General features: G+C 72.3%; 50 protein-coding genes and 4 pseudogenes (2 of these 54 running past the window's edge). 28 read left to right on the forward strand and 26 right to left on the reverse strand.

The genetic code is table 11. The annotated features are described in order from the left end of the window. The 3 genes in view from AB0472_RS31770 to AB0472_RS31780 are tightly spaced (at most 52 nt apart) and all read right to left on the reverse strand, a layout consistent with a single transcriptional unit that may run on beyond the window. Window positions 1-379, reverse strand: the 5' end (the start) of a protein-coding gene (locus tag AB0472_RS31770; protein WP_366361502.1) for an ABC transporter permease. It extends 485 nt beyond the left edge of the window; only the first 379 of its 864 coding nucleotides appear in the window; it begins with the start codon at window positions 377-379; its stop codon lies beyond the left edge, outside the window. Between the two features lie 3 nt (window positions 380-382). Beyond that, on the reverse strand, window positions 383-1,576 hold the full coding sequence (locus tag AB0472_RS31775) for an ABC transporter substrate-binding protein (protein WP_366361504.1): 1,194 nt from the start codon (window positions 1,574-1,576) through the stop codon (window positions 383-385). Between the two features lie 52 nt (window positions 1,577-1,628). Then, on the reverse strand, window positions 1,629-2,663 hold the full coding sequence (locus AB0472_RS31780; RefSeq protein ID WP_366361506.1) for an ABC transporter ATP-binding protein: 1,035 nt from the start codon (window positions 2,661-2,663) through the stop codon (window positions 1,629-1,631). A gap of 123 nt (window positions 2,664-2,786) precedes the next feature. Between AB0472_RS31780 and AB0472_RS31785 the strand changes: the two genes are divergently transcribed. Next, entirely contained in the window at window positions 2,787-3,527 is a 741-nt protein-coding gene (locus AB0472_RS31785; RefSeq protein WP_366361508.1) for a GntR family transcriptional regulator, read from the forward strand. Window positions 3,528-3,565: 38 nt separating this feature from the next. Continuing rightward, window positions 3,566-4,345, forward strand: coding sequence for a cache domain-containing protein (locus AB0472_RS31790; RefSeq protein WP_366361510.1), 780 nt, complete (start codon window positions 3,566-3,568; stop codon window positions 4,343-4,345). Between the two features lie 73 nt (window positions 4,346-4,418). Here the strand turns inward: AB0472_RS31790 and AB0472_RS31795 are convergent, their stop codons facing one another. After that, a complete protein-coding gene (locus tag AB0472_RS31795) occupies window positions 4,419-5,087 on the reverse strand; it encodes a hypothetical protein (protein ID WP_366361512.1) in 669 nt (222 codons plus the stop codon). A 250-nt stretch (window positions 5,088-5,337) separates the two neighbouring features. Here AB0472_RS31795 and AB0472_RS31800 point away from each other — a divergent pair, with 250 nt between their 5' ends. Both AB0472_RS31800 and AB0472_RS31805 read left to right on the forward strand, forming a co-directional pair. Continuing rightward, window positions 5,338-5,994 carry a helix-turn-helix transcriptional regulator gene (locus AB0472_RS31800; RefSeq protein WP_366361514.1) on the forward strand — a complete coding sequence of 219 codons (657 nt, stop codon included), beginning with the start codon at window positions 5,338-5,340 and terminating at the stop codon, window positions 5,992-5,994. Window positions 5,995-6,054: 60 nt separating this feature from the next. Continuing rightward, window positions 6,055-6,612, forward strand: a complete 558-nt coding sequence (locus AB0472_RS31805) for a toxin-antitoxin system, toxin component (RefSeq protein ID WP_366361621.1) — start codon at window positions 6,055-6,057, stop codon at window positions 6,610-6,612. 251 nt (window positions 6,613-6,863) lie between these two features. On the opposite strand, the gene AB0472_RS31810 is transcribed toward AB0472_RS31805, so the two are convergent. Next, entirely contained in the window at window positions 6,864-7,835 is a 972-nt protein-coding gene (locus AB0472_RS31810) for an alpha/beta hydrolase (RefSeq protein ID WP_366361623.1), read from the reverse strand. Window positions 7,836-8,129: 294 nt separating this feature from the next. Between AB0472_RS31810 and AB0472_RS31815 the strand changes: the two genes are divergently transcribed. Next, window positions 8,130-8,357 (forward strand): hypothetical protein, encoded by a 228-nt coding sequence (locus AB0472_RS31815; RefSeq protein ID WP_093497897.1) that lies wholly within the window; start codon window positions 8,130-8,132, stop codon window positions 8,355-8,357. Window positions 8,358-8,536: 179 nt separating this feature from the next. Here AB0472_RS31815 and AB0472_RS31820 read toward each other — a convergent pair whose 3' ends face one another. Together AB0472_RS31820 and AB0472_RS31825 are read right to left on the reverse strand one after the other, a co-directional pair. Continuing rightward, window positions 8,537-9,220, reverse strand: coding sequence for a 4'-phosphopantetheinyl transferase superfamily protein (locus AB0472_RS31820; RefSeq protein WP_366361515.1), 684 nt, complete (start codon window positions 9,218-9,220; stop codon window positions 8,537-8,539). Next, window positions 9,168-10,073: a metallophosphoesterase gene (locus AB0472_RS31825; RefSeq protein ID WP_366361517.1), complete on the reverse strand. Its 906-nt coding sequence runs from the start codon at window positions 10,071-10,073 to the stop codon at window positions 9,168-9,170. The genes AB0472_RS31820 and AB0472_RS31825 overlap by 53 nt, the downstream gene beginning before the upstream one ends. Window positions 10,074-10,394: 321 nt before the next feature. On the opposite strand from AB0472_RS31825, the gene AB0472_RS31830 reads away from it, so the two are divergent. Both AB0472_RS31830 and AB0472_RS31835 read left to right on the forward strand, forming a co-directional pair. After that, window positions 10,395-11,516, forward strand: a complete 1,122-nt coding sequence (locus AB0472_RS31830) for an ATP-grasp domain-containing protein (protein ID WP_366361519.1) — start codon at window positions 10,395-10,397, stop codon at window positions 11,514-11,516. Window positions 11,517-11,733: 217 nt separating this feature from the next. After that, complete coding sequence (locus AB0472_RS31835; protein ID WP_366361520.1) at window positions 11,734-13,413, forward strand: carbohydrate binding domain-containing protein; 1,680 nt, start codon at window positions 11,734-11,736, stop codon at window positions 13,411-13,413. A 10-nt stretch (window positions 13,414-13,423) separates the two neighbouring features. Here the strand turns inward: AB0472_RS31835 and AB0472_RS31840 are convergent, their stop codons facing one another. The 5 genes from AB0472_RS31840 to AB0472_RS31860 all read right to left on the reverse strand — a co-directional run bounded on the left by AB0472_RS31840 (window position 13,424) and on the right by AB0472_RS31860 (window position 20,943). Continuing rightward, window positions 13,424-14,323 (reverse strand): sulfotransferase, encoded by a 900-nt coding sequence (locus AB0472_RS31840; protein ID WP_366361522.1) that lies wholly within the window; start codon window positions 14,321-14,323, stop codon window positions 13,424-13,426. A gap of 176 nt (window positions 14,324-14,499) precedes the next feature. Then, a complete protein-coding gene (locus tag AB0472_RS31845; protein WP_366361524.1) occupies window positions 14,500-15,750 on the reverse strand; it encodes an alpha-L-fucosidase in 1,251 nt (416 codons plus the stop codon). A gap of 4 nt (window positions 15,751-15,754) precedes the next feature. Further along, window positions 15,755-18,799, reverse strand: a complete 3,045-nt coding sequence (locus tag AB0472_RS31850; RefSeq protein WP_366361526.1) for a glycoside hydrolase family 38 C-terminal domain-containing protein — start codon at window positions 18,797-18,799, stop codon at window positions 15,755-15,757. A 45-nt stretch (window positions 18,800-18,844) separates the two neighbouring features. Then, the gene (locus AB0472_RS31855) at window positions 18,845-20,182 is read right to left on the reverse strand and encodes a 6-phospho-beta-glucosidase (protein ID WP_366361528.1); all 1,338 of its coding nucleotides are present in this window, start codon (window positions 20,180-20,182) and stop codon (window positions 18,845-18,847) included. Next, window positions 20,179-20,943 carry a DeoR/GlpR family DNA-binding transcription regulator gene (locus AB0472_RS31860; protein ID WP_366361530.1) on the reverse strand — a complete coding sequence of 255 codons (765 nt, stop codon included), beginning with the start codon at window positions 20,941-20,943 and terminating at the stop codon, window positions 20,179-20,181. The genes AB0472_RS31855 and AB0472_RS31860 overlap by 4 nt, the downstream gene beginning before the upstream one ends. Window positions 20,944-21,071: 128 nt before the next feature. Here AB0472_RS31860 and AB0472_RS31865 point away from each other — a divergent pair, with 128 nt between their 5' ends. Together AB0472_RS31865 and AB0472_RS31870 are read left to right on the forward strand one after the other, a co-directional pair. After that, a complete protein-coding gene (locus AB0472_RS31865; RefSeq protein WP_366361532.1) occupies window positions 21,072-22,091 on the forward strand; it encodes a carbohydrate kinase family protein in 1,020 nt (339 codons plus the stop codon). A 118-nt stretch (window positions 22,092-22,209) separates the two neighbouring features. Continuing rightward, a complete protein-coding gene (locus AB0472_RS31870; RefSeq protein ID WP_366361533.1) occupies window positions 22,210-23,487 on the forward strand; it encodes an extracellular solute-binding protein in 1,278 nt (425 codons plus the stop codon). Window positions 23,488-23,856: 369 nt separating this feature from the next. On the opposite strand, the gene AB0472_RS31875 is transcribed toward AB0472_RS31870, so the two are convergent. From AB0472_RS31875 to AB0472_RS31900, 6 genes are all read right to left on the reverse strand, one after another. Beyond that, window positions 23,857-24,279 carry an Hsp20/alpha crystallin family protein gene (locus AB0472_RS31875; protein WP_366361535.1) on the reverse strand — a complete coding sequence of 141 codons (423 nt, stop codon included), beginning with the start codon at window positions 24,277-24,279 and terminating at the stop codon, window positions 23,857-23,859. Window positions 24,280-24,383: 104 nt separating this feature from the next. Then, window positions 24,384-25,001 carry a hypothetical protein gene (locus tag AB0472_RS31880; protein ID WP_366361536.1) on the reverse strand — a complete coding sequence of 206 codons (618 nt, stop codon included), beginning with the start codon at window positions 24,999-25,001 and terminating at the stop codon, window positions 24,384-24,386. Continuing rightward, a complete protein-coding gene (locus tag AB0472_RS31885; protein ID WP_366361538.1) occupies window positions 24,998-25,738 on the reverse strand; it encodes a CBS domain-containing protein in 741 nt (246 codons plus the stop codon). Before AB0472_RS31885 ends, AB0472_RS31880 begins: the two co-directional genes overlap by 4 nt. Window positions 25,739-25,999: 261 nt before the next feature. Then, window positions 26,000-26,338, reverse strand: coding sequence for a universal stress protein (locus AB0472_RS31890; protein ID WP_366361540.1), 339 nt, complete (start codon window positions 26,336-26,338; stop codon window positions 26,000-26,002). Between the two features lie 178 nt (window positions 26,339-26,516). Next, a complete protein-coding gene (locus tag AB0472_RS31895) occupies window positions 26,517-27,218 on the reverse strand; it encodes a pyridoxamine 5'-phosphate oxidase family protein (protein ID WP_366361542.1) in 702 nt (233 codons plus the stop codon). A gap of 23 nt (window positions 27,219-27,241) precedes the next feature. Next, complete coding sequence (locus tag AB0472_RS31900; RefSeq protein WP_366361625.1) at window positions 27,242-28,309, reverse strand: zinc-dependent alcohol dehydrogenase family protein; 1,068 nt, start codon at window positions 28,307-28,309, stop codon at window positions 27,242-27,244. A 459-nt stretch (window positions 28,310-28,768) separates the two neighbouring features. On the opposite strand from AB0472_RS31900, the gene AB0472_RS31905 reads away from it, so the two are divergent. Continuing rightward, window positions 28,769-29,350, forward strand: coding sequence for a hypothetical protein (locus AB0472_RS31905; RefSeq protein WP_366361544.1), 582 nt, complete (start codon window positions 28,769-28,771; stop codon window positions 29,348-29,350). Between the two features lie 170 nt (window positions 29,351-29,520). Here the strand turns inward: AB0472_RS31905 and AB0472_RS31910 are convergent, their stop codons facing one another. Further along, window positions 29,521-30,426 carry a universal stress protein gene (locus tag AB0472_RS31910; RefSeq protein ID WP_366361546.1) on the reverse strand — a complete coding sequence of 302 codons (906 nt, stop codon included), beginning with the start codon at window positions 30,424-30,426 and terminating at the stop codon, window positions 29,521-29,523. Window positions 30,427-30,985: 559 nt separating this feature from the next. On the opposite strand from AB0472_RS31910, the gene AB0472_RS31915 reads away from it, so the two are divergent. The 6 genes from AB0472_RS31915 to AB0472_RS31940 all read left to right on the forward strand — a co-directional run bounded on the left by AB0472_RS31915 (window position 30,986) and on the right by AB0472_RS31940 (window position 34,956). Continuing rightward, a complete protein-coding gene (locus AB0472_RS31915) occupies window positions 30,986-31,183 on the forward strand; it encodes a hypothetical protein (RefSeq protein WP_366361548.1) in 198 nt (65 codons plus the stop codon). Continuing rightward, window positions 31,180-32,061: a universal stress protein gene (locus AB0472_RS31920; protein ID WP_366361550.1), complete on the forward strand. Its 882-nt coding sequence runs from the start codon at window positions 31,180-31,182 to the stop codon at window positions 32,059-32,061. Before AB0472_RS31915 ends, AB0472_RS31920 begins: the two co-directional genes overlap by 4 nt. A gap of 31 nt (window positions 32,062-32,092) precedes the next feature. Then, a complete protein-coding gene (locus AB0472_RS31925; protein WP_366361552.1) occupies window positions 32,093-33,082 on the forward strand; it encodes a nitroreductase family protein in 990 nt (329 codons plus the stop codon). A gap of 69 nt (window positions 33,083-33,151) precedes the next feature. Next, window positions 33,152-33,610 carry a CBS domain-containing protein gene (locus AB0472_RS31930; RefSeq protein ID WP_366361553.1) on the forward strand — a complete coding sequence of 153 codons (459 nt, stop codon included), beginning with the start codon at window positions 33,152-33,154 and terminating at the stop codon, window positions 33,608-33,610. A 188-nt stretch (window positions 33,611-33,798) separates the two neighbouring features. Beyond that, window positions 33,799-34,044 carry a DUF1876 domain-containing protein gene (locus AB0472_RS31935; protein WP_366361555.1) on the forward strand — a complete coding sequence of 82 codons (246 nt, stop codon included), beginning with the start codon at window positions 33,799-33,801 and terminating at the stop codon, window positions 34,042-34,044. Window positions 34,045-34,059: 15 nt separating this feature from the next. Next, complete coding sequence (locus AB0472_RS31940) at window positions 34,060-34,956, forward strand: DUF1918 domain-containing protein (protein ID WP_366361557.1); 897 nt, start codon at window positions 34,060-34,062, stop codon at window positions 34,954-34,956. A 141-nt stretch (window positions 34,957-35,097) separates the two neighbouring features. Here AB0472_RS31940 and AB0472_RS31945 read toward each other — a convergent pair. Next, window positions 35,098-35,181 (reverse strand): annotated as a pseudogene (locus tag AB0472_RS31945) (DNA-binding response regulator); the annotation flags it as partial. A 4-nt stretch (window positions 35,182-35,185) separates the two neighbouring features. Between AB0472_RS31945 and AB0472_RS31950 the strand changes: the two are divergent. Beyond that, window positions 35,186-35,284 (forward strand): annotated as a pseudogene (locus AB0472_RS31950) (universal stress protein); the annotation flags it as partial. Then, a pseudogene (locus AB0472_RS31955) lies at window positions 35,283-35,429 on the forward strand (DNA-binding response regulator); the annotation flags it as partial. The pseudogenes AB0472_RS31950 and AB0472_RS31955, both read left to right, overlap by 2 nt. Before the next feature lie 407 nt (window positions 35,430-35,836). On the opposite strand, the gene AB0472_RS31960 reads toward AB0472_RS31955, so the two are convergent. Then, complete coding sequence (locus AB0472_RS31960) at window positions 35,837-36,859, reverse strand: aldehyde reductase (RefSeq protein ID WP_366361558.1); 1,023 nt, start codon at window positions 36,857-36,859, stop codon at window positions 35,837-35,839. 237 nt (window positions 36,860-37,096) lie between these two features. After that, window positions 37,097-38,146 carry an aldo/keto reductase gene (locus tag AB0472_RS31965; protein ID WP_366361560.1) on the reverse strand — a complete coding sequence of 350 codons (1,050 nt, stop codon included), beginning with the start codon at window positions 38,144-38,146 and terminating at the stop codon, window positions 37,097-37,099. A gap of 75 nt (window positions 38,147-38,221) precedes the next feature. Here AB0472_RS31965 and AB0472_RS31970 point away from each other — a divergent pair, with 75 nt between their 5' ends. Both AB0472_RS31970 and AB0472_RS31975 read left to right on the forward strand, forming a co-directional pair. Then, window positions 38,222-38,758 (forward strand): TetR/AcrR family transcriptional regulator, encoded by a 537-nt coding sequence (locus AB0472_RS31970; RefSeq protein ID WP_366361562.1) that lies wholly within the window; start codon window positions 38,222-38,224, stop codon window positions 38,756-38,758. Window positions 38,759-39,197: 439 nt separating this feature from the next. Beyond that, a complete protein-coding gene (locus AB0472_RS31975) occupies window positions 39,198-39,647 on the forward strand; it encodes a pyridoxamine 5'-phosphate oxidase family protein (protein WP_366361563.1) in 450 nt (149 codons plus the stop codon). Between the two features lie 186 nt (window positions 39,648-39,833). Here the strand turns inward: AB0472_RS31975 and AB0472_RS31980 are convergent, their stop codons facing one another. Then, the gene (locus AB0472_RS31980) at window positions 39,834-41,789 is read right to left on the reverse strand and encodes a PAS domain S-box protein (protein WP_366361564.1); all 1,956 of its coding nucleotides are present in this window, start codon (window positions 41,787-41,789) and stop codon (window positions 39,834-39,836) included. A 293-nt stretch (window positions 41,790-42,082) separates the two neighbouring features. Here AB0472_RS31980 and AB0472_RS31985 point away from each other — a divergent pair, with 293 nt between their 5' ends. Then, on the forward strand, window positions 42,083-42,991 hold the full coding sequence (locus tag AB0472_RS31985; RefSeq protein WP_366361565.1) for an aminoglycoside phosphotransferase family protein: 909 nt from the start codon (window positions 42,083-42,085) through the stop codon (window positions 42,989-42,991). Window positions 42,992-43,124: 133 nt separating this feature from the next. Here AB0472_RS31985 and AB0472_RS31990 read toward each other — a convergent pair whose 3' ends face one another. Further along, entirely contained in the window at window positions 43,125-44,171 is a 1,047-nt protein-coding gene (locus tag AB0472_RS31990; protein WP_366361567.1) for a LacI family DNA-binding transcriptional regulator, read from the reverse strand. Between the two features lie 109 nt (window positions 44,172-44,280). Between AB0472_RS31990 and AB0472_RS31995 the strand changes: the two genes are divergently transcribed. The 4 genes from AB0472_RS31995 (at window position 44,281) to AB0472_RS32010 (ending at window position 48,920) form a co-directional block, all read left to right on the forward strand. Further along, window positions 44,281-45,459 carry a phytanoyl-CoA dioxygenase family protein gene (locus tag AB0472_RS31995; RefSeq protein ID WP_366361568.1) on the forward strand — a complete coding sequence of 393 codons (1,179 nt, stop codon included), beginning with the start codon at window positions 44,281-44,283 and terminating at the stop codon, window positions 45,457-45,459. A gap of 17 nt (window positions 45,460-45,476) precedes the next feature. Next, window positions 45,477-46,238, forward strand: coding sequence for an SDR family oxidoreductase (locus AB0472_RS32000; protein ID WP_366361570.1), 762 nt, complete (start codon window positions 45,477-45,479; stop codon window positions 46,236-46,238). A gap of 246 nt (window positions 46,239-46,484) precedes the next feature. Beyond that, on the forward strand, window positions 46,485-47,249 hold the full coding sequence (locus tag AB0472_RS32005; protein WP_366361572.1) for an SDR family oxidoreductase: 765 nt from the start codon (window positions 46,485-46,487) through the stop codon (window positions 47,247-47,249). A 114-nt stretch (window positions 47,250-47,363) separates the two neighbouring features. Next, the gene (locus AB0472_RS32010) at window positions 47,364-48,920 is read left to right on the forward strand and encodes an oxidoreductase (protein ID WP_366361574.1); all 1,557 of its coding nucleotides are present in this window, start codon (window positions 47,364-47,366) and stop codon (window positions 48,918-48,920) included. Window positions 48,921-48,997: 77 nt separating this feature from the next. Here AB0472_RS32010 and AB0472_RS32015 read toward each other — a convergent pair whose 3' ends face one another. Then, on the reverse strand, window positions 48,998-50,653 hold the full coding sequence (locus AB0472_RS32015; protein ID WP_366361576.1) for an esterase-like activity of phytase family protein: 1,656 nt from the start codon (window positions 50,651-50,653) through the stop codon (window positions 48,998-49,000). An 81-nt stretch (window positions 50,654-50,734) separates the two neighbouring features. Here AB0472_RS32015 and AB0472_RS32020 point away from each other — a divergent pair. Beyond that, window positions 50,735-51,044 (forward strand): annotated as a pseudogene (locus AB0472_RS32020) (RICIN domain-containing protein); the annotation flags it as partial. Window positions 51,045-51,099: 55 nt separating this feature from the next. Here the strand turns inward: AB0472_RS32020 and AB0472_RS32025 are convergent. Next, on the reverse strand, window positions 51,100-53,883 hold the full coding sequence (locus AB0472_RS32025) for a lectin (RefSeq protein ID WP_366361578.1): 2,784 nt from the start codon (window positions 53,881-53,883) through the stop codon (window positions 51,100-51,102). A 360-nt stretch (window positions 53,884-54,243) separates the two neighbouring features. On the opposite strand from AB0472_RS32025, the gene AB0472_RS32030 reads away from it, so the two are divergent. Both AB0472_RS32030 and AB0472_RS32035 read left to right on the forward strand, forming a co-directional pair. Then, the gene (locus AB0472_RS32030) at window positions 54,244-55,722 is read left to right on the forward strand and encodes an FGGY family carbohydrate kinase (RefSeq protein WP_366361627.1); all 1,479 of its coding nucleotides are present in this window, start codon (window positions 54,244-54,246) and stop codon (window positions 55,720-55,722) included. A gap of 34 nt (window positions 55,723-55,756) precedes the next feature. Continuing rightward, window positions 55,757-55,995, forward strand: partial view of a VOC family protein gene (locus AB0472_RS32035; RefSeq protein ID WP_366361580.1) — the 5' portion only. The gene runs 190 nt beyond the window's last position; the window shows 239 of its 429 coding nt (coding positions 1-239); it begins with the start codon at window positions 55,757-55,759; its stop codon lies off the right edge, out of view.

Genomic DNA, 55,995 nt, shown 5'->3' on the forward strand with positions numbered 1-55,995 from the left:
AACTCGCCCACAGCGGCGTGAGGATGGCGACCACGAGCAGCGGGCGTCGGCTCGGCCTGGCGACGCGGGCGGTGTAGAAGGCGACCGGGAAGGCGAGCACCGCACACAGGGCGGTCACCGCGAGGGCGACGCCGACGCTGCGCAGGATCACCTGCCGGTAGACGGGCGTGGTGAACAGCTCGTGGAAGTTGTCGGCCGACCAGACCTTGACGACCTCGGAGGTGAAGGAGTCCGTGGTCCAGAACGCGGAGACGAACAGCACGGCCAGCGAGCCGAGGTAGAGCACGGCCAGCCACAGCAGCGGGGCGGTCAGCAGCAGGGCGAGGCGGAGCCGGGGGCGCCGGTGCAGCGCCCCCGCGGTCCGGGTGAGCAGGGCCATGGGTCAGCCCTTGATCTCGGTCCAGGCCTGCACCCACTTGGCGTAGGGCACGCACTTGACGTCGGTACGGCCGTCCAGGCACTGCTCGATGGGCGTGTTCCAGAAGGCGATGTTCTTCCAGTAGCTCTCGTCGGCGGCGTGGTAGGTGGTGCAGAAGTTCTTGTCGCTGGTCAGGGCGCAGGCCTTGGCGTTGGAGGGGGCCTCGCCGAAGTACTCGGCGACCTCGGCGTTGACCTTCGGGGAGACGATCCAGTTCAGCCACTGGTAGGCGCAGTTGGGGTGCTTGGCCTTGGCGGAGACCATCCAGGTGTCGGACCAGCCGGTGGAGCCCTCCTTGGGCACGAAGGCCTTCACCTTGGCGCCCTCGCCGGCGGCCAGGTTGGCGATCACCTGCCAGCTGGTGCCGATGACGGAGTCGCCGCTCTTGAAGGCGGAGATCTCCTTGAGGTAGTCGCTCCAGTACTCGCCGATGTCCGCGTTCTGCTGCTTGAGCAGGGCGACGGCCGCGTCGAACTGCTTCTGGTCGAGCGCGTAGGGGTCCTTGATCTTCAACTCGGGCTTGGTGGCCTTGAGGTACAGGGCCGCGTCGGCGATGTAGATCGGCGAGTCGTAGGCGGTGACGTGGCCCTTGTACTTCCCGGCGTCGTCGAAGACGGCGGACCAGGAGGTGGGCGCGGGGCTGACCTTCTGGGTGTTGTACATCAGCAGGTTGGCGCCGCGGCCGTGCGGGATGCCGTACATCTGGCCCTTGACCGAGTTCCAGGCGCCGTTCTTCAGGCCGCTGAAGATGTCCTTGTAGTTCGGTACGAGCTTGGTGTTGACGGGGGCGGCGTCGCCGGAGGCGATCAGGCGCAGGGAGGCGTCGCCGGAGGCGGAGACCGCGTCGTACTGGCCGGTCTTCATCAGCTTGACCATCTCGTCGGAGCTGGCGGCGACCTTGGAGTTGACCTGGCAGCCGGTCTGCTTCTCGAAGTCGGTGACCCAGTCCACCTTGGGGTCGTCCGAGCCGTCCTCGACATAGCCGGCCCAGGCGATCAGGTTCACCTGGCCCTCGGACTTGCCCAGCGCGGCCAGGGGTTTGAGGTCGGGCGGGTTGAGGCCGGTCGAGGAGCCGGAGCCGGAGGAGCCGCAGGCGGTGGCGGCCAGCAGCAGCGCGGCGACGGCGGCGGCCGCGGTGAGGGGACGGGGGAGGCGCACGGCGTACTCCAGACGTGAGGGACGGCGGATCCGGACGTGAGGGGACGGCGGGTCAGTCGGGGACGTGGACGGTGTGCCGGCGCTGCCAGCGCAGCCGGACGCGGGTGCCGCGGTAGGCGGTGACGTCCTCGGCGGAGGTGTCGAGGTTCTGCTGGAGCGCGGTGAGCCGGCCGCCGCCGTCCAGGTCGACCAGGAAGCGGGTGGCGTCGCCGAGGTAGACCACCTCGGCGACGGTGCCGAGGGCGGTGACGTGCCCTTCCGGGTCCGGGTCGGCGGTGGTTCCGTCGAGGATCCGGATCTTCTCCGGGCGGACGCTGTGGGTGCCGTGCTCGCCGAGCACGCGCAGGGCGGTCTCGCCGGTGAGCAGGTTGGAGGTGCCGACGAAGGAGGCGACGAACGCGGTCTCGGGGCGTTCGTAGATCTCGGCGGGGGTGCCGACCTGTTCGATGCGGCCCTGGTGGAAGACGGCGACGCGGTCGCTCATCGTCAGGGCCTCCTCCTGGTCGTGGGTGACGAAGACGAAGGTGATGCCGACCTCGCGTTGCAGGGCCTTGAGTTCGATCTGCATCTGCTCACGCAGCTTGAGGTCGAGGGCGCCGAGGGGTTCGTCGAGGAGCAGGACGCGGGGGCGGCCGACGAGGGCGCGGGCGAGGGCGACGCGCTGGCGCTGGCCGCCGGAGAGCTGGGAGGGGCGGCGGGTGCCGTAGCCGTCGAGGCGGACCTCGGTGAGGGCCTTGCGGGCGCGGACCAGGCGTTCGGCCTTGGGGATGCCACGGACCCTGAGGGAGTAGGCGACGTTCTGCTCGACGTTCATGTGCGGGAACAGGGCGTAGTCCTGGAAGACGGTGTGCACGTCGCGTTCGAAGGGGGCGCGGCGGGTGACGTCCTGCCCGGCGAGTTCGATCGTGCCCGAGGTGGGGGTCTCGAAGCCGGCGATCAGGCGCAGCACGGTGGTCTTGCCGGAGCCGGAGGGGCCGAGCATCGAGAAGAACTCGCCGTCCCGGATCTCCAGGTCGACCCCGGCGACGGCGCTGGTCTCGCCGAACGACTTCCGCAGATCCCGCAACCGGATCGCGCTGGCCTCCATGGGCGGGAACCTCTCTGCCGTGCTCGTGCGTTGCACCTGGTGACCGGAAAGATATGAAGTCATAGTTCACAGCTCAAGACCCTTCCGAGGTAAAGGTTGGGTCAACGCATAGGGTGGTGGGCCGTGAGACAGCACCAGATGGCGGGCGGCGCCCGAAAAGCCGTCTTCGCTCCCGTGGACAGCGGGGCCCGGGTCGACGCCGTGGTCCGCCGGATCGGCGACGCCATCGAGCTAGGCCTCCTCTCCGACGGGGAACAGCTGCCCGGCGAGACCGAGCTGGCCGGACAGCTCGGGGTGTCCACGGTGACCTTGCGGGAGGCGCTGATGGCACTGCGCCAGCAGGGCCTGGTGGTCACCCGCCGCGGCCGGGGCGGCGGCAGCTTCGTGGCCTCCCCCGAGGTGCCCGACCGGGAGCGGCTCATGGCGCGGCTGCGCGGCTGGAGCCCCGAGGAGCTGCGCGACCTCGGCGACCACTGGGCGGCCCTGTCGGGCACCGCGGCCGACCTCGCCGCGCAGCGCACCGAGGACCACGACCTCGACCAGCTGCGCCGGTCCACCGAGGAGTTGCGCGGGGCGCCGGACGCGGCGGCGCGCAGCCGGGTGTACGGCCGCTTCCACGTGGAGCTGGCCGCCGCCGCCCAGTCGGCCCGGCTCACCCGCGAACAGGTCGCGCTGCAGACGGAGATCGGGGCGCTGCTCTGCCTTGTGCTCGGGGACGACGAATATCGTGAAGAGGTGGCGGACCGTCACCGGTCCGTGATCTCGGCCGTGCAGGATGGGGCGCACACATCGGCCAGGGAGCTGGCCGAGCGGTGCGTACGGGACTCGACGGCACGGCTGATCGCCCTGCGGCTGGCCCTGTAGCCGCGTCGCGCCCGCTCCCCCGTCCGCCGGAGGGCACCATGAGCCGCTCCACCGTCCCCTTCGGTCCGGCGGCGGCCACGCTCGATGCCGCCGAGGAGTACGTGGCCGCTCGGGTCGGCCATGCCCTGGAGGCGGTGTTCGACGCGGTCGCGGCCACTCGCGCCGACACGGCCGCGCTGCTGGCCCGGGTGGCCGCCGAGGGCCGCCGGCCGGTCACCGCCGACCTTGCCGCGCTCCGCCCCGGACTCCATCTGCGGCTGGCCCGGCAGGAGTTGGTCTCCGGTGTCGGGTTCGTGGCCGCGCCCGGGGTGCTGGCCGACGTCCCGGCGTGGCTGGAGTGGTGGCAGAGCGACGCCTCCGGGGACGTGCGGCCGCTCCTGCTCGACCTGGACCCGCGCACCTCGGCCTACTCCGACTACACGCACTGGGACTGGTTCGCGCTGCCCCGGGAGACCGGGCGGCGGGCGGTGGCCGGGCCGTACGTCGACTACCTCTGTTCGGACGAGTACAGCCTCACGCTGTCCGCGCCGGTGCAGGTGGGCGACCGGTTCCTCGGCGTGGCCGCGGCCGACGTGTACCTGCGGCACTTCGAGACCGCCGCGCTGCCCCTGCTGCGCGAGCTGCCCGGACCCGCGCGGCTGGTCAACGCCCGCGGCCGGGTGGCGGCTTCGGCGGACCCGGCCCGGCTGGCCGGTTCGCTGGACAGGGGGCCGGACTTCGCGGCGGTCCTGGAGAGCGGGCGGCCGGGCACCTCCGGCGGGCTGCGGCTGGTGCCGTGCCGGGGCGTGCCGCTGGTCCTGGTGGTGGCGGGCGGATGAGCCGGAGTCGGGGCGGGAGCCGGCCGGCGTCCGGCCCGGCGCCGTCGGCGACCTGAACGCCGACGGTGCCGGGTCAGCCTTCGGGGGCCGGGACGACGGTGAGATGGGCGCCCAGCCCGCCGGGCCGCCGGGAGCGGCGCGGGGCGGCGGGGCGGGGGCCGGCGCGCAGCACCAGGGTGTAACGCGCGTAGCCCATGTCGTTGAGGGTCTTGGGGGTCTCGCCGACGACCCGGCACTCGGTGGCGCCCAGCAGCGGGTCCGGGTGCAGCAGCTGCCGGACGGCTCCGTCGAGCTGTGCGCCGTCCTCGCCGACCGCGCGCAGCCAGTGCGGCAGTCCCTGCCGGAAGGCGGCCTCCATGATGGGGTCCTGGGCGATCTCCCGGCGGATCGCCTGGAGTTCGTGGTCGTGGCCGTAGCGCTCCAGGACGGTCTTGAACTGCGCCAGCAGCGGCAGGCACCAGCCCGCCTCGTGGGCGCCGAGAATCGTTCCGGCATCCGGGTGGAACAGGACGAAACGCAGGAAGTTGTCGCCGGGCATCGCGGTGGGATGCGGGGCGACCGCCCCGAAAAGTGTCTCGAACGCGCCGTTGGCCAGCACCACGTCCCAGCGGTGGTCCACCACCAGCGACGGGAAGGGGACGGCGTCCAGCAGCAGTGCGTAGTCCTGGAGGTACGCCTGGGCCTCAAGGCTTTCGGGGACGGGCCGCGGCGCCGGCCGCCGCCCACCTGCCTGATATGCCATCGGGAGGTCACCCCTCTTGCCTATGCGGCCTTCTCGCGGCGATGTGATCCTGCTGCCCCACCCTGAGTCATGTCAACTATCGTGGCATTTCATGCTCGTTGACGTCCGAAATTGGCCACAGTTGTGGCGAGACCTGGATGTGAGTTCGAACGACCCGCTAATCTCCGGGGGGTCGTGCGGGTGCCGGGACGTTCACGGCGCAGCTTGTGAGAAGCCCCTGATTCCCCTGAGAGACGTAGGAGTTCTGTCGGTGACGGATGGCTACGAGGATCCGGGCGCCACGGCGACCGCCCAGCTGCCGGCCGCCGTCTCCCGCGTCACCGCGCTCGCCGACCGGCTCGGTGTCCCGCACGCCGAGGTCCTCCACGTCGGACGGCTCTCCCACGCCTGCGGTGTCCCCGAGCCCGTGGTGCGGGCCCTGCTGACCGGCCGCCCGGCGGGCGAGCCCGACGTCCAGGCCCGCTTCCTGCAACGACTGGACCTGCTGCGCCGCAGCCGGCTCAAGCCGAACGGCCGCAAGCACACCCAGCAGGAGATCGCCGACGGCGCGGGCATGTCCCGGCAGCAGGCGGGCGCCCTCATCAACGGTGACCGGCGGCCGACCATGGAGCACTGCGACGCCCTGCAGCGCTTCTTCCGCGTGCACGCGGGATTCCTCACGGCCGAGGACCCCGAGGCCCTCGCCGGCGCCCTGCAGCGGGTCGAGCAGGAGCTGCTGCAGAAGCTGGCCGACCGGGAGCGGGCCGCGGCCGAGGCCGCCGAGGACCCGCTGGAGCGGCTGCTGCAGGACCATGGGGTGCGCGGCATCGCCTGGCGGGCCGCCCAGCTCCCCACCGACCAGCACCGGGACAAGGTCGCGGAGTGGCTGGACATGCTCCTGGAGAGCGTCAAACGGCCCGAGTCGTGAGCCGTCAGTCGTGAGCGGTCAGTCGTGACCCGAGGGAGGAAAGTGGGCATCGGCAGGGACATGCGCCGGCTGAGCGGCGAGCTGGTCGGGGGACTCACCCTGGCCACGCCCGCGCCGCCGCAGGAGCTGTACCGGGCGCTGTGCGACGCGCTGGGCCGCCGCCGCGGCCGCCCCGTCCAGTTCCGTACGGCCGTCTTCCCGCCCGGCACGGCCAGCGGGCTGTGGCTGGACCTGGCCGACCGCGACCTGGTCGTCGTCGAGGAACGCACCGTTCCCGACCACCAGTTGGTGATCCTCGGTCACGAGCTGTGGCACATGCACGCCGAGCACTGCGGCCATGACGTGGCGGGGGTCGGGGTGGCCGCGCGGCTACTCGGCGCCGCCACCGGCACCGGCACGGGCGCCGACGCGGACCAGGCCGCGCTCCAGGCGGCCGTCCAGCGGGTGGCCGCCCGCACCCGCTTCGACCGCGCCGAGGAACGGGACGCGGAGACCTTCGGGCTGCTGCTGGCCAGCAAGTGCCGCACCTGGCTCGCCGGGTCGGCGCTGCGCGGGCCGGTGCGGCGGCACGACGTGGCGGGCCGCATCGAGGCGTCGCTGGGCTACCTGGGGAAGTGAGCCACCCCCGGGGGCAAAACCATGTCCGGACGCCCGGGTCGGGTGCCGGGCACGGCCGGTCGCCGTCCCGCCGTTCCGTCACGGCGGCGGGGATGCCAGGGCCACGACCGGCGCTGCGCGGACTCAGGTGGCGCTGAACCGGCGCTGCGCGGACTCAGGTGACGCTGCGACCGGCGCGGTGCGGACTCAGGTGACGCTGCGACCGGCGCGGTGCGGACTCAGGTGACGCTGCGACCGGCGCGGTGCGGGACTCAGGTGGCGCTGCGCTCGCTGGCCTCGCGCAGGTCTCGCTGCGCGGCCGGGCCGGGTCCGGGGTCGGGGCGGCCGTCGAGGAGCAGGCTGCGCCAGTGCTCGCGGCTCCAGTCCGCCGGGGCGGTGGTGGCGGTGAAATCCTGGACCAGGGCGACGAACCGGGCCGGGTCGGTGTGGAACGGGAAGTGCCCGGCGCCCTCGAAGATCTCCAGCCGGGCGCCGGGCATCGCCTCGCGGGCGCGGTGGGCGTGCCGGACCGGGACCACGCTGTCGCGGTCGCCCCACACGAGCATGGTCGGCATGCCTTCGGTGAGATAGCAGCGGTCCAGCATGGTGACGACCTGGCCGCGCCAGTCGACGACCGCGCGCAGGGTGCGGACGAAGGCGTTGCGGGAGGTCTCGTCGGGGAGCGCGTCGACCAGGGTGAGCAGTTCCGGGGCGTCCTGGCCGAGGCCGGTGTCCAGGAGCCTCAACAGGCGTACCGCCAGGCCTACGTGGAAGCGCATGCCGGGCAGCCGGAGCGCCGACAGCAGCAGGTGGGCGCCGGGGAGCGAGACCAGCCGGAGCGCCGGGTTGACCTCGCGTCCCACCCCGCCCGCGCTGACCAGGATGAGCCGCTCGGTGCGCTCGGGGAACTGGTAGGCGAACTGCATCGCGACTCCCCCGCCGAGCGAGTGCCCGACGAGGGTCGCGGACTCGATGCCCAGCGTGGTCAGCAGGTCCCGCACCCCGTTGGCGTAGGCGGCGACCGAGTAGTCGGCCCGCGGTTTGTCCGACCCGCCGTGGCCGAGCAGGTCCGGGGCGATCACGGTGTGGGTGCGGGCGAGGACGGGGATGAGCCGTGCCCAGGTCGCCGAGGAGTCCCCGATGCCGTGGACGAGGACCAGGGCGGGCCCGTCGCCGGCGATGCGGTAGGCGCGCCGGTAGCCGTGCACGACCCGGTGACGCGTCTCCAGTTCGCCGTCGAACACCGGGCGTAGGTGCGCGGTGCGCTGCGGACGGCTGGGCACCGCTTCTGACACGGTCGGCCTCCCCCGCTGTCCCGGGCCCGCTGCGACCCGGCCGGATGCGTCTCCTTCCAGGGTAGGAAGACTTTTCCCCGGGAAGTTTCGGCGAGGTTTCACCTCGGCTAAGCGAGCGAACCGAGGCCCGGCGCGGGGGCGTTGTCAGTGGTGACCGGCAAGCTGGGGGGTGCGCACCGCACATCGGGTGTGCCCGCGCCGTCCGGGCGCGTGACCGCAACGACCGACGGGGAGAGCCGACCGATGCACACCGCCGTACTGACCGACCGTGAACGCGCCGCCGTCAAGGCCTATCTGCGGCTGCTGCACACCGTGCGCGCGGCCTTCGACGGACCGCCCGACGCCCCGCGCCCCTTCGTGGTGCCACCCGCCGTGCTCGCCGAGGCCGAGGACGCCCTGGCCGGTGCCGGGCTGGCGGGCAACGAGGAGGCGTTCTTCCGGCTGCTGCACGACTGGTGCCCACCCACCTGAGCCGACGGCACGTCAGGGGCTGGGAGCAGGTGCCGGCGGTGACGCTCGAGTGTGTTCCGACACGCGCGAGTGAGCCTCCCGGCAGGGTCGGACACTGCGGGAGGTGGCGGCGCCGTTCGTGGTGCCCGGCCCCTCGGGAGTCTCCGTCCGTGGCGACAGGACTCGCTCCCGCACAGTGTTCAGGAACGGTGCGGCACGACCACGGCCGAGGTCAGCATGCCGTGCCCCACGCTCCAGCGGCCCTCGAAGACCTCCAGACGGCGCCCGCCGACCTCCGGCCCGGGGACCAGCAGGCGGGCGCGCAGGACGCCGTGCGGCCGTTCCCCCGGCTCCGGGACGAGCTCTATGTCGGCCTCCATGAAGTCCAGCCACTTCCCGGTGAGGGGGAACCACGCCTTGTAGACGGATTCCTTGGCGCTGAACAGCAGGCGGTCCCAGTGCACGCCGGGCCGTTCGGACGCGAGCACGGCGAGCCGCTGCCGCTCGGCGGGCAGCAGCACGGCCTCGGCGACGCCCTCGGGGAGCGCGGCGTGCGGCTCGGCGTCGATGCCGAGGGAGGCCAGGTCGGTGGCGCGGACCAGCGCGGCGGCGCAGTACCCCTCGCAGTGGGTCATGCTGCCGACCAGCCCGTCCGGCCAGCGCGGGGCGCCCCGCTCGCCGCTCACGACGGGCTGCGGCGGGACTCCCAGCTTCTCCATGGCGTCGCGGGCGCAGGCGCGCACGGCGGCGAACTCGCGGCGGCGCTTGGGCACGGCCCGGGCGACCAGCGCCGCCTCCTCGGGGTAGAGCGGGGCCTCGCGGACCGCCTCGTCACCGAGCATCTCCACGGCCACCACCGACTCCGGGAGCAGCTCCTCGATCACCGGTTCCGACCTCCATCGGCAGAATACGGCGCAGCCTGCCCGGGTCTCCGGAACGCTTGCGCCACTCGCGGGGATATCCCACGGAGACCTCTTCGAAGCGGACCCCGTCGAGCCAGGTGGTCCGGGGGATGTGCAGATGACCGTAGACCATGGTGGCGACACGGAACCGGCGGTGCCAGTCGGCGGTGCGGGTGGTGCCGCACCACATGGCGAACTCCGGGTACCAGAGCACGTCGGTGGGGTGCCGGTCCAGCGGATAGTGCCCGGCCAGCACGGTGGGCAGGTCCTCGGGCAGTTCGGCGAGCCGCCGTTCGGTCTCCTCGACCCGGGCCCGGCACCAGTCCTCGCGGGTCGGGTAGGGGTCGGGGTGCAGCAGGTACTCGTCGTTGCAGACGATGCCGGTGCCGTGCGCGTAGGCGAGGCCCTCCTCCTTGGTGGCGCACCCGGCCGGCAGGAAGGAGTAGTCGTACAGCAGGAAGAGCGGTGCCACGACGGCGGGGCCGCCGGGGCCCTCCCAGACCGGGTACGGGTCCTCGGGGGTGACCACGCCCAGCTCCCGGCAAAGACCGACGAGGTGCTCGTAGCGGGCGACCCCGCGCAGCGTGACCGGGTCCTTGGGGTGGGTCCACAGGTCGTGGTTGCCGGGCGCCCACAGCACCTTGCGGAAGCGGCCGGCGAAGGTCTCCAGCACCCAGCGGATGTCCGCGACGGTCTCCGCGACGTCACCGGCCACGATCAGCCAGTCCTCGTCCGAGTCCGGCCGCATCTTCTCGACGAGCTCGCGGTTCTCCGGGTACGAGATGTGCAGGTCGCTGATGGCCAGCAGCTGTCCGGCACCGGCCGTGGACTCCACCGCGTACCCCTTCCGATCATGTCGTCGGCACCCACCACAGCACATTCCGGGGGCCGGGAACAAGAGCGCCCGGCCGGGCGCGGGGCCGGGTTCCGGGCCGTCAAGGAAACCGGCGCGGACGGGGCAGGAAAACGCGCGTGGACAGTACGGGGAAATCCGTAACACTCGCGTTGCACGCGGGGCCCCTTGAAAGCCGTATGATCCCCCCAACACCACCGCCATGAACTTCCCTTCGCCCAGGGCGGTTTGGTGTCCCTCCAACCACCCTGCCCGGGCACGGGCGCGCTCAGCCCTGCCCGAAAACCCCGAAAGGCGGCTTTAATGCGCTCTCGCGTACGCGTCTGGCTCAACCGCACGTACGCGGAGAACGTGTTCTTCATGGATCAGCTGCGGAGAAATCCCAGCGACCGGGCGGTCGACATCCATGCGACGCACGGTGACGCCGACTCCCCCGTGCTGGCCGCCGCCGACACCGCCGACCTGGAGCCGGAGGGCCTGTCCCCGGCCGGCTACGTCGAGTACGCGCTCGACCAGTGCCAGCGCCGTGGCATCGATGTCTTCGTGCCCCGGCTGCACCAGTCGGCGATCGTCGCCCACCGGGCCGACTTCGAGGCGATCGGCACGGCCCTGCTGGCGCCGACGCCGGAGGCGACCGCGGTCTTCGAGGACAAGGCGACCGCGTACGAGGCGGTGAACTCGGTGGGCGTCCCGGTGCCGCCGTGGTCGCGGGTCCGCACGGCGGACGAACTCCTGGCCGCTGTCGAGGAGTTGGAGGCGGGCGGCCACAGGGCGTGCTTCAAGCCGGCCGCCGGTGCGGGTGGCGTGGGTTTCCGGGTGATCACGCGCGCTCCCTTCTCGCTCTTTCACCTCAGCGGGTTCCCCGGGCCGTACGTCCAGCTCGACCTGGTCGTGGACGCGCTGCGCCGCGCGGAGCAGCCGGTGGACTGGCTGGTGATGCCGCGCCTGGAGGAGCCGGAGGTGTCCGTGGACTGCCTCACCGGGCCCGACAACCGGATCCGGATGGCCGTGGGCCGCACCAAGAAGGGGCGCCGGCGCGGGTTCACCCTGGACGAGCAGTGGCTGAAGCCGGCGCGCATCATCGCCGAGGGCTTCGGGCTGCACTACCTGTCCAACATCCAGTTCCGGATGTACGGCGACCAGCCGGTGCTGCTCGACGTCAACACGCGGCCCGCTGGCGGGCTGCACCAGCTGTCGCTCTGCGGGGTCAACGCGCCCTGGGCGGCCGTGCAGTTGGCGCTGGGCGAGGACCCCGGGGTGATCGAGCCGCCGTTCCTGGGGCAGGACTACGCGGTGGTGTCGGGGCCGAAGCCTGTCCTGCCGTCCGTGCCGGTGGCACGGGAGGAGGCCGACATGATGCCGGCGCCGACGCTGCCCGTGGCAGTGGAGCCGGTCGACGCTGCGGCTGCGGTGTTGCCGCTCTAGGCCGTCGGCCGGGTGCGACGCCGTCGTGGTTGATCGCGCCCACGCAGCGGAGCCGCATATCGAGCACAGCCCCGCCACCTTCGTTTCCCACCTCACCGGTATGGACCAATTCACGTCTGTCTTCTTGACAGGTGGATTGGTCCATACCAGCTTGGTTGCGCACCCCCTCGCACCTTCGTGCCACTCCCGAACACCCCCACTCCTTCAGGGAGATCGCGTGCGCAACTCGCTCAGACGTTCCAGACGTCGGATACTCGCCCTGCTCGGGTCGGCCGCTCTCGCGCTCGCCGGGGCCATCGCGCTGCCCGGTACCGCGCAGGCGGCCAACATCCTGTCCAACCCCGGCTTCGAGTCGGGGAGCCTGTCGCCGTGGTCCTGCTCGGGGAACCTCGGCTCCGTCGTGTCCTCGCCCGTGCACGGCGGCTCGAAGGCGCTCGCGGGCGCCGCGAGCGCCAGTGACAACGCCCAGTGCACGCAGACCGTCGCCGTGCAGCCCAACACGACGTACTCGCTCAGCGGCTGGGTCCGCGGGTCGTACGTCTACCTCGGGGTGACCGGCGGGGCGTCCACCTGGACCACCTCGGCGTCCCAGTACAGCCCGCTGACGGTGTCCTTCACCACCGGGGCCTCGCAGACCAGCGCCCAGATCTACGTCCACGGGTGGTACGCCCAGGGGACGTACTACGCCGACGACATCGGCCTCGACGGGCCCGGCGGCAGCACGGACACCCAGGCACCCACCGCGCCCACGAACCTGACCTCCACCGGGAAGACCTCGTCGAGCGTGTCCCTGTCGTGGTCGGCGGCGACGGACAACGTCGGGGTGGCGGCCTACGACGTCTACCGCGGGTCGACCCTGGCGACGAGCGTCTCCGGGACCTCCGCCACGGTGAGCGGACTGTCGGCCAGTACGGCGTACACGTTCACGGTGAAGGCGCGGGACGCGGCCGGGAACGTGTCGGCGGCCTCCAACTCCGTGTCGGTGACGACGAGCGCGGGCAGCGGCGGCGGCAGCGGGTTCAAGCAGGCCGCGCCCTACCTCTACGAGGGCTGGGGCGACCCGCCGAACCCGACCACCGTGATGAACGCGACCGGCATCAAGAACTTCACCATGGCCTTCGTGCTCGACTCGGGCGGCTGCACCCCGGCCTGGGACGGCAGCCGGGCGCTGACCGGCGGCGCCGACCAGACCGCGATCAACCAGATCCGGGCGGCCGGCGGTGACGTCACCCCGTCGTTCGGCGGCTGGCAGGGCAGCAAGCTCGGCGCCAACTGCTCCTCCGCGAGTGCGCTGGCCGGGGCGATCCAGAAGGTGGTCGACGCCTACGGTCTCAAGTCCGTGGACATGGACATCGAGAACACGGACGAGTTCGAGAACGAGGCCGTGCAGGCGAAGATCCTGACCGCCCTGAAGACGGTCAAGGCCGACAACCCCGGCCTGCGGACGATCGTCACCTTCGGGACGTCCACCACCGGTCCGACGTACTACGGCAACCGGCTCATCGAGCAGGCCCAGTCGATCGGCGCCGACATCGACGTCTTCACGATCATGCCGTTCGACTTCGGCGGCGGCTCCGACATGTACGGCAACACCGTGGCCGCGGCCGAGGGCCTGAAGACCAAGCTGAAGTCCACGTTCGGCTGGGACGACGCGACGGCCTACGCGCACATCGGGATCTCCGGCATGAACGGGCTGTCCGACCAGCAGGAGAACACCACCCCGGCGATCTGGACGCAGATCCGCGACTGGGGGAACTCGCACCACATCGCCCGGCTCGCCTTCTGGGCGGCGAACCGGGACCGCGGCTGCGCGGGCGGTGGCGTGGTGAGCAACTGCTCCGGGATCAGCCAGAGCGACTGGCAGTTCACCTCGATCACGGCCGGCTTCACCGGCTGAGCGTCCGGGATCAGGGGCGTGGGGGCTGTCCGACCGGGTACCCCCACGCCTTCGCTATCTCCGCGAGCCGGGGCGGGAGCTCGGCGGTGGGGTCGGCCCGGCGGGCGGCCTGGATGCGGCCGGACTTGATCTCGCTGCTCCAGTCGCCGAGCTTGGGCCGGAAGGTGCCGTGGTCCTGGGTGCCGTAGTCGAGCATGCCGCTCTCCCAGGGGACGCCGAGGTACTCGCACAGGCCGCGGGTGACCCGCTCCGGCTCGGCGGTCAGGTCCTCGTACGTGATCACATGGGCGTCGGGGAGCCGCTGCCGGGCCTCCTCCAGCTTCTCGACGTAGCCGAGGACCTCGCCGTGGATCTGGCCGAGGTCGGGCTCGGCGCGGCGGCTGGTCAGGGACTGGATGACCGCGCCGGGGTGGCGCAGCAGCAGCACGAACCGGGCGTCGGGCCAACATCGGTGCAGCCGGGGCCAGATGAGGGTGTTGGGCGGGGTCTTGTCGACGATGACGTCCTTGCCGCTCCGGCTGAGTTCGAGGTGCAGCACCCGGTCCCACAGGACGTGCTCCAGCTCGTCCTTGTCCAGGGCGAGCTCCGCCATCGCGTCGGCCGTGAAGTCCCGGGACATACGGACGTGGACCGTGCGCAGGTGCATCTCGTGCGGGGCACGGATGCGGCTGTGGCTGTTGAGCAGGACCCGCAGCAGGGTGGAGCCGGAGCGCACCGAGGAGAGCACGAAGACCGGCTTCTCCACCAGGCGCGGGGCACGCGGGGCCACGTAGGCCTCCGTGACCGGCTTGCCGGTGGGCTGGGACGGGATGGCGTCCAGGGTCTTGCGCGGCGGGCTCACCGCCTGCGCCATGAGCCGGCCCCGGCGCTTCAGCCCCCTGGCGATCGCTGACATTCGCGGGTCTCGCACGGTGATGCCCTTCTGTCGTCCCTGCCGTCCCGCATCCCAGGGGTGCCAGACGAACTCAAGGTGTCCGAGAGGGAAACCGCCAGGGTCACGGCGGCCCGGAAAGCCGCCGTGACCAGCCCACTTACCGTTCTCTTAATTCTTCATATAAGTAATCCAGACTTATGGTCCGAACCCGGTCAGAACCGTCCGGATCCTCGGTACAGCTCCAGTTCCCCGTCCAGTTCGACGGCGAGCACGGTGGCGTGCGGGTCGAGGTCGGCCGCGGCCGGCGGGTCGATCCACAGCACGCCGACCGCCTCGTGCAGCCCGCCGGTCACCCGGTGGCCGAGCTCGGTGCCGGTGCCGAGGACGGTGACCCTGCGGACCTCGGTCGCCAGGCCCCGGACGCCGATCTCGGCGCGCGGGACGTCGAACAGGGTGAGGTAGAGGGTGCGCCGGTCGGCGGAGAGGGTGCTCGGGCCGTAGTGGTGCCCGGCCGGCAGGCCGCGCCCGGTCCCGTACACCGCCTCCGCGTGCCTGCGGATCCACTCCCCCAGCCCCTCCAGGCGCTCGGCCTGCGGCTGCGGGATCGTGCCGTCCTCCATGGGACCGACGTCCAGCAGCAGGTTGCCGCCGCCCCCGATGGTCTCGGTGAAGTAGCGGATCAGCTGGGCGAGGGACTTGTGGTTGTGGTCGTGGTGCTGGAACCCCCACGAGTCGTTGATCGTCAGGCACAGCTCCCACGGCCCGTCCGGCGGCACGACCGGGGCGCCCTGCTCGGGCGTCGCGTAGTCCCCCTCGCCGAGCATCCGCGCGTTGAAGACGACGTGCGGGACGTAGGACCGGATCAGCGCGGCGAGTTCCGGGATCCGCCACTGCTCCTCGCTGCGGTCCCACTCCCCGTCGAACCACAGCAGGTCCGGCCGGAACCGGGACGCCAGCTCCCGTATCTGGCCGTCGCGGTAGGCGATGAAGCGTTCCCAGGCGTCCAGGTCCTCGTCCTCGGCCGCCACCTCCGAGTACCGGTTGTCCTCCAGCTCCGGCGGGCGGCCCGGCTTGCGGGTGGAGGCGTAGTCGGGGTGGTTCCAGTCGGAGTGCGAGTAGTAGAGGCCGACCTTGAGACCGTGCTCGCGCAGGGCCTCGGCGTAGGGGCCGAGGTAGTCCCGGCCGAGGCTGAGGTCGCCGTACGCCGTGTCCCAGAGGGCCACGCCGTCGTGGTGACGGCTGGTGAGCACGGCGTACCTCGCGCCGGCGCGGGCGAACAGGTCCGCCCACGCCTTCGGGTCGTACTTGGCACCGGTGAAACGGCCCAGCTGGGACATGTACCGGTCGTGCGGCACGACGTCGTCGTAGAAGGACCAGGACTCCTGGACCCCGTCGACGGCGTAGATGCCCCAGTGCACGAAGATCCCCAGCTTGGCGTCGGTGAACCAGGGTTGCATGCCCATCCGGTCAGCTCCTCTGCAGCCGGAGGGTGAGGATCTGGAAGGGGCGCAGCGCGACGGAGACGGTGTCACCGGCCACGTCGGCGTCCTCCAAGGGGCGCTCCAGGAGGTCGGTCACCTGGGCGCCGGCCAGTGCGAAGCCGGTACGCAGGACGCCCTGGGCGCGGCCGCCGCGGGACTCGTAGAGGCGGACCACGACGTCGCCGGAAGCGTCGTCGGCGAGCTTGACGGCCTCGACGGTGACGCCGTCGCCGTCCACGGAGACGACCGGCCGCGGCTCGCCCGCCGCGTCGGCCACCCGGAGCGGGAGGTTGAGGGCGTACCCCTCGGCGACGGCGTCCCCGATCGTGGCGCCGGGCAGCAGCGAGTACGTGATGCGGTGGCGGCCCTGGTCGGCGCCCGGGTCCGGGACGCGCGGGGCGCGTACCAGGGAGAGCCGGACCGTGGTGGTCGTACCGCCGTCTTCGCGGACCGTGCGGGAGACGTCGTGGCCGTACGTCGAGTCGTTGAGGACGGCCACGCCGTAGCCGGGCTCCCCGATGTGCACCCAGCGGTGGCCGGAGACCTCGAAGCGGGCCGCCTCCCAGCTGGTGTTGGTGTGCGTGGGCCGCTGGACGTGGCCGAACTGGATCTCGGCGGAGGAGTGCGCGGCGCGCACGTCCACCGGGAAGCCGGCCTTGAGGAACTTCTCGGCCTCGTGCCAGTCGATGTCCGTCTCGAAGTCGATCCGGGGGCTGCCGGCACGGACGGTGACCGTCTGGGTGATCGTCGAGCCGTTGCCGAAGGGGCGCGTGATCCGGATCGAGCCGAGCAGCGGGTCCGCGTCGGCGACGGTGATCTCGGAGGGGGCGAGCAGGTCGGTGTAGCGGTTCTTGTAGTGCTTGTCGACGTCCCAGGCGTCCCAGTAGTTCGGGAGGTCGGTGTGCAGCCGGAGCAGATTGCCCTGGCCGGCGAGGACCTCGCGGTCCGCGCGGTGGTCGCGGACGGACGACAGGGTGCCGTCCTCGGCGATCTCCACCCGGACGAGTCCGTTGTCGAGGACCCGGCCTTCGACGGTCACCGGCCGCGGGGCCTCGGCGGCGGCCGTCAGCGGCGCGCTGCCGCCCGCGGGGACCTCGACGTACACCGGAGTGCCCGCGGTGTCCCGGACGACCTCTGCGCGGGCGTAGGGGCTGGTGTTGAAGACGCGAGCGGTGCCGCCGCCCAGGGCGGTGACCGCCTCGGTGGTGAGCGCCTCCAGTTCCGCGGCGACCCGGGCGTACTCGGCCTCGGCCTCGCGGTGCACCCAGGCGATCGAGGAGCCGGGCAGGATGTCGTGGAACTGGTGGAGCAGGACCGTCTTCCAGAGCCGGTCGAGCTTCTCGTGCGGGTAGCGGTAGCCGGGCGCGTGCAGGGCGGCCGTGGTGGCCCACAGCTCGGCCTCGCGCAGCTTGTGCTCGCTGCGCCGGTTGCCCTGCTTGGTGCGGGCCTGCGAGGTGTAGGTGGCGCGGTGCAGCTCCAGGTAGAGCTCGCCGACCCAGACCGGGGCGTCCTCGTACTCGGCGCGGGCCTTGGCGAAGAACGCGTCCGGGTGCTCGACCTCGACCCGCGGGGAGCCCTCCAGGTCCTTCAGGCGGCGGGCCCGCTCCATGATCTCGCGGGTGGGGCCGCCACCGCCGTCGCCCCAGCCGAACGGGGCCAGCGAACGCGTCGCGCCGCCCTTCTCCGCGTAGTTGCGGACGGCGCGGGACATCTCCTCGCCGCTGAAGCGGGCGTTGTAGGTGTCGACGGGCGGGAAGTGCGTGAAGATGCGGGTGCCGTCGATGCCCTCCCACCAGAAGGTGTGGTGGGGGAACTTGTTGGTCTGGTTCCAGGAGATCTTCTGGGTGAGGAACCACTCGTTGCCGGCGAGCTTGGCGATCTGCGGGTAGGCCGCGTTGTAGCCGAAGGAGTCCGGCAGCCACACGCCCTTGGTCTCGACCCCGAAGTGCTCCATGAAGAACCGCTTGCCGTGCACGAACTGGCGGGCGACCGCCTCGCCGCCGGGCAGGTTGCCGTCGGACTCCACCCACATGCCGCCGACCGGCGCCCACTGGCCCTTCTTGACCGACTCCTGGATCCGGGCCCAGACCTGCGGGTAGTTGTCGCGCACCCACTCGTACTGCTGGGCCTGCGAGCAGGCGAAGACGAACTCCTCGTACTCCTCCGCCAACGATGTCACGTTGGAGAAGGTCCGGGAGGTCTTGCGCTTGGTCTCGCGGATCGGCCAGAGCCAGGCCGAGTCGATGTGGGCGTGGCCGACGCCGGAGATGCGGTGGGCGCTGGCGTGCGCGGGCCTGGAGAGCGCCGGTTTCAGGGCCTCGCGGACGGCGGCGGCCGAGCCGGCGATGTCGTCCAGGTCGAGCAGGTCCATCGCGTGGTCGAGGGCGTGCGCGATCTCGTGGCGGCGCGGGTCGTGCTCGCCGAGCTCCAGCATCAGCTCCTTCAGCACCTGGACGTCCAGGTCGAGGTGCCAGACGTCCTCGTCGAGGACGGCGATGTCGGCGCGCCTGAAGGTGTAGAGCGGCTTGTCGCCGGCGGTCAGCACGTCGCCGAGCGGGGTCGGACCCGCGAAGTCGCCCGCGAGGATGTCGGGGTTGGAGGCGGCCTCGACCAGGTAGTCGATCACCTCGCCGCCCGTCGCCGGGTCCGCGATCCGCACGTACTGGTTGAGCGGGTTGACCGCCTTCAGCGGGGTGCCGTCGGCGAGGTGGACCAGGGCCTCGGCCTGGTTGCCCGGCCAGTCGCCGACGAAGCCGAGGTCGATGACGGCCTCGACGCGGCGGCCCGCGAACTCCTCGGGCACCCGGCCGTGCATCCGAAACCAGGTGGTGCCCCAGGGCGGGCCCCACGGGGTGTCCATGGCGAACGGTTCGTACGCGGCGGCCGCGGCCTCCTCGAAGGGCACCGGCTCCCCGGGGGCCTGCCAGGCGGACACCTCGAAGGGGACGGCGGCCGCGTACACCGCGGGCTTGATGCGCTGGTTGTGGAGACGCTCTACGCGCTCCTCGATCCGGCGGCGTTCGTCGTGCATGGAAGTCTCCAGAAGAGGTATGGAAAGCGCTTTCCGAGCGGCTGACTACTTAAGATACGCGAGGCCCGGGTGGACCTCGGTGTACCCCTCCACCAGCCGGCGGGCGACGTTCACGGAGTCGACCAGCGGGTGCAGCGCGAACGCCTTCACGGCCGTCGTGCGGGAGCCGGACTCCGCCGCGGCGAGGACCTCGCGCTCGACCGCCTTGACCGCGCAGACCAGGCCGGTGGCGTGGTCGGGCAGCGGGGCGACGGCGACCGGGTGGGCGCCGTTGGCGTCGACCAGGCAGGGCACCTCGATGACGGCCTCGCCGTCGAGGACCGCGAGGGTGGAGCGGTTGCGGACGTTGAGGATCAGGGTGGTGCGCTCGTCGCGGGCGATGGCCCGCATCAGGGCCAGGGCGACCTTCTCGTAGCCGCCGGAGAGGTCGTCGGCGTCGCGTTCGCCGGCGCCGGCCGTCTCCCGGTTCTCCGACATGTAGGTGGCCTCGCGCTCGGCGCGGGTGCGGTCCCAGACGTCCAGGGCCCTCGTGCCGGGGTCGGTGACCGCCTCGTAGAAGTGCGCCTGCTGGTCGCGCAGGAAGGCGCCGCGGGTCCGCTCGGCCTGCTGGTAGGCGCGGACGGCCTCGCGGTTGAAGTAGTAGTAGTGCAGGTACTCGTTGGGAATGGCGCCGAGGGACCGGAGCCAGTCGGTACCGAAGAGCTTGCCCTCCTCGAAGGAGCCGAGCAGGTCGGGGTCGGCGAGCAGGCGCGGGAGTTCGTCGCGGCCCTCGATGTGCAGGCCGCGGACCCAGCCGAGGTGGTTGAGGCCGACGTAGTCGATCCACGCCTCCTTCGGGTTCCCGCCGAGCACCCGGGCGATCCGGCGGCCGAGCCCCACCGGGGAGTCGCAGATGCCGATGACGCGGTCGCCGAGGTGCCGGGACATCGCCTCGGTGACCAGGCCCGCGGGGTTGGTGAAGTTGATGACCCAGGCGTCGGGGGCGAGCCGGGCGACCCGCCGGGCGATGTCGACGGCGACGGGCACGGTCCGCAATCCGTAGGCGATGCCGCCGGCACCGACCGTCTCCTGGCCGAGGACGCCCTCGGCGAGTGCCACCCGCTCGTCGTTCGCCCTGCCCTCCAGGCCGCCGACCCGGATCGCCGAGAAGACGAAGTCGGCGCCGGTGAGTGCCTCGTCCAGGTCGGTCGTGGCAGTCACGGCGGGGGCGCCCGGGACGCCGGCCGCCTGTTCGGCCAGGACCCGGGCGACCGCGGAGAGCCGGCCCGCGTCGAGATCGTGCAGCACCACCTCGGTGACCCGCCCCTCGGCCCGGTCCGTCAGCAGTGCGCCGTACACGAGCGGCACGCGGAACCCGCCGCCGCCCAGAATCGTCAGTCTCACGCTTCAGCCTTTCCTGCCAGGACCACCTCGACACCGGCCTCCTCCAGGGCGGCTCGGGTCGCCGGGTCCACCGGCGCGTTGGTCACCACCATGTCCAGGTCCCCGGGACCGCAGACCTTCGCCATGCCCGTGCCCGGGAACTTGGCGGCATCGGCGAGCAGGACGACCTTGTCGCTCGCCCCGATCATGGCGCGCTTGACCGGCACCTCCACGACCGTCGTGTCCATCACCTGCCCGCCGGGCCGCACCCCGCTGGTGCCGAGGAACAGCCAGTCGGCGTGCAGCTGGCGCAGGTTGTCCTCGGTGAGGAACCCGACCAGGGAGCGGTACTCGCGGCGCAGCATGCCGCCGAGCAGCACCAGCTCGATGCCCTCGTCGTCGGCGAGCTCCTCGTAGACCACCAGGTTGCTGGTGATCACGGTGAGGCGGCGGCCGTGCAGCTGCCGGGCGAGCCGGAAGGCCGTCGTGCCGATGTCGAGCAGCACCGACTGGCCGTCCTCGACCAGCGCCGCCGCACGTGCCGCTATCGCGTCCTTCTCGGCCACCCGCACCTCGGCGACCTCGGCGAAGGGCTGGTCGCCCTCGTCGGCGACGGCGCCGCCGTGGACACGTGTGAGCAGCCCGTCCTCCTCCAGCTTGACCAGGTCGCGCCGGATGGTGGCCGGACTCACGCTCAGCTGCTCGGAGAGGTCGGTCACAGAGGCGGGGCCGCCGGCGCGCAGGGCCCGCAGGATGAGTTGGTGTCGTCGTTCTGCCAGCACGCGGCGAACACTACTCGTCATCTTCAATCAAATCCATGCTCAGTTCTGCTCGGGTATTGACCAATCTCGCCGAGCAGCGCACGATTCCCGTCATCGAAAATGACGAGTTTTGACGAGAGGCTGCGCACGTGGACGACGACAGGCCCGATGTGCTGCTGACCGGACTGCTCTTCTACGACCTCGTCCTCACGGGGCTGGGCAAGCCGCCGACACCGGGCGAGGAGATCTGGACGGCCGGCATGGGCTGCGGCCCCGGCGGCATCGCGAACCTCGCGGTGGCCGCGTCCCGCTTCGGCCTGCGCACGTCGCTGGCCACGGTCTTCGGGGACGACTTCTACGGCGAGTACTGCCGGGACGTCCTGTGCGACCAGGAGGACATCGACCTCTCGCTCTCCCGCACCGCGGACGGCTGGCCCACCCCCGTCACCGTCTCGCTCGCCACCGGCCACGACCGGGCCCTCGTCACCCACGGCCAGGAACCCCCGTACTCGCAGGACGCGTTGATGGGCGACCCGCCCGAGGCGCGCACCGCGCTCGTGCACATCGAGGCCGAGCCGCGCCAGTGGATCGCCAAGGCGGCGGCGAACGGCACGCACGTCTACGCCGACGTCGGCTGGGACCCCACTCAGGAGTGGTCCCGCGACCTCCTCGACCAGCTCGCCCTGTGCCACGCGTTCCTCCCGAACGAGACCGAGGCGATGGCCTACACCCGCACCGACACCGCGGTCGCGGCCCTCGGCACGCTCGCGGAGCTGGTGCCGGTGGCGGTCGTCACCCGGGGCGGGGACGGCGCGGTCGCCGTCGACCAGACCACCGGGGAGTACGCCGAGGTCCCGGCCCTCGCCGTCGACGTCCTGGACGCCACGGGCGCCGGTGACGTCTTCGGGGCGAGCTTCGTCACGGCCTCCCTCGGCGGCTGGCCGCTGGCCGAGCGGCTGCGGTTCGCCGTCCTCGCGGCCGGGCTCTCCGTCCAGCAGCACGGCGGCGCCCTCGCGGCCCCCGGCTGGTACGGCGTCGACCGCTGGTGGCGCTCGCTGACCGACCCCGAACTGAAGAAGACCTACGGCTTCCTCGCCGACCGCCTGCCGGCGGACGCGGGTCCCCCGGTGCACCACGCCCCGGTCACCCCGCCCGCCCGGTACCCCTGACCCGCACCCGATCCACCGCCCGGCGCCCGGGCAGCCCGATGCCCGACGCCCCACAGCCCCCACGATCCACAGCACCAACGCCCCTCAGTACCACGAACAGGAACAACAGGAGTGACCCGTGGACCTTTCACGTAGAGGCTTCCTCCAGGCCGCCGCACTCACCGCGGCCGCGTCCGGCCTGACCGTCGCATGCGGCGGCTCCGGATCGGGCGGTACCAAGAACGGCAAGAACCTCACCCTGTGGTACTGGGGCGGTGCGCTCAGCGACAAGGTGGTCGCGGAGGCGAAGACCCACTTCAGCGGCACGGTCAAGCTGACCGCCTCGTCCATCGGCGGCGACTTCAAGCAGAAGCTCACCACCACCCTCGCCGCGGGCGGCTCCTCGGTGCCCGACATCACCGGCATCAAGGGCGAGGACATGGCGTCCTTCCTGCCCAACGCCTCCCGCTTCCTCGACCTGAACGACCTGGGCTTCAAGAAGCTCTCCTCCCAGTACCTCGGCTGGAAGACCAAGCTCGCCCAGACCAGCGACGGCAAGCAGATCGGCTTCCCGATCGACATCGGCCCCACCGCGCTCTTCTACCGCGAGGACCTGTTCGCCAAGGCCGGCGTGGCCACCGACCCCGACAAGGTCGCCGCGCTGGTGACGACCTGGGACGACTACTTCACGCTCGGCACCGAGCTGCAGAAGAAGAACCCCGGCACCTTCCTGGTCAACAACATCGGCTCCGTCTTCAACATCGCGGTCGGCCAGGGCACCCAGCGGTTCATCGACAAGAACAACCACTTCATCGGCGACCAGGACCACATCCGCAGCGCGTGGACCACGGCCGTCCGCCCCTACACCCTGGGGATCGACGCCAAGATCAACGACAACAGCTGGAACGCCGCCGTCGGCAAGAACCTCCTCACCGAACTCGGCGCGGCCTGGCACGCGCTGGACATCGAACAGGCGGCGCCGCAGACCAAGGGCAAGTGGCGGGTCTGCGCCAACCCGGTGGGACCGGCCAACCAGGGCGGCTCCTACCTCGCGCTGCCCAGGCAGTGCCGCAACCCCGAGGAAGCCTTCAAGATCATCAGCTGGATCCTCAGCCCCACCAACGACGCCCGCGGCTTCACCGACGCCGCCATCTTCCCGGCCGCCCCGGCCGCGTACGCCATGCCGGCCATGACGGGCCCCGACGCCTTCTTCGGCGGGCAGAAGGTCATCGAGGTCTTCAGCCCGGCCGCCAAGTCCATACCGGACAGCTACGAGGCGCCGGCCGACGCGGCCGTCATGGCCCCGTACATGACGGAGCTGACCAACATCGAGGCCAAGGGCAAGAAGCCCGACGACGCCTGGCACGACGCGGTCAGCCAGGCCAAGCAGATCGCCCGCCGCCAGGGGGTGAACTGAGGTGACGTCACCTCCGGTCACCGGTCCCGCCGCGGTGCCCGAGCACCCCGGCGGGCCCGGCCCCGCCCCGTTCCCCCCCCCGCGCGCCCCCCCCCCCCCCGCCCCCGGGGGGGGCCCCCCCTCGGCCCCCCCCCGGTGCCCGGCCGCCACGGGGGCCGCCCCCCCCCCCGGGGGGGGCCCCGCCAGACCCATGTCCAGCCGTTCAGCAGTGCACCGAGGTCCGGTGGTCGGACGGCGTCGGCGGCCGGTGCGGTTCTCGCGCGGCCGTGCCGTGCCGCCGACGGTTGCGCAGCCGGGCGGCAGTGTGCGCGGCCGGTGGGCACCGGCCGCGCACACCTGATGTGGGATCGGCTCCCTCCCCCCTGAGGGTCAGCCGGTCCGCACCGGAATGGTCCTGGTTCCCGCCTTCTCCTTCGGGACCGGGACCGTGACGGTCAGCACGCCGTCCTTGTACTGCGCGGCCGCCTCGTCGCCGTCCGCTCCGGCGGGCAGCCGGACGGAGCGGGCGAAGGTGCCGTAGCGGAACTCGGTACGGTGCTTCTCCTCGGTCTCCTGGGTGCGCTCGGCCCGCAGGGTGAGCACGCCCTCCGTGACGGTGATCTCCACGTCGGCGGGGTCGACGCCCGGAAGCTCGGCCCGCAGCACGTAGGTCCCGTCCTTGAGCTCCTCCTCCACGCGGATGCCGTGCAGCCCCGGAACGCCGTGCGGAACAGGGAAGCCGGACTCCGCCCAGCCGAACAGGTCCTCGGGCAGCACCGGCCAGCCGCGCAGCCGCTCGATCATGCCGCTCATGTGCTTCCTCCTCTCGGATTGTCATCTCCAGCCTGGCGCAAGGGCGTTGGAACAGCCGTGGGCCGACCGGCCCTGTTCCGGCTCCGGTCGGCCCTGAGCAGACGTCATCCCCTGCCGTCGCTGAAGTTCCGCCACTGGGGCCCGATCCGTCGCCATTCCGCGTCCCACTCCGCGAGGCGGCGGCGCATCAGGCGGCCGCGGAGGACCTCGCCGGCGCTCCACACGGCGGTGGCGGCGAGCGGTGCCACGAGGACGGCGGCCACGACGGAGTCGAGGGTCGCCTCGCTCCGGCCGGTCGGTGGAGCGGCCACCCGTTCGCCGCGATCCACCCAGACCGGTAGCCGACTGCCGGCGGTGGCTGTGGGGACCGCCGTGGCCAGGCCGGTGTGCACGGAGCCGTCCGCGGCCGTCCAGCGCACCGTGACCCACACCTTCCCCGCGTCGTCACCGACGAGGGGCGAGCCTCCCCCAGAGGGGGTACCCCCAGCCCCGCTCTCGGTCAGTTCGGCGGACACCACGTGGAGGGCGGAGCGCCGCTCGGCGAACGTGTGGTCCACGGTCGCGCCGGCCCACCATCCGGCGAGCAGCCCGCCGACGAGGGTCGCGGTCCAGACGGCGAGTACGACCCAGGCCTCCAGTACGTCGCTGTGGCGCCGCAGCGGGTTGCGCCGCCAGCGCCAGAACGGGCCGCCGACCAGACGTCCGGAACGCGTGCCGGTCATCGGTCGCCTCCTTCCGGGGCCCGGGACGTACGGCTTCGGCCGGGCGGTACGTGACCGGCGTCGGGTAGATCGGGGTCGAGGTCCGGGCGGCGCGGCGGACCCGCGAGTGCGCAGTCCACGGCGACCACGCCGTCGACGCCCCGCACCCACCCGGCGGCCACGGGGGCCAGCGCGGTGTCCGGGACACGGCCGGTGAGGGTGACGACACCGTCGCTCACCTGCACGCGCACCGGCTCGGCAGCGTCGGGGAAGAGGTGCGGGAGGATCTCGCGCCGGATCTCCTCGGCGATGTCCTCGTCGGCCCGCAGGAACACCTTCAGCAGGTCGGCACGGCTGACGACCCCCCGCAGCAGTCCGTCCGCATCGACCACCGGGAGCCGCTTGACGCCGTGCCGGGCCATCGTGCGCGCGGCCTCGGGCAGCGGGGCCTCGGGGCGGACGGTGACGGCCGGAGTGGTCATCAGCTCCGCCGCCGTGACCGTTGCGGCCTCGGCGAGGGCCGCTCCGGACCGTACCCGACCGTAACCGACCGGGGTGCCGGTGCGGGCCTCCTCCCTGTGCAGGAGATCCGCCTCCGAGACGACGCCGACGACCCGTCCGCCGTCGTCCACGACGGGAGCCGCGCTCACCTGCCACTGCTGCAGGGCCTTCACGATCTCCTTGAAGACCGCGCCGTGGCGCAGTGCGAGGACGGTGTGGGTCATCACGTCACTCACGACGTGTGGAGTGCCGGTCATGGCGACCTCCAGGGTTCGGCAGCCGTGGTCCGACATCCCCAGGATCGGCCATCCGCCTCCGGAAGGCATGAGCCGAACGGTCCCCTTCCAGGGATCCCAGCCCTCCTGGGCCGGTGCCCGAGGACAGGTTCCGGCTGCTGCTACGGGGCCGGCTACACCGGCCTCGTTCCCCCGCCCCCGGGCTCCTGGGGGCAGTCCCACTCCAGCCGGCCGCCGAGTTCCGCCGCCCGATCCGCCATGTTCCGCAGCCCTGACCACTGCTCAGACGTGCGGTACGACCGCGACCGGTGCGGCCGCGCGGCGCGCGGCGCCGACCAGCACCGCAACCGGCTGTCCCGGGAGCTGGTCCGCGTCAGCCCGCAGGCAAGGATGACGGTGGTGCAGCCGGACCGCGGTCTCCCGCAGCAGCGCCGCGGAGTGGTCGGCCGGCGCCGTGGCCGGCGGCTCGCCCGCGAACGGCACGTAGCCGTGCGGCTGTTGTTCGCCGATGTGCAGCAGTCGCAGGGGAAGGTCGGACATGAGGGACTCACGCGCGGCCCAGTCGGCTGCGGCGAGACTTTCCGGGGAGCCGTCCAGGCCCACGGCGACAGCACGCGTCATGAGGAGACCTCCTGCTGCACGGGTGTTGCTCCCCCTCCGATCACGCGCCGCCCACCGCAGGAGTGACCACAGGTCCCCAGGAGGGCCCGTTGGTCCCCGGTGCCGCCGGTGACGGAGGGCACCGGGGACGGGTTCCAGGCCGTACACGGCTGCTACGCCGGTCGGTGCACGGCCCGGTCTACTCCGGCACCTGGCCCGGCCCGGATGCGACCGTGATGCGGCGCCCGGTCACGGAGCGGGGCTCGATCCGCACCCACAGGTCGCGGTCGCCGCCCGCCCACGGGGTGCTGTAGGCCGAGAAGGTGAGCCGGCGTGCCTCCTCCGCCTCGCTCACGCGGCTCGCCGGTCCGCGTACCAGGACGCTCCAGCCCTCACCGAAGGCGTCGTCGATGCGGTCGACCTCGAAGGCGACCTGACGGCCGGCCGCCATGGACGGTGTGGTCTCGTCCGCGGTCCTGAAGACGATCGTGCCGTCGACGACGCTGTAGTTGACCGGGAGGATGACCGGGCCCGAGGCGGTGTCGACGCCGAGCCGTCCGACGCCGTGCGAGCCGAGCAGGGCCCTGCATTCGGCCGGGCTCAGTTCGGTGAAATCGGGGCGGTACCCGGCCCGGCCGGGTCCGGGCGGGGTGTCCAGGTCGCCTCCCGTGAGGTGCGACATGGTGGTGTGCAGGACGTCGGCGAGCCTGAGCAGGGCGCCCGTGCCCGGCGCGGCCTCGGGGTGTTCCTCCAGGTACCGCAGATACCCGGCCGCGATACCGGACCGTTCGGCCGTCTGCTCGCGGGTGAGGCCGAGTTCCTTGCGGCGGGCCGCCACGCGGCGCCCCAGGTCTCCCAGCGCTGGTTCTTCTGTCGTGTGCGGCCGTACCTGTTCGGCCATGACGGGTCACGTCCTCTCGTCGGTCAGGTCCCGCGGACGGCGACCTCGTGCTGCTCCCCGCCGAGCACCACCTTGAGCGCGCCGGTGTCGGCGGCCCGGGCGAAGACGTCGTACGCCTCGGCCATGTGGTCCAGCGGGAAGGTATGGGTCACCAGTTGTGCGGTGGACAGCCGGCCGGCGGCGGCCATGCGCAGCAGAGTGGGGGTGGAGCGGGTGTCGACGAGGCCCGTGGTGATGGTCACGTTCTTGATCCACAGGTCTTCGAGGTGCAGCGTGGCCGGCTTGCCGTGCACACCGATGTTGGCGACGCGACCGCCGGGCCGGACCATGCGGGTGCACGACTCGAAGGTCTCCGGTACGCCGACGGCTTCCATGACGACGTCTGCGCCGAGGCCGTCGGTGAGGTCGGCGATCAGTTGCTCCGGCGCCTCCCGGGCGTCCGCGACGGCGTCGGCGCCCAGGCGCCTGGCCGCCTCCAGCCGGGCAGGTGCCAGGTCCACGGCGACGATCCGCTCGGGGGAGAACAGCCGTGCCGTGGTGATCGCCGCGAGGCCGATGGGGCCCGCGCCGACCACGGCGACGGTGTCGCCGGGGCGCACCCGGCCGTTCAGCACCCCGACCTCGTAGGAGGTCGGGAAGATGTCCGCGAGGAGCACGGCGTCCTTGCTGTCGACCGTGCTGGGCAGCGCGTGGACGGACAGGTCGGCGAAGGGGACGCGGACGTACTCGGCCTGGGTGCCGTCGATCAGGTGGCCGAGGATCCAGCCTCCGCCGCCGCGGCACTGGCCGTACATCCCTTCCCGGCAGTAGGAGCAGCGCCCGCAGGAGCTGATGCAGGAGACCAGTACACGGTCTCCCGGCCGTACGGTCCGCACGTCACTGCCGGCCTCGACGATCTCGCCGACGGCCTCGTGACCGAGGATCGTGCCGGGCTGCACCTCAGGGACGTCGCCCTTCAGGATGTGCAGGTCCGTCCCGCAGATCGTGACGGCGTCCACGCGCACGACGGCGTCCGTGGGCTCCTTGATGGCGGGATCGGGGGCCTCTTCCCAGGCGCACTGCCCGGGGCCGTGGAAGACGAAGGCCTTCATGGATTCGCTCACCGTCCTCGGTCCGCTGCGGGGCACGGGGTCGGCGGACGCCGGCGGCGGGTGCCGGCCGGACGTCGGTACATCGCCGGTATCGCCCCGCACGTCCAGCCTGTCCTGTCCCGTACGGGTCCGCTTGGGCCGTACGGCCCCCATCACCCGCCGGACGGCCGTCGCTCCCCGACAGCCGGACACGGGCCGTTCGTTCCCGGCCGGCACGAGCCCGGGGGGACCGGACGACTCTTCCGCGGCCCCGGACGACCTGACGTCCGGCGGAACCCGATCCGGTGCGGCCGCCCGGGACTCCTCGCCGAGGGCTGAACGGCCCAGGTGCCCGGTCGAGTCGACCCCGAGCAGCCCTGGGGGCGGCCCCTGGTCGGCCCATGTCGCGGCGCCGGTCCGCCTGACACCTTCACGAGTGTCACCACGGCAAGGAGCCACCCGAGGAGGAGGTGCGGACCGATGCGCAGAACCCGGCGTGTGAAGAAGCTGCTGTGGCGGTGGCGGAGCAACCCGCTGCGCCGCCGCGACGATGCCGTCGAGGCCTGGGTGGTCCTGGCGGTGTGGGCGCTCGTATCGGTGGGAGGAACGGTCGCCGGACTGGTCGCCGCCCGGGCCGCGGACGACGTCTTCGCAGGGCAGCGAAGGGAGCGGGAGCCCGTGCGCGCCGTGCTCCTCGTCGAGGTCCCGCGGCGAATCTCCGGGCTCGGCACGGGCAGTGAGCGCACGCCGGCCACCGTGGCCTGGACCGCACCGGACGGGTCCAGGCGCACCGGCCGGACGCTCGTGGACACCGGCGCCAAGGCCGGTTCCCGCGTCGTGGTCTGGCAGGACCGCGACGGCCGCCTGGTCACCAGGCCGCCGAGCGCCGGGGCGGCCGCCGCGGAGGCGGCGGTCCTGGGTATCGCAGCCGACTGCGCGTTGGCCGGCGTGGTCATCGGGGCCGGAGCGGTCGCCCGGTGGCGGCTGGAGCAGCGGCGGCTCGACCTGTGGGACCGCGAGTGGACCACCGTCGGACCCCGCTGGGGTCACAAGACCGGCTGAGGTCGGGGAGTGAGGTCGTCGCCCCGCTCTTCCCGGCAGCGGTCGTCACCGACCGCACCCGGCTCCCGGCACCCTCACCCGGCACCCGGCACCCGGCACCCGGCACCCGGCACCCGCAGGACGTGCGCCCGGTCAGAGACGTCGAGGGTGCTCGGGTCCGCGCTGCCGGATCAGTTGTGCGCCACGACGGCGACGGGCGCACCTATGTGATGCAGGGCGGCATGGGTGACATGACCGATGTGCGTGCCCAGGGAGCCGGTACGGATGCGCCTGCCTACCACGACCAGGGAGGCGTCGCGGGCCGCGCCGACGACGACCTGCGCGGCGCTGCCGCAGCGGCTCGCCTCGATGACGTCGACGCCCGGGAACTTCTGCCGCCAGGGGCCCAGCGCGTCGGCCAGGGCGGTCCGGTGGCTCCGTTCGAGGTCGTCCCGGAGTTCCGCGTCGCCGGGGAAGCGGTAGGAGGACGTGACCGTCTCCGGCCGGGCGGACACCACCCGAAGGAGCGTTTCCCGGCGGACCGCGGCATCGAAGGCGAACGCCAGGAGCCTGTCGTCGGGTTGATCGGCGTCGAGGGCGAGCAGCACCGGCCGGAACGGGGTGGCGGCGGACGGCACGCCCGCCGGATCCATCCGGTGCTCGTCCGCGGCCTGCTCGCCCTCACGCACCAGCACCACGGGCCGTTGCGCGCGGGCCACGACGGCCAGGCTCACCGAGCCGACCACGAACCCACCGATACCGCCGAAACCCCGCGAGCCCAGCGCGAGCAGCTCGGCGGAGTCCGCCGCTGCGCAGAGGGCGTCGGGCACGGTGCCCGTCGGCTGTTCGGTGAGCACCTCGAGACCGGGGTGCCGCAGTCGGAGACCCTTCGCGGCGTCGCCCGGCAGCTGCTGCGTCCAGTGCTGACGGGTCTCGGGACCCACCAGCGGAGCCTGCGACACGAGGACCGGGACGGGCTCCGCGACGTGCACGATCTTCAGCGGCAGGCCGCGCAACAGGGCTTCGCGCGCGGCCCACTCGGCGGCGGCCCGGCTCTCGGGCGAGGCGTCGAGACCTACGGTGACGGTTCGGGGCATGATCTCCACCTCCGGGAGCTTTCCCTTCCAGCGTGACGGCACGTTTCCGGGACGGTAAGGGCCGTCCGTCCCCCCGTGGGGCCGACCGGCCCACGCCCGCGGGCGGGACAGCGGGCCGCCCCGCCTGCCCTCGAGGAGAACCGGTGACCCGGCACCGACTCCGCGGCCCGGCAGTGAAGGGGGCCGGACGGCGCGACCTCGGGAGCAGGGGCATCTGCCGAGCCGCCGACCGCCGGCGCATCCTGGAAGTAGGCATTCCGTTCTCGCCCGGACCGGGTGTTCCCGCGCGAGGACGGCGACATGGCCGAGGAGACACGGCGTGACATCGTTCCGCTTCCCTGGATGTCGACCGCGTCCTGACCCGGAAGGGGGACCTGTTGCAGCCGTGAGGTGGCCGCCACGCTGCCCACGGACCTCGGTGCCCGACTCCCCCTGGGGATCGTCGGACCCGGACCAGGGACCAATGGCCCCTGGCCCGTCGGCCGCACCGCCACCTGCAATGGAACGGGAACGAGCGGCGGCACTCCCCCGGCGCCGCCGCAGGGAGGAGGCGAGGGCGATGTCCGCTCCCGCATCAGCGAACCAGGGCGACCAGGCCACGGCGGACACCGAGCCGGAGGCGACCGGCGCCTCGATGCGCGCCCAGGTCGGCGCCGAAGACCGCCGTACGCGGTACCAGGGGAAAAGACCCCTGCGTCCGGCCTCCGACGTCCGTGGCCCCCGCACCCGGCGGTACGGCGAGCGGAGGCCGTCATGACCGGGCCCGGTGGTCCCCGGCCGATCGTGGTGGGCGTCGATCCCGACCCGGCTCACCGGATGGCACTGACCTGGGCGGCGGACGAGGCCGCCCGGCGCCGGCTGCCGCTGCGCCCGGTCCTCGCCGAGGGCGTGCCGACCCGTGGCTACGGAAGGGGCCGGACACCGCCGTCCTGGGAGGAGTGGAACGACGCGCTGCACGAGGCGGGCCGGCGGGTACTGGAGGAGGCAGCGGGGTTCGTCGCGGAGCACCGTCCGGGGCTCCCGGTGGACCCGCTGCTCGCGGAGGGCGATCCGGCGTGGGTGTTGCGCGAGCAGAGCCGTGACGCCACGGCCGTCGTGCTGGGCTCCCGGCATCTGAGCCGCGCCCAGGAGGTGTTCGGCTCCGCCTCGGTCGCCGTGCCCCTGATGGCGCACGCCCGCTGCCCGGTGGTCGTCGTGCCCGAGCCGGAACACGTCAGCCAGGAGCCGGCGTACTACGTCGTCGGCGTCGACGGCAGCCCGCACTCGGCGGCCGCGGTGGACCTGGCCTTCGAGGAGGCCGCGCTGCGCGGCGCCGGAGTGCGGGCCCTCTTCGTCTGGGAGCCGGGGCCACTGAGGATCTTCGACGAGTACGAACCGCAGCAGGAGGCCCGGCGGCTGCTCTCCGAGATCGTGGCCGGTCGCGGCGCCCGCTACCCGCAGGTGGACCTGCGCCACGAACTGGTCACCGGACACCCCGTACAGGTGCTCACCGACGCCTCGGCCCACGCGTTGGGGCTCGTGGTGGGCACCCGGGGCCGGGGCGGGTTCACCGGGATGCTGCTCGGCTCGGTCAGCCAGGGGGTGCTGCACCACGCCCGGTGCCCGGTCATCGCCGTGCCGTCCGGACCCGTGTGATCCCCCGCGGACGAAGCGAAGGGAAGCCACCATGACCGCAGAACCCGTCGACGCACGCACCGTCGAGACACTCGTGGCGGACGCCGTCGCCGCGCCCTCGCAGCACAACGCGCAGCCGTGGAGGTTCCGTTACCTGCGCGACATCGGTGTGCTGCGCCTGTACGCCGACCTGATGCGCACCCTGCCGCACACCGATCCGCAGCAACGCGGTCTGCACGTGAGCTGCGGGGCCGCACTGCTCAACCTACGGGTGGCCGCCGCGGCGGAGGCGCTGGCGCCGGTCGTGCGCCTGCTCCCGGACCCGGGCTGCCCGGACCTGCTCGCCGAGGTGCACCTGTGCGGCAGCAGTCCGCCGGACACCGCGCTGGCGCTGCTGCGTCCCGCGGTCGGCCGCCGTCACTCCAGCCGCTGCCCGTTCGAGGACGAGCAGATCCCGGCGGCGACACGCGAGCGCCTGTGCGAGGCGGCCGCCGCCGAGGGCGCACAGCTGTGGTTTCCCGGCGACTGGCACGTGCGGTCGGTCCTGGAACTGGTGCGGGACGCCGAGGAATGGGAGGCGCGGGACGCCGGAGTGCGGGGCGAGACCGCACGGTGGACGCATGCGGAACCGTCGGGGGCACAGGCGCCGTCCGACGGCATCCCCGCCGAGGCGTTCGGCCCGGCACGCCGGGCCGGCGACGCCCCCGTGCGCGACTTCGCCGCCGGACGCCCGATGCCGGACCGCCCCCGGGCGTCGTTCGAGAAGACGCCGAACATCGCCCTGCTCGGTACGGCCGATGACGGCCCCGTGGACTGGCTGCGCGCCGGGCAGGCGCTGGAGCGGGTCCTGCTGCGGGCCACCGCCGACGGGCTGGTCGCGTCCGTGACCTCCCAGCCGCTCGAATGGCCGGACCTGCGGTGGGCGGCCCGCGACCCTCTCTCCGCCATGGGCCACGTGCAGATGGTGCTCCGGCTCGGCCACGGCCCCGAAGGCCGGCCGAGCCCCCGGCGGCCACTGGACGACGTGCTCGACATCGTGTGAAGCCGCCTCTTCCCGCTCGAACATCCCGCGCCACCGGACGACCCGGACGAACAGACGAGGAGCATCCGCATGAAGGTGTCCGAGGTGATGACCGCGCCTCCCGTGCACGTGGACCCCGGCGTCTCCCTGAAGGAGGTGACCGAGTGGATGACCGAGCGCGGCGTGGGGTCCGTCCTCGTCGTGAAGGACGGGGAGCTGTGCGGCATCGTGACCGACCGCGACCTCGCGCTGCGCGGCCTGGGCGGCGGTCTGACGCCGGACTCGACCGTGGACGCGGTGATGTCGGCCGAGGTCGTCACCGTCGACGCCGACGACGACCTGCGGGCCGCGTACCGCACCTTCGGCCGCGTCGGCGTGCGCCGGTTGCCGGTCCTCGACCGGGGCCGGCTGGTGGGGGTGCTGACGATCGACGACCTCTTCCTGGACGTCTTCCGGCAGCTGGCCGACCTGCTCGGCCCCGTCGCGTGGAGCGTGCTCCAGGAGCCGCCCGGACCGCCCTCGACCGGCGGCGGTCCGCATGAGGCCTGAACCGGGTCGGCCGGGAACGGCCGTGCTGCGCGCCGCCGACGGGAAGCCGCCGGGGCGCCTGCTCCGGGGCCGGACGGCGGTACGGCAGGGACCTTCGGCCCTGTGAAGGGGATCCGAAGCCGGACGATGGTGGACGTGAGAGGGGGACGAAGCGGACTCCGCCCCTTGCGGACCCGAGGAGGCAAGCGATGCACACGGCGCAGTGGAAGGTGAACCTCCACCTCTTCGAGGAGGACGACGGAACGACCAGGGCGCGCGTGGTGCTGGACACCGGAACCACATCACTCACCGCCCACGGGACCGCGCACTGCCGCCCGACGGACAGCAACGTGCCGGAGATCGGCGACGAACTGGCGGCCGGCAGGGCCATGAACGACCTGTCCCAGCAGCTTCTGCACATCGCCGAACAGGACATCCAGGGCGTGGCACCCTGAGGAGAGGCGGCGGTCATGCGAGCTCACCTCGGCGACCAACTCGTCATCGAAAGCCCGGCGACCGGCGCCCCCCGGCGCGACGGGGAGATCGTCGGCCTGCACCACGAGGACGGCACGCCTCCGTACGACGTGCGCTGGTCGGATTCGGACGAGGTCACACTCGTCTTTCCCGGGCCTGACGCACACGTCCACCACCTCGACCGCGAACTGCCGGAGGCGGGTGAGGCGAAGGCCGGGCCCGGGTCCCCGCGGCCGGCCGGGACGGCCAATCCCGGAGACATCGGCCGGCGGGTGGCCGCGGCGCGGCTGCGGCTGGGGCTCACCCGGGAGGAGACGGCCGCCCGCGCCCGGATGGCTCCCGCGTACCTCGACTACCTTGAGCAGCAGCCCGCGGCCCCGACGGTCGCGACCCTCATCAGGCTGGCCGACGCACTGGGTACCACGGTCGACGCGCTGTACGGCGGCGGTGTCGACCTCCCGCCCGGGCAGGGGCGCGCCCTGTTCCACCCCCGGCTGGTGGAACTCGGCCCGGAGGAGTGCCGGGCCCTGCTCTCCACGCACGGGGTCGGACGCGTCACGCTGTCGACGCCGGACGGCCGGCCGGCGGTGGTCCCCGTCAACTACGACGTCGTCGACGGCGCCATCGTCTTCCGGACCGCGCCCGGCTCCGTCACCGCCCTGACCGCGGACGAGGACGTCGCCTTCGAGGTCGACCACGTGGACGAGGCGCTGAGCCGGGGCTGGAGCGTCCTCGCCGTCGGGCACGCGAACGTCGTGACCCGGCCTGAAGCAGTCCGCGGGCTCGTGGAACGCGCCCACACCACTCCGTGGGCGGGTGACGAGCGCGCGATGTGGGTGTCGATCCGGCCCAGGAGCCTCACCGGCCGCCGCATCACACCGGAGGACGAGTAGCCGGTCGCCGGGAAGGGGCCGCGCCGGTCGTGCCGGGCCTCGCCGGCACGAACCGTTGGGACCCACCCGGCGACCCGGTCAGTTCGTCAGCTCCGCGGCGATCGCGGACGCCCATGCCCGCACGGCATCGAAGTCCCGGAAGTCCCCGACCGTGATGTCGGGTTCGGCGTCGAGGAGGTCGGTGATGCCGCGCCGGACGACCTCGTGGTCGTCCAGCAGGAACACGCGGGCCCGCGAGGCGGAGCTGCGCGCCCTGCCGTTGAAGATCGTCCACGTCTGGGAGCCGGTTCCCGGCCCCATGGCACAGGCCCCGCTGCTCGGCCCCGAGCCGCGAGCTGGGCAGGAAGCTCTACCTCTCCGAGAAGACCGTCAAGAACCGCATCTCCCGCCTCCTCGCCGAACTCGGCGTCCAGCGCCGCGTCCTGGCCGCCGTCCTCGCCACCCACCTCGAACAGCCCGAGAGCGGGGACCGACCGGCGAAGCAGGGCCCGCACGGAGCGCCGGGTGCGGCCGAACGGCCCCTGTCGCCGCGGTTCACCGCGGGGGGGATGCTCGAAGCAGCACCCATCCTGCGACGCCGCGGAGCGGCCCGGTCGGGGGAGGAATCACATGTCCGCCACGGCTCTCCACGCGTTCACCCTGGACGTGACTCCCGTTGCGGCGGACCAGCGGACTCACCGGCTGTGTCCCGGCCGCAAGTGCGGCAGGCCCCCTGCCGTCGACCGCGACAGCTACAAGCAGCGCGAAACCGTCGGGACGTGCGTCAACCGTCTGCAGCAGTGGCGAGGCATCGCGACCCGCGACGAGAAGACGGGAAGAGGGAGGCACGGCCATGCGGCTGGCGGTGACCGGCATGCCGCGTCGGTCGTCAGGAAGTGGGTCATGTCCCGATGCCGTGGGCGAGGAGGCTCTCGGCGGTGTCCGCGATGGTGTCCTCGATGGGGCGCGGCCGCCACCCGAGAAGCCGCTCCGCCTTGGCGCTCGTCGCGTCGAGATCCCGGCCCAGCTGATGCCTGAGCAGCCGCAGTTCCGGGTTCACGGTGCCGAGCGCACGCGCGAGCCACACGGGCAGTTCCCGGGTCGGGGCCTTGGCGGCACGTTCTCCCAGCCGGTCCCGCAGAATGCGTGCGATCTCGACAACCCGCAGGCTGTGACCGGCGATTGCGAGGAAGCGCTCGCCGGCGGCGGCTGGATCGGTCATGGCACGCAGGTGCAGGTCGGCGACGTCGCGCACGTCGACGAAGCCCATCCCGAAGGGCGGGCAGGCCGGCACCCGTCCCTCGATCATCCGGCGCACCAAGCGCAGGGAGGGCGGGTCGTCGGGGCCGAGCAACGGTCCGAGGACCCCGACGGGGTGAACCGCCGCCAGTTCCAGTCCACCGCCCTCGTCCGCGACGAACTGCCAGGCGGCGCGTTCGGCGAGCGTCTTGGACCGCTGGTAGGGCGGGATGTCGCTCTCGACGTCGGTCCAGTCCGACTCGGTGAACGGGGTCGAGCGCGGGGGGTGCCCGATCCCGACGGCGCCGAAGGCGCTCGTCAGGACGACCCGGCGCACGCCGGCGTCGCGGGCGGCACGCAGCACCCGCAGGACGCCCTGCCGCGCCGGGACCACGAGTTCGTCGCCGGTCGCCGGGGTACGGCGGAGGGTGGGCGAGGCGACGTGGAGGACGAAGTCGCAGCCGGCGACGGCCTCGTCCCAGCCCTCGGTGTGTTCGAGGTCGGCGCCCACGAACGTCAGGCGGTCGTCGTCGAACGGTGCGGCCGCGTGCAGCCACGAGCGCAGGGCCGACTCGCGTCGCAGGTCGCGGACGGTGGTGCGGACGGCGTGCCCGGCATCGAGCAGGTTCAGGACGCACCAGCTCCCGACGAATCCGGTCCCTCCGGTGACCAGTACCTGTGCCATCGGTCTCTCCTCAGCTTGCGAATCGAATGTCGGGGGGTGTCGGCGGGCGCGTCGCGTGGCTCCGCCGGGCGGCGGCCACGACGTTTCCGAGGAAGAGGTGGCCGCTCGTGGTCGAGTACCGCTCAGTGCGCCGGAATCGGCCGGGGTCCCCGTTCGGCCGGTGACCGTGGCGGGCGCGGGGCGGGTACGGCCCGGTGTGTTCCTGGACGGGGGCCGAGCCGGAGCGGACTACGGGGTTCATGCGAGGGCCATGCCGGGAACGCGCTTGCGGATGGCTTCCATCTCGGCCTCGTCGGAGACTCCCTGCCAGTCGTACCGGGGGGTGTACGGGGCCTCCAGGGCGCGTACCTCGTCGTCCGTGAGCTCGATGTCGAGGGAGGCCACGGCCTCGTCGATCTGCCGGATCGAGCCCGCGCCGACCAGCGGTGCGGTGACGACCGGCCGGAGGCGGAGCCAGGCGAGCGCGACCTGGGCGCGAGTTGCGCCGTGGGCGTCCGCGACCTGTCCGACCGCGTCGATGATCGCGCGGTTGGACGCCTCCTGCTCGGGCGAGTAGAGGGTGTCCGCGTAGGCGCCGTCCGTCTCGGAGCGCGCGGTCGAGCGGGCGTCCTCCCATGCCCGGGCGAGACGGCCGCGGGCCAGGGGCGACCAGACGATCGTCCCGATGCCCTCGTCCAGGCACAGCGGGATCATCTCCCGCTCCTCCTCACGGGCGAGCAGGTTGTAGTGGTCCTGCATCGACACGAACCGCGCCCAGCCGTGCTGCCGCTGCAGGCGCAGCGCCTTCGCGAACTCCCAGGCGTGCATGGACGAGGCGCCGAGGTAGCGGACCTTGCCCGACCTCACGAGGTCGCTGAGCGCCTCCAGCGTCTCCTCCCAGGGGGTGGCGTGGTCGTTGCGGTGGATCTGGTAGAGGTCGATGTGGTCCGTGCCGAGGCGGCGCAGGGAGTGCTCGACCTCGGTCATGATCGCCTTGCGGGACAGGCCGCGGCCGTTCGGTCCCAGCCGCATGGGATGCCGCAGCTTCGTGGCGATCACCACGGCGTCGCGGTCGGCGAAGTCCTTGAGCGCGCGGCCGAGGATTTCCTCGCTGGAGCCGTTGGAGTACATGTTCGCGGTGTCGAAGAAGTTGATCCCCGTCTCCAGCGCGTGCCTGATGAGCGGGCGTGCGTCCGCCTCGCCCTTCGACCAGACGGGGTGGCCGCGGTCGGGCTCGCCGTAGGTCATGGCACCGATCGCGACAGGGGACACGTCGAGGCCGGTCGTGCCGAGCTTGATGTACTGCATGATGCCCCTCTAAGGTAAGTGGAGAAGTCTCCGGATAACGTAGTGGAGAGCTCTCCACTTAGCAAGTGAGGTCCTGTGGTCCGTTCAGACGCCCGCGAGAACCGGGCACGCATCCTCGCGGCCGCCCGCGAGGCGTTCGCCGAGGACGGCGGTGTCTCGATGAACCAGGTCGCCCAGCGCGCGGGCGTGGGCGCGGGCACCCTGTACCGCAACTTCCCGACCCGTGAGTCGCTGGTCCTGGCCGTCTACCAGGACGAGGTGGAACGCATCGTCGGCGCGGTGCCGGACCTGCTGGCGCGGATGCCGCCGCTGGAAGCGCTCCGGGACTGGACGACCGGCCTCGTCGAGGCCATGCGCAGAAAACACGGCCTCGGCGACGCACTCAGCCCGGGCGCACACCAGACGATCACCGAACAGAGCTACGGACCGGTCATCGCCGCGATCACCGAACTCCTCGACGCAGGCAAGAACGACGGAAGCATCCGTGCGGACGCCGACCCCGGCGACTTCCTCCAGCTGACCGGCGCGTTGTGGCGCGCCGCGGCCGGCCCCGAGGACCGGGCGCCCCACATGCTGGCGCTCGTCCTCGACGGACTCCGCACGGACTGGTAGACGCCGCGCACCGGCGCCCGGCAGCCGGGGAGCAGTCGCCCGGCCGTGCGTCATCACGGCATTGGACCGGGTCACCGCCCCGCCGCGGTTTCCCGCCGATTTCGCCGGGCGGCCGCCGCCTCGCTCCAGCGTGCGTGTCCGGGCACCAGCGGTGGCCTTGGACCGCGTTTCGCCGGCGGCAAGACCATCCGGGCCGAGATCGGCCTCGCCGTGCCGGGCACGTGGCGGCACGAGGACAGCGGCGCTCCCAGCCGCGGCCATGCCTGCTGTCCGCACCGGACCGTGGTGCGGGTGGGCCTGCGGCGCGTGGAGCCGCCGTCCGCGTCCACCCGCCGTAGGCACCCGTCGGTCCGTGCTGGGTCCATGAGTCCCCGCGACACACCGGAGAAAGGGCCTGTCGGCCCTACAGCCACGCACGCGCCGGCAGGAGTATGGACCAATGCTCCGGAACAACGGCTTTCGCCCACTCGACCGCCAGGAGTGCCTGCGCCTGCTCGCTAAGGTGCCCGTCGGTCGCGTGGTCTACACCGAGCGGGCGCTGCCCGCGGTCCTTCCCGTCAACTTCTCCCTGGACTCGGATGCGTCGGTGTTGCTGTGCGCTGCCGTGGGTTCGGACCTGGTCCGTGCGATCGGAGGCGTGGTGGTCGCCTTCGAGGCCGACGAGTTCGACGCGGAGAACCGGACCGGCTGGAGCGTGGTCGTCACCGGACGGGCCGCAGTCGTGAGCGATCCCGAGGAGCACGCACGGCTGTCGCAGGCCGGACCCCGCTCATGGATGCCTGTAGGGGAGCCGGTGTTCGTGCGGATCGAGTCCGAGATGATCACCGGGCGCGAACTGGGTCGGCCGGACCGCCCCGGGGACCCGCGCGAGCGGCGACCGGACGGCTGAGGCAGGCGGGCGGGCGGCAGGCCGGTGCCCGCAACCGCCCGGCCGACATCACCGCTGTCGCGTCCGGAGGCGGACGACCGTTCCGTCGCGGCCGCGGGCGGACGACCGTTCCGTCGCGGCCGTCGTCCGCTCGCCCGCCGCCCGGCACGGACAGCCGCCGGTCCTGGCCCGCACAACGGCGCCGCGTCAAAGCCTCAGCGTGAACCAGGTCGTCTTGCCCTCGTCGGTGGGGCGCACGCCCCACGTGTCGGCGAGGGTGCGGACCAGGAACAGGCCGCGGCCCGACTCCTCGTCCCCGGCCGCGATACGGGGCTGCGGCAGGTGCGGGCTGCGGTCGCTGACCTCGACGGTGAGGTCGGTGGCGGTGCGGCACAGGTGCAGGCCGATGGGGCCCTCGGCGTGCTGAACGGCGTTCGTGAGGGTCTCGGACAGCAGCAGGAGCGCCTCGTCGACCGGGCCCGCGCAGTCCCAGGAGAGCAGCGCCTTGCTCAGGAACGCGCGGCCTTCCGGGACGGAGGAGGCGACGGCCGGGAGGTCGGTCGTGACGGCCGCCGGGGGTGCGGCCGGCAGCTGGGCGAACAGGAGCGTCACGTCGTCGTCGTGGCTGTCCGCCTCCGGCAGCAGCCCGGACAGGACGTGGTCGGCGGCGGCTTCCAGACACGGCGGGGCGGTGAAGAACCCGCCGAGCACCGAGGTGAGTTCGGCGATCCGGTTCTCGATGTCACTGCCCGGCGTCTCGACCAGGCCGTCGGTGTAGAGGATGAGGGTGGCGCCGGGCGGCACGGACGTGGAGGACTGTTCGTAGAGGATGTCGCCCACTCCGAGCGGGGCGTTGACCTGGGCGGGGAGTCTGTCGACGGTGCCGCCGGGGGTGGCCACCAGGGTCGGGAGATGACCGGCGGAGCAGACGGTCACCGTGCCGGTGTCCGGGGCGATGGTGAGGTAGCAGCAGGTCACCAGCTGGTCAGGCACGTCGAGGTCCTGGACGCAGGTGTCGAGGGCCTGCATCAGCTGCCGGGGCTGCATGCCGGTCTTGGCCAGCGCGTGCGCGGCCGAGCGCAACTGGCCCATCACCGCGGCCGCTTCGAGACCGCGGCCCATCACGTCCCCGATGAGGACGCCGACCCGGCCCGCACCGAGCGGTATGAGGTCGAACCAGTCGCCGCCCACACCCGCGCCCTGGGTGGCCGGCCGGTAGCGGCTGGCGGTGGCCAGGCCGGGGATCGCGGGCGGTGTGCCCATGAGACTGCGCTGCAGGGTGAGCGCGATGTGCCGCTGCTGCTCGTACAGCGCGGTCAGTTCGGCCTCGGCGCGCTTACGGTCGCTGATGTCCCGCACGATGGCGCACGCCCCGACGACCGCGCCGTCGGTGTCCCGGGTCGGCCAGAGTGTGACGTCCACGTCCAGCAGGCTGCCGTCCTTGGTGACCCGGAGCGTCTCGAAGTGCTCGACCTTCTCGCCGTGCAGCAACCGCTGCAGGAGCGCGCTGATCTCGCCGCGGAGTTCGGACGGGGAGAGCAGCGACACGTGCCGGCCTATGACCTCCTCGGCCGTGTAGCCGTACAACCGCTGGGCGGCCGCGTTCCAGTAGGTGATGTACCCGTCGAGGGTCTTCGCGAGGATCGCGTCCTGGGACGACTCGACGAGCGCGGCGAGTTCGTTGATGCGGGCCTCGGCCGCCTTGCGGTCGCTGACGTCGCGGACGGCGGCGGAGACCAGCAGTCCGTCCGCGGTCTCCAGCGGGCTGAGGCTGATCTCGACGGGGAACTCCGTACCGTCCTTGCGCAGTCCGTGCAGATCGAGCCCGGCGCCCATCGGACGGACCTGGCGGTTCTCGGCGTACCCGCCGCGGTGCACCGTGTGGTGGCCGCGGAAACGGTGCGGCATGAGCAACTCGACCGGGCGGTCCAGGAGTTCCTCGCGGCCGTAGCCGAAGAGGGCCTCGGTCTGCGCGTTGACGAGTCTGATGGTGCCGGTGTCGTCCACGATCACCATGGCGTCGGGTGCCGCCTCCAGCAGGCCGCGGAACCTCTCCTCGGCGGCCTTCGGGCCGTCCGCGCCGAGGCCCGCGCCACACCGGCAGGCCTTCCGGTCCGCTCCGGTCGCCGCACAAGCCAGACCCGACTCGGCAAACGCGCCCATGTCCGCCCCCTCCCGCCGGTTGCGATGAATCAGGTCATCCCAGCGCATCGGGACGACGACGCGGGCGGTATGTCGGTAACTGTCCGCCGTTCGGCCGAACCTGTCCGTCATCGGCTCACAGCTGGGCACCCGGATGAGAGGACACCGCCCGCTCGCAACGTCCGCGGTCCTGGTCCGTGCTGCTCCGCGGGCCGGTCCTGCCGCACCGAAGCCCCTTGGGTGCCCGTCGGGTTCGGCGTCGGCGCCCGAAAGTCACTGGCCCGGTTTCCTCCTTCTGCGGTGTGATGTCCGGCGTGACGCTTCACGAGGACGAGATCGCGGTCGACGAGGCACTGGTCCGGGCACTGCTGAGGCGGCAGCGACCGGAGTGGGCCGGGCTGCCGTTGTCGCCGGCCGGCGCGGGCACCGAGAACACCATGTACCGGCTGGGCGACGACCTGCTGGTGCGACTGCCCCGAACCCCCGGCAGGGGAGGGTCCGTGCGGAAGGAGCAGGAATGGCTTCCTCGCCTCGCGCCCTTCCTGACGTGCCCGATTCCCGAGCCCGTCCACGCGGGGACGCCCACCGCGGTCTTCCCTCTGGTCTGGTCGGTCCACCGCTGGATCGACGGTGACGAAGTCGGCCCGGACACGGTCCGGGACTGGGCCGCCTTCGGGACCGACCTGGCGGCGTTCGTGAGGGAACTCCACGGCATCGGCCTCATGGGAGCGACCCGGGCGGACGAGCTGAGCTGGTACCGCGGCGGCGGCCTGGAGCCGTGCGGTCAGTGGATCGGCAGGTGTCTCGACGACTGCCGATCCACCGTGGGCTCAGAGCTCGACGTCGACCTTCTGGAACGGTTGTGGCGGGCCGCGCTCACGCTGCCCGAGCCCTCGGGACCCCACGTGTGGCTCCACGGCGACCTCAAGCCGACCAACCTCCTGGCCCGGGAGGGCAGACTCCACGCGGTCATCGACTTCGGAGCGCTCTCGGTCGGTTTCCCCGACGCCGAGCACTCCACGATCTGGGACCTGCCGCCACAGGCCCGGCAGAGCTACCGGGACGCCCTGGACCTCGACGACGTGACCTGGGCCCGCGCCCGCGCCTGGGCCATCGCGGTGGGCGTCAGCGGAATCTCCTACTACTGGCGCACCTTCCCGACCTTCGTCGACGAGTGCCGAGCACGCCTCCGCGCCATCGTCGCCGACACCGCCGCGTGTTGAGTTCCCTTCCCGAACCCGACACCTCGCCCGCGGCGTGACCGCTCGCGGGAACCACGGCCGGGCGCGGCGGGCGCGGCGAGGCCGGGCGCGGCGGGCAACGCGGTAGCGCAAGCCGGCGGCGGTTCTTCGGTGGTCAGTCCGCGGGCGCCGTGGACGGGGCCCCGGGTGGCATGTTGAACGGTGTGACCACCTGGATCGCGGACGGAAGCGCGGGGCCGTCGTACGGGAGTGCCTTGTGGGCGCGCATGATCGTCTGGCAGGCGCGGCGCAGGTCGTGGCGCAGGTCGTGGTGGAGCACCGCGGACAGGCGGCGCTCGCGCAGCAGGCGGGTGTTGTCGCGGTCCAGGTCGTGGGCGATGAAGACCGCGCATGCGCGTCCGAGGGAGTCGAAGGCCTCCAGGGTGGCGAGGTTGCCGCCGCCCACGGAGTACACGGCCACGATGTCCTCGTCGCGTCCGAGCGCGTCGAGTACGAGGTCGTACTGGGTGGTGTCCAGGCCGTCGCTGTCCGTGACCTCGACCAGGGAGCGCTGCGGATCGGTGCGGCGCATCGCGCTGCGGAAGCCCATCTCGCGCTCCTCCTCGCCCCGGAAGGAACCCCGGCTGACGGTCGTGAGCACATGGCCGGGGCGGTCGCCCAGCCACTGTTGGAGGAGATAGGCGGCCGTGGTGCCGGCCGCGCGGTTGTCGATGCCGACGTAGGCGAGGCGGGCGCTGTGCGGGAGGTCGGTCACCAGGGTGACGACGGGGATGCCGGCCGCCACCAGTCGTCCGACGGCGGCGGCGACTTCGGGTACGTCGGGGGCCTTGAGGACCACGCCCTGCGAACCCCGCTTCGCGATCTTGTCCAGGGTCCCGGTCAGTTCGGCGGCCGGGCAGGTCTCACGGAAGTGGAAGCGCGACCGTACGACGGCGGGATGCAGGGAGGGCAGTTCGGCCTCCAGCGCCTCGCGTACCGCGGTGGAGAACCGTTCCGGTGCCTGCATCACGATGTCGATCATGAAGGTGCGGCCGCCGATGCGGACCTGCGCCTGCTGGCGGTCCAGGTCCCTGATGGCTTCCTGCACCTCCCTGACGGTGCTCTCCCTGACGTTGCCGCGCTCGTTGAGCACGCGGTCCACCGTGGCCGTGCTCAGGCCTGCCTGGCGGGCGATTTCCCTGATCGCATAGGGGTGCCTCATGACGGATTCCACGACCTCCTGATGCACTTTTGATGTATTGGCAGGCATTGAATGATGGCTTCGGGTTCTCAAGACTGGCAGAAACGCACGGACTGCGAAAGGACCACGGATGTCCACCCCAACCGCGGCAGCGCGGACATGGCTGACCGAGGCCGACTGCGACCTCGACGCGTTCCGCTCCCTCGTGGACCAGCGCACCGATCCCGCCGACACTCCCTCGGCCGAGCGCGTGGAGCAGAACGTCCCGCTCTACGACAGCGGCCGGCTCCGCCTCCTCGCGGCCACCCCGGAAGGCCGCCGCGAGGTGCAGGGCGAGCTGGTCCGGGCGCTGCTCGACGGCCCCGGCATCGTGGTCCTCAAGGGCGCGTTCGCCGACGCGGACGTCGTCGACCGGGCGACCGAGGCCTTCGGCGCGCTGATCGAGGAGGAGCGCGCGAGCGGTACCGCCCGCGGCGACCACTTCGCGAAGCCGGGCGCCAACGACCGCGTCTGGAACGCCCTGGACAAGGTGGCCGTACGGGCGCCCGAGGTGTTCGCCGACTACTACGCCAACGACATGGTCGCGCTGGTCGCCGAGGCCTGGCTGGGCCCCGCCTACCAGGTCACCTCACAGGTCAACGTGGTCAACCCGGGCGGCGCCGCCCAGCGCGCGCACCGCGACTACCACCTCGGTTTCCTCTCCCAGGAGCGGGCCGCCGCCTACCCGGCGCACGTGCACCGCCTGTCCCCCGTCCTGACCCTCCAGGGCGCCGTCGCCCACTGCGACATGCCCGTCGAGTCCGGCCCCACGCTCTACCTCCCGCACTCCCAGAAGTACGAGCCCGGCTACCTCGCCTGGCGGCTCCCCCGGTTCGTCGAGTACTTCGACACCCACCACGTACAGCTCCCGCTGGACAAGGGCGACGCCGCCTTCTTCAACCCCGCGCTCTTCCACGCCGCCGGCCACAACCGCTCGACCGGCATCCGGCGGATGGCGAACCTGCTGCAGATCTCCTCCGCCTTCGGTCGCGCCATGGAGACGGTGGACCGGGCGGCGATGGCGCGCGCCCTCTTCCCGGTGCTGCTGCGCCGCAAGGCCGAGGGGGCCGCGGAGGAATGGCTGCGCCGTGTGGTCGCCGCCACCGCCGAGGGCTACCCCTTCCCCACCAACCTGGACCTCGACCCGCCGGTCGACGGTCTCGCCCCGCCCTCCCAGGCGGACACCGTCTGGCAGGCCGTGACCGAGGGCTGGACCCCCGGCCGGCTGCGCGAGGAACTGCGGGCCGGCGCCGAGCGCCGCCAGAGCTGAAGGGAACACAGCGACTCATGGGACTCCTCGAGGACAAGGTCGTCCTCGTCAACGGCGGCAGCCAGGGCGTCGGCGCGGGCATCGTGCGGGCGGCGGTACGGGAGGGCGCGAGCGTCGTCCTCACCGGCCGCCGGACCGAGACGGGCGAGAGGACCGCCGCCGAGACGGGCGCCCGCTTCGTCCGCGCGGACCTCGCCGACCCGGCGCAGGCACGCGGCAGCGTCGAACGCACCCTGGACGCGCACGGCCGGATCGACTGTCTGGTCAACGCGGCCGGGCTGACCTCGCGCGGCTCGCTCCTGGACACCACGCCGGAGCTGTTCGACCAGCACGTGGCGATCAATCTGCGGGCGCCGTTCTTCGCCATGCAGGCGGCCGTGGCCGACATGCTCGCCCGCAAGGCGCCCGGCACCATCGTCAACATCATCTCCAACTGCGCCCACGGCAGGCCGCCCTTCCTCGCGCCGTACTCCGCGGCCAAGGCCGGGCTCGCCGGGCTCACCCGCAACGCGGCCCACGCCCACCGCTGGGACAGGATCCGGATCAACGGCCTCAACATCGGCTGGACCGACACCGAGGGCGAGGACGCGGTCCAGCGCGCCTTCCACGGCGCGGGTGACGACTGGCGGGAGAAGGCCGCAGCGTCCCAGCCGATGGGCAGGCTCGGGCAGGTCGACGAGATCGCCGACTTCGTCGTCCTCCTGCTCTCCGACCGCAGCGGGGTGGTGACCGGTTCGGTCATCGACTGGGACCAGATCGTCTTCGGCGGCCAGGACTGAGCCGCTGCGCCGGGGAACACGGACGCGGCCGGATGCCCCGTCCGGCCGCGGACGGTGCGTGCGGGGAACGGCAGGGAGGCAGGGAGGCGGGGAGGCGGGGAGGGAGACGGTACCGGCCCTGTTTCGCTCTGCACGACAACCTGCCGTCGCCAGCGCCCAGTTGCGACGCGCATGCCGGTTTTGTCACTTCTGCGGCACGTTAGGATCATCCGGCACACGCGACGCGCTCATGACGTGGGGGGCCCGATGGGCACGCTGAACGGCCGAACGGCTCTGGTCACCGGCGCCGGGCGCGGGATCGGGCGGGCCATCGCCCGCCGTCTCGCGGCGGACGGCGCGCTCGTGGCCGTGCACTACGGCAGCGACGGGTCCTCGGCCGACGAGACCGTCGCGCTGATCGCCGGTGCCGGCGGTCGAGCGTTCCCCGTGCACGGTCCGCTCGAAGAGCCCGACGGCATCCGCACCGTGTACGAGCGGTTCGGCGCCGGCCTGTGCGCACTGGGCGAGCCCACCGCGCTGGACATCCTGGTCAACAACGCGGGTTTCAACATCGGGGGCGGTGTCCGCGAGGTGACCCCGCAGGACTTCGACCGGCTCATGGCCGTACTCGCCAGGGCCCCGCTCTTTCTCGTGCAGGAAGGACTTCCGCTGCTGCGCGAGGGCGGCCGTATCGTCAACATCAGCTCGGCGGCCACCCGCGTCGCGCTCCCGTCCGCCCTCGCCTACTCCATGGCCAAGGCGGCCCTGGAGGCACTCACCCACACGCTCGCCAAGGAGTTGGGGGCCAGGCAGATCACGGTGAACTGTGTGGCACCCGGCTTCGTCAGGACGGACATGAACCGAAGGCGGTGGGCAACGCCCGAGGCGGAGGCCGAGCACGCCGCGCTCTCCACGTTCGGCAGGATGGGGGAACCCGCGGACGTCGCGGACATCGTCGCCTTCCTCGCCTCCACGGACTCCCGCTGGGTGACGGGTCAGTGCATCGACGCGTCCGGCGGCTCGGCGTTGTGATCGCGGCATCGAACGTCACCTCCGGTCGGAGGCTCGGCCGCTGATGCAGGACCGACGCCGTCCCCGGCCTGCGCGGGCGGGGCGGGAACGCCGGCGGATCACTACGCTGCACGAGTGTTCTCATACGACGAATTGACTTCGCCGGAACGCGAGTTGTGGAACGCGTTTCCCGAGGGGCGGGCCGTGGCTCTGCGCGCGGAGGCGCCCGGGGACGACCCCGTCGCCGAGGGTGGGCGGTGGGGGCCGGAGCGCACGGTCCGGGCCTCCGTGATCGCGGCGCTGATGCTGGGCGCCCGCCCCGGGCAGCCCGGTGCGGTGCCGTGTCTGCGGCTGGCCGGGGCCCGCATCACCGGACCGCTCGACCTGGCCGGTGCGCAACTCGCCTACGCCCTCTGGCTGGAGGAGTGCTGGTTCGAGGAGGCGGTGAACCTGCTCGGGGCAACGACCCAGACGCTCGTGTTCAAGGCGTGCCGGGTGCCCGGCATCGAGGCCGGGGCGGCCCGCATCGAGGGGAACCTCGACCTGGGGCGCTCGATCGTCGAGAGCGGCGCCCCCTCGCACTTCCACCATCGCGTCACGGCCCTGTCCCTGACCAACTCCCGGGTGGCCGGCGGGGTGATCCTCAACAGGGCCGAGCTGAACGCGCCCGGCGGGTGGGCCCTGGCCGGCGGCGGTCTGGTGATGGAAGGGGGCCTGTTCTGCCGGCCCGGGTTCGTCGCGCGGGGCGAAGTACGGCTGCCGGGTGCGCAGTTGCCCGGGGGGCTGTACATGAACGGCGCGCGGCTGGAGGAGCCCAGCCCGCGCGGCCTGGCGCTCAACCTGGAGAACTCCGTGACCTCGACGGTCGTGCTCTCCAGCGGGTTCGTCGCGAACGGCACCGTGGAGCTGCGGGGCGCCCGGATCTCGGCCGGCCTGAGCTTCGCGGGGGCCGTGCTGAACCGGCCGCCGGACGGTGACGGCCCGTCCCTGTCGGCCTCGTTGATGCAGGCCGTCGACTTCGACTTCACCCTCGCCCGACCACCGTCGGGTGCCGTGGACCTGCGGGGTGCCCAGGTGTCGTACCTGCGCGACAGCGACCGCAGCTGGCCGGACGTGGTGGAACTGGACGGCTTCGTGTACGGCGCCGTCAGGGAGGGCGAGGCGGCCGCGCGTCCGGAAGCGGCGGGGCGGCGGAACTCCGTGGCCCGCCGGGTGGCGTGGATACGGCGCAGCCCCGGCTACAACCCCCAGCCCTACGAGCAGTTGGCGAGCTGGTACCGGAAGGCCGGCCACGACGACGAGGCCCGCCGGGTGCTCCTGGCCAGACAGCGCCACCGGCGCCGGACCCTGCCGGCGGCGGCGCGGGTGTGGGGGCACCTGCTCGACGTGACCGTCGGCTACGGCTACCGCCCCTGGCTGGCCGGCGTCTGGCTGCTCGCACTGACCCTGCTGGGCACCCTGTCCTTCGGCGGCCACTCCCCCAAGCCGGTCCAGCAAGGCCAGGGCGCGCCGTTCCAGCCGCTCGTCTACACCCTCGACCTGCTGATCCCCATCGGCGGCCTGGGCCAGCGCGCCGCCTGGTACTGGCCGGACGAGGGCCTGCAGTGGCTGGCCTACCTGCTCATCGCCTTCGGCTGGATACTGACGACCGCCGTCATCGCCGGCGTCACGCGCGCGCTGCAGAAGAACTAGTGGGCGACCGCCCGCCACGGCCGCCGACCCGGGTCCGTCCACCGGCTGGACGGGCCCGGGTCGCGGCGCCGGGCACGTCAGTTCACGCGGACGGTGACCGTGACGGTCTTGAGCACGGCCGGCAGCTTGGTGGTGTCGACCTTCAGGATCTCACCGTTGTCGGTCCGGCCCGTGGCCGGCAGCACCTTCTGGTGGACGGTCCACTTCCCGTCGGGGTCGACGGCGATGGTGTCGATGCCGAAGTCGTCGTCGTTGGACAGGTACAGGGTCTTGCCGGCGTCCGTGGTGGCGACGCCCTCGACCTTGTCGTGCCCGAAGAACGTCCCGCTGGGGTCGAGCTGGCTCACCAGCGTTCCGACGTTGAGGTACGGCTGCTTCTGGGCGACCTGGACGCCGGCACCGGTGAGCGCGGTCAGCGCGGCGTTGGTGCCGACCTTGCCGACGAACGCCTCGGGCGACTTGCCGTTGACGGTCAGCCCGCTGACGTCGGTGGCGCCGTTGACGTCGACCTCGTAGAGGGACTTCTGGGCGAACGGCTCGAAGTTCCCGTCGCGTTCGTCGATGACGAACTTCGTGTCGGACAGCGCCGTGATCTCGCTGTTGGCGTCACCCGTGGTGGCCGGGTCGTCCAGCAGGTACAGGTACTGCCTGGTCCTGAACGTCCGCAGGTCGACGGTGACGATGCGGGTGGGCGCGAGGTTGGACGCCTTGGTGCTGCCGAGATCCGGCTGCTGCAGCGCGGCCTGCATGACACCCACCAGGGTCGAGCCGTCCGGCGTGACGGTCAGGCCCTCCATGCCCTTGTTCTTCAGGCGGTTGGCCAGTTCGGCCGGGAGGTGGCCGAGGATCTTGTGGTACTGGTTGTCCTGGCTGTCCTTGTAGGGGGTCAGCCGGCCCAGTTCGTAGCCGTTCGCGTCGAAGTGCGTGAGGTACGGACCGTACTCGTCCGAGACCCAGAACGTGCCGTCGGGCAGCGCCACCAGGCCCTCGGAGTCGTAGCCGTAGGGGTCCCGTTCGACGGGCGTGGGTGTGCCGCCGTTGGCGTTCGTCGCGTCGACGTCGTCGATGACCTCGCTGGTGTCGTGCGGGGGACGGCCGCTGTACGGCACGCCGCCGAGGCTCTTCGGGCCCTTGAGGGTGATCTTCCCGACCAGCTCGGCCCTGCCCTTGTCTAGCTTGAACTCACCGATCTGCGGGGTGAAGCCGGTGAGCATCTCGGACTTGTTGCCGTCCGGGGCGTCGGCGTTGGGGCCGCGGTCGGTGAGGCCGTAGAAGCGGCCCGGCTTGCCCGGCACCGGGGCGAGCGCGGAGCCGTAGCCCTCGCCGGAGATCCGGGTGGTGGTACCGCCCGGTCCCGCGACCGTCGCGAGCGAGGGCAGCGGGTCGCCGTTGCGCTGCGTGTCCTTGAACAGCTGCACGGCGTCGGTCGCCGTGTACGTGAAGGTGTCCGTGCCCTTGAAGCCGGAGGCCGGCGTGTAGGTGAACGCGCCGTCCGCGTCGACCGTCACCGTGCCGTGGGACGGGGCGGTGTGCCGCACGACGGCGCTCGCGCCGTGGTCGTTGCGCAGGACGTCACCCGTCACCTTGCCGTGGCCGGTGAACGAGTCGGCGGCCGCGTCGAAGTCGTGCGTCGGGGCCGACAGCCAGCCGTGGGCCTGGGCCACGACGGTGCCCGTGCCCGCCACGGCGACGGTGACGAGGACGGCTGTGCCGATCCGAGTGCGCTTGCGCAAGCGGGGTCTTGAGGTCATGCCCATGAACTTGTAGGTCCTGGATGAACCCTGTGCCGCCATCAGGTGAACCAACGGTTCAATTCCGGCGGTGCGAACCAGCAGTGGGTCGTCACCGCCGCCCACGACATCGTCAACCCCGCCGCGAACAAGTGCCTCGACGTACGGGACAACGACAGCGCCAACGGCACCCCGCCTGCAGATCTGGACCTGCACCGGCGCCGCCGACCAGAAGTGGAACGCCCCGGCCGGTGGTGGCGGAGGCGGCAACCCGTCCGGGTTCGTGGTCAGCGAGGCGCAGTTCAACCAGATGTTCCCGAACCGGAACGGCTTCTACACCTACCAGGCCCTGACCGCGGCGCTCAGCGCCTCCCCCGGCTTCGCCGCCACCGGCACGCGTGCGCGCGGAGCCGGCCGGGCGTTCGGCTGCCCGGCCGGCTCGGTGCCGCTCAGCCCGGCAGCTTCCAGTTCTGGGCCGCGGTGCCGTTGCAGGTGTACAGCTGGAGCTGGGTGCCGTTCGTCGTCGAGGAGTTGGGGTCGTCGAGGCAGAGCTTCGACTGCGGGTTGACCAGCGACCCGTTACTGCCGGCGGTCCACTGCTGGGCGCCGGTGCCGTTGCAGTTCCACAACTGGATCAGCGTGCCGTTGGTGGTCCCGCTGTGGTCGGCGTCCAGGCACTTGCCGAGGGCCCGGACCGTTCCGTCGCCCGCGACGATCCAGTCCTGCGCGTACGTGGTGTCGCAGCCCCAGGTCTGGACGTGGGTGCCGTCGGAGGTGCCGGAGGACGCGACGTCCACGCACAGGTTCGAGGCCACCGACGAGGTGAGCGGACCGATCCGTGGCGACGTGGGCGCGGTGGTGTCCCCCGCGTACGACGGCGGCGCCGCCGTGGCCGCCGTCGCCCAGGAGGTGTCGGCGCCGGTGCCCAGCGTGAAGTCCAGCGTGCCGCCCGCCGTGATCGCCGTGGTGGGGACGTAGGCGTTGTTCCACGCCGTGCCGTTCCAGGCCGCGGACTGGACGTAGGGGGCGTTGTCCGCGGCGCCGTTGCCGTTGACGGTGAGCGTCCTGCCCGACGGGAGCGTGACCACGGCCTGCGTGAACAGCGGTGAGCCGAGGGCGAGGTCGGAGGTGCCGGGCGTCTCGGGGAACATGCCGAGCGCCGACCACACGTACCAGGCGCTCATCGCGCCGAGGTCGTCGTTGCCGTCGGCCAGGCCGCCCGGGGTGTTCGACCAGATCTGGTCCTGGATCGCCCGCACCGTGCCCTGCGTCTTCCAGGGCTGCCCGGTGTAGTCGTACTCCCAGGGGAGTTCGATGCTGGGCTCGTTGCCGACCCAGGCGTAGCCGTTGGCGCCGGTGTAGCTGCGCAGCACGGTGTCCAGGTAGTGGTTCATGGCGGTGTTGCCGCCCTTGGCCTTCGCCAGGCCGCCGATGTCGAAGGGCACCATCCCGGTGTAGATCCACGAGTCGGCCTCGACCATGTCGGTGCCGCTGGTCGGGTCGAAGCCGCCGGTCCACGAGCCGCTCGCGTTGCGGGGCTCCACGAAGCCGGAGGCGGGGTTGAGCACGTTGCGCCAGTCCTGCGCGCGGTTGGCGTACGTCTTCTGGTTCGCGGTGTCGCCGAGCGCCCCGGCCATCGCCGAGATCGCGAAGTCGGCCGTGTCGTACTCGAGGGTGGTGGCCACCGGGCCGTAGAAGTTGCAGCAGCCGTAACTGCCGTCGTGCGGCATGTAGCCCGGCGAGTTCAGGTAGCCGAGGCCGGGCCGGTCGTTGTTGGTGGTGCTCGCCTGCTTGACCATGTCGGCCAGGGCGGTCGTGGTGTCGAAGTTCCGGGCCCCGAAGGCGTAGTAGTCGGCGAGGATGGCGTCCGCGGGGTCACCGACCATGACGTACGACTCGCCGTTGTTCTCCGACCACTTGGGGAAGATCCCGGTCTGCGCGTAGTCGTCGACCATGGACTGCGCGGTGTCCGAGGCGACCTGTGGGGCGACGAGGGCTTCGAGCTGGGCCTGCGAGCGGTAGATGTCCCAGCCGGAGTAGTTCGCGTACACCGCGCCGTGACCGGCGTCCACGGTGTGCGTCTTCCCGTCGAAGCCGTAGTACTGGCCGTTGCTGTCGCTGATCACGTTCGGGTGCAGCAGCGAGTGGTAGAGCGCCGTGTAGAAGCTCTGCTGCTGTGCGGCCGTCCCGCCGGCGATCTGTACCTTGCCGAGCGTGCTGTTCCACGCGTTCTGCGCGGCGGTGCGGGTGGCGTCGAAGTCCCAGCCGCTGTTCTCCGCGGTCCGGTTGGCGACCGCGTTGGCGACGGACACGTAGGAGATGCCGACCTTGGCCTGCACGACCGGGTTGCTCGTGGTGTTGAAGGTGACGTAGCCGTTCGAGGCGGCGGCAGCCGCGGCGCCGCTCTGTGCGGTCCTGGCGGACCTGGGTTTCGCGGTGCCCGGGTTCTCGCCGTGCAGCACCGGCCGGTTGGGCTTCTCGGCGGCGTTCTTCGACGCCCTCGCGGTTGCCTCGAAAGTGGTGGCCGACGCCTTGGCGAGCGAGCTGCCCTGCGAGGCGAACGGCTGGTCGAAGACCATGTCGAAGTAGACGGTGTACGTGTTTCCCGCACCGCAGAAGTGGCCGCTGGTGACCTGTCCGCTGACCTCGGTGTTCGACACCTTGGTGAACTGGGTGGAACTGGCGCCGTTCTGGCTGCCCGTCAACTTGAAGACCAGGTTGGCCTGACTGGTCGAGGGGAAGGTGAAGCGGGCCATGCCGCTGCGGGTCGTGGTGGTCAGTTCGGTGGTCACCTGGTTGTTGAGCGTGACCTTGTAGGACCCGGCGGAGGCGGTCTCGTTGGCGTGCGAGAACGCGTCCGTGGCGCCCGTGTTCACGGCTCCGACGGTGGGCAGCACGGGTATGTCACCGGCCGCGCCGCAGCCGGGGCCGGCGATGTGGGTCAGGCTGAAGCCGGTGATCGACGAGTCGTTGTACTCGTAGCCCCCGCCGTCGGGCCGCGACGGCGTGTCCGGGCTCCACTGCACCATGCCGAACGGGACGTCGGCACCCGGGAAGTCGTCGGCCTGGTTCGACGTTCCGATGAACGGGTTGACGAGGGTGGCCGGCGAGGTGACGAGCGCGGCCTTTCCGGCGGCCCATGCCGGGGTGCACAGTCCGGCCGCGGCAAGCGCCGCGGCCGCGAGGAGACCGATCGCCATGGTGCCGGGAGGTCTCGACAGTCGTGTGATCACGGGGTTTGCTCCTCCACTCGGAAGTTGAGGTCCGACAACGTTGTCGACGCGGCCGGGACGCGACCCCGGAGAAACCGTGCACCGGGTGGCCGCGCCACCGAGGGCTGACAACGTTGTCCAACCGTGGAGACGAAGTGCCTGAGCTACGAACGCTTCGATGGGGCCCGGGCTGTGAGCGCGCCGGGAGCAGAGCGGGAACTGTCCGTGAAGCTAGCCACAAGGCAGGGGCATGTCAACGACTGCCGCAGCGCGGCCCGTTGAGCACGACGGGATCCGGGGCCGGCCCGCGGGTCGCGGACGCCGGCACCGCGGAGCGGCAGGCTACGGTGGCGCATCCGGCGCCAAGGGAGGCAGCGCGTGATCGACGTCGTTCTCGGAGTGGACGTGGGCACTTCCAGCACCAAGGGAGTGGTGGTGGACGCGGCCGGGCGGGTCCTGGGCGAGGCCGTGCGCGGTCACGTGGTCGACCGTCCCCGGCCGGGGCACGTCGAGATGGACGCACAGGTGTGGTGGGACGAGTTCGTCTCGCTCGCGGCCGAACTGCTCGACCGCGACGACATCACCGTCCGGGCCGTCGGGGTCAGCGGCATGGGCCCGTGCACGCTGCTGGTCGACGACGCGGGGGAACCGGTGCGTCCGGCGGTGCTGTACGGCGTGGACACCCGCGCCGGGGAGCAGATCACGCGGCTGAACGGGGAGTTGGGCGCGGACACGGTCTTCCGCAGGTGCGGTTCGGCACTGTCGTCCCAGGCCGTCGGGCCGAAGCTCGCCTGGATCCGGGAGCGGGAGCCCGACGCGTGGGCGCGCGCCCGCCGCCTCCTCATGCCGGCGTCGTGGCTCGCCCACCGGCTGACCGGCGCCTACGTGCTGGACCTGCACTCCGCCAGCCAGTGCACCCCGCTGTTCGACATCCACGAGCAGCGCTGGATCCCCGAGTGGGCCGAGCACGTGGCACCCGGCATCGAACTCCCGCCGCTGCGCTGGCCGGGCGACGAGGCCGGCCGGGTACGCACGTCCGTCGCGGGCATCCCGGCGGGGACGCCGGTCATCGTGGGGACGATCGACGCCTGGAGCGAGGCCGTCAGCGTCGGTGGCCACGGGGTCGGCGACCTGATGCTGATGTACGGCACCACGATGTTCCTGGTGAACACCGTCGACCGGCTGGTGACGAGCCCGTCGATGTGGTCCACGGTGGGTGCCCTGCCCGGCACCCGCTGCCTGGCCGGCGGCATGGCCACCTCCGGGGCCGTCACCGACTGGCTGGGACACCTCTTCGGGGACGTCGGCCCCGGCGTGCTGTTCGATGAGGCGGCCGCGTCGCCCGCGGGTGCGAACGGCCTGGTGATGCTGCCCTACTTCGCCGGGGAGCGCACGCCCGTCATGGATCCCGACGCCCGGGGGGTGATCGCGGGCCTGACGCTGGGTCACACCCGGGGCGACCTGATGCGGGCGGCGCTGGAGGCGACCGCCCACGGGGTCCGGCACAACGTCGAGACCATGCTCACGGCCGGCGCCGACATCCGGCGGATCGTCGCGGTCGGCGGCGGCACCCGGGGCGGGCTGTGGCCCCAGATCGTCAGCGATGTCACCGGCCTCGAACAGGTCGTCGCCCGCACCACCATCGGTGCCAGTTACGGTGCCGCCTTCCTTGCCGCCGGGCTGACCGGCCGGCCGGACATCACGGCCTGGAACCCGCCGGAGTCGGTGGTCCGGCCCGATCCCGCCACCGCCGCCGTGCACGGCCGCCGATTCGCCCAGTACCGGGACCTGTACGAGAGCACCACCGCGCTCACCCACGCGCTCGCCCACGACCAGCGGACCGGCCGCCGCACGGGCTGACCGGCACGCGGACTCCGCCTGCTAGGGTGCGCCGATGCCAGCGATCAAGCAGTTCCAGGTCACCTTCGACTGCGCGGAACCCGAGCGTCTCGCCCGCTTCTGGTGCGAGGTGCTGGGGTACGTCGTACCGCCGCCGCCGGCGGGGTTCGCCGACTGGGACGAGTTCAGGCGCGCGCAGCCGCCCGAGCAGCAGGATGCGTGGTTCGCCTGCGTGGATCCCTCGGGAGTCGGCCCGCGGCTCTACTTCCAGCGCGTGCCCGAGGGCAAGGCCGT

The organism is Streptomyces sp. NPDC086777, from assembly GCF_040702065.1.
In the GTDB taxonomy this organism is placed as follows: Bacteria; Actinomycetota; Actinomycetes; order Streptomycetales; family Streptomycetaceae; genus Streptomyces.

Bases quoted from the DNA above. Each gene is read 5' to 3' on its own strand.
- AB0472_RS31995 (WP_366361568.1), top strand. From the start codon at position 44,281: ATGTCCACCCCAACCGCGGCAGCGCGGACATGGCTGACCGAGGCCGAC.
- AB0472_RS31885 (WP_366361538.1), bottom strand. From the start codon at position 25,738: ATGACCGGCACTCCACACGTCGTGAGTGACGTGATGACCCACACCGTC.
- AB0472_RS31850 (WP_366361526.1), bottom strand. From the start codon at position 18,799: ATGCACGACGAACGCCGCCGGATCGAGGAGCGCGTAGAGCGTCTCCAC.
- AB0472_RS31795 (WP_366361512.1), bottom strand. From the start codon at position 5,087: ATGGCATATCAGGCAGGTGGGCGGCGGCCGGCGCCGCGGCCCGTCCCC.
- AB0472_RS31965 (WP_366361560.1), bottom strand. From the start codon at position 38,146: ATGCAGTACATCAAGCTCGGCACGACCGGCCTCGACGTGTCCCCTGTC.
- AB0472_RS31960 (WP_366361558.1), bottom strand. From the start codon at position 36,859: ATGGCACAGGTACTGGTCACCGGAGGGACCGGATTCGTCGGGAGCTGG.
- AB0472_RS31900 (WP_366361625.1), bottom strand. From the start codon at position 28,309: ATGAAGGCCTTCGTCTTCCACGGCCCCGGGCAGTGCGCCTGGGAAGAG.
- AB0472_RS31875 (WP_366361535.1), bottom strand. From the start codon at position 24,279: ATGAGCGGCATGATCGAGCGGCTGCGCGGCTGGCCGGTGCTGCCCGAG.
- AB0472_RS32005 (WP_366361572.1), top strand. From the start codon at position 46,485: ATGGGCACGCTGAACGGCCGAACGGCTCTGGTCACCGGCGCCGGGCGC.
- AB0472_RS31915 (WP_366361548.1), top strand. From the start codon at position 30,986: ATGTCCGCTCCCGCATCAGCGAACCAGGGCGACCAGGCCACGGCGGAC.
- AB0472_RS31790 (WP_366361510.1), top strand. From the start codon at position 3,566: ATGAGCCGCTCCACCGTCCCCTTCGGTCCGGCGGCGGCCACGCTCGAT.
- AB0472_RS31920 (WP_366361550.1), top strand. From the start codon at position 31,180: ATGACCGGGCCCGGTGGTCCCCGGCCGATCGTGGTGGGCGTCGATCCC.
- AB0472_RS31880 (WP_366361536.1), bottom strand. From the start codon at position 25,001: ATGACCGGCACGCGTTCCGGACGTCTGGTCGGCGGCCCGTTCTGGCGC.
- AB0472_RS31905 (WP_366361544.1), top strand. From the start codon at position 28,769: ATGCGCAGAACCCGGCGTGTGAAGAAGCTGCTGTGGCGGTGGCGGAGC.
- AB0472_RS31815 (WP_093497897.1), top strand. From the start codon at position 8,130: ATGCACACCGCCGTACTGACCGACCGTGAACGCGCCGCCGTCAAGGCC.
- AB0472_RS32000 (WP_366361570.1), top strand. From the start codon at position 45,477: ATGGGACTCCTCGAGGACAAGGTCGTCCTCGTCAACGGCGGCAGCCAG.
- AB0472_RS31930 (WP_366361553.1), top strand. From the start codon at position 33,152: ATGAAGGTGTCCGAGGTGATGACCGCGCCTCCCGTGCACGTGGACCCC.
- AB0472_RS31980 (WP_366361564.1), bottom strand. From the start codon at position 41,789: ATGGGCGCGTTTGCCGAGTCGGGTCTGGCTTGTGCGGCGACCGGAGCG.
- AB0472_RS31845 (WP_366361524.1), bottom strand. From the start codon at position 15,750: ATGGGCATGCAACCCTGGTTCACCGACGCCAAGCTGGGGATCTTCGTG.
- AB0472_RS31975 (WP_366361563.1), top strand. From the start codon at position 39,198: ATGCTCCGGAACAACGGCTTTCGCCCACTCGACCGCCAGGAGTGCCTG.
- AB0472_RS31940 (WP_366361557.1), top strand. From the start codon at position 34,060: ATGCGAGCTCACCTCGGCGACCAACTCGTCATCGAAAGCCCGGCGACC.
- AB0472_RS31990 (WP_366361567.1), bottom strand. From the start codon at position 44,171: ATGAGGCACCCCTATGCGATCAGGGAAATCGCCCGCCAGGCAGGCCTG.
- AB0472_RS31805 (WP_366361621.1), top strand. From the start codon at position 6,055: ATGCGCCGGCTGAGCGGCGAGCTGGTCGGGGGACTCACCCTGGCCACG.
- AB0472_RS31830 (WP_366361519.1), top strand. From the start codon at position 10,395: ATGCGCTCTCGCGTACGCGTCTGGCTCAACCGCACGTACGCGGAGAAC.
- AB0472_RS31925 (WP_366361552.1), top strand. From the start codon at position 32,093: ATGACCGCAGAACCCGTCGACGCACGCACCGTCGAGACACTCGTGGCG.
- AB0472_RS31895 (WP_366361542.1), bottom strand. From the start codon at position 27,218: ATGGCCGAACAGGTACGGCCGCACACGACAGAAGAACCAGCGCTGGGA.
- AB0472_RS31890 (WP_366361540.1), bottom strand. From the start codon at position 26,338: ATGACGCGTGCTGTCGCCGTGGGCCTGGACGGCTCCCCGGAAAGTCTC.
- AB0472_RS31780 (WP_366361506.1), bottom strand. From the start codon at position 2,663: ATGGAGGCCAGCGCGATCCGGTTGCGGGATCTGCGGAAGTCGTTCGGC.
- AB0472_RS31910 (WP_366361546.1), bottom strand. From the start codon at position 30,426: ATGCCCCGAACCGTCACCGTAGGTCTCGACGCCTCGCCCGAGAGCCGG.
- AB0472_RS31935 (WP_366361555.1), top strand. From the start codon at position 33,799: ATGCACACGGCGCAGTGGAAGGTGAACCTCCACCTCTTCGAGGAGGAC.